Raw genomic sequence first — 51,896 nt, 5'->3', positions numbered from 1 at the left:
CATCCTGCTGACGAAACCGCCGCAGACTGCAGTGGAGATGTCAGACAGATGCAGTCTCGCGGCCGGTGCCGTCACGGCCGGTGCGGCGCTCCACGCCCGGATGCCGCGACTACCGGCCCGTCGCCTCCGGAATCCGCGAGACTGCATCCTGCTGACAAAACCGCTGCAGACTGCAGTGGAGATGTCAGACAGATGCAGTCTCGCGAGATCGCCCAGCGCTACAGCGCCACCGCGTCGCGTCTCGCGGGATCGCCCAGCGCTACAGCGCCACCCCGCGGCGCGACGCGCGGCGGACGCCAGGCCGCACCCGTCACGCGACGCGCGGCGGACGCCAGGCCGCACCCGTCACGCGACGCGCGGCGGACGCCAGGCCGCACCGCGTCGCCCGACGCGCGGCGGACGTCAGGCGCCGCGAAGCCGCTCGGCGAGGTACCCGTGCAGTGCGTCGAGCGGGATGCGCTCCTGGCCCATCGTGTCGCGGTCGCGGACGGTCACGGCGTTGTCGTCGAGCGAGTCGAAGTCGATGGTGACGCAGTACGGCGTGCCGATCTCGTCCTGGCGGCGGTAGCGGCGGCCGATCGCGCCGGCGTCGTCGAAGTCGACGTTCCAGCCGGCAGAGCGCAGGGTGTCCGCGACCTCTCGGGCGAGCGGCGACAGGCGCTCGTTGCGCGAGAGCGGCAGCACGGCGGCCTTCACGGGCGCGAGGCGCGGGTCGAGCTTGAGCACCGTGCGGGTGTCGGTACCGCCCTTGGCGTTGGGCACTTCTTCTTCGACGTACGCGTCGACGAGGAACGCCATCATCGCGCGCGTCAGACCGAACGACGGCTCGATGACGTACGGGGTGTACTTCTCACCCGAGGCCTGGTCGAAGTAGGTGAGGCTCGAGCCCGAGGCATCCGAGTGGCTCTTCAGGTCGTAATCGGTGCGGTTGGCGACGCCCATGAGCTCGCCCCACTCCTTGCCCGGGAAGCCGAAGCGATACTCGACGTCGATCGTGCCGGCGGAGTAGTGCGCGCGGTCGTCTTCCGGGACGTCGAACCGCTTCATGTTGTCGGGGTCGATGCCCAGGTCGACGAACCAGTTCCAGCACGCCTCGACCCAGTGCTCGAACCACTCCTGCGCCTCGGCAGGGGGCGTGAAGTACTCGATCTCCATCTGCTCGAACTCGCGCGTGCGGAAGATGAAGTTGCCGGGGGTGATCTCGTTGCGGAACGCCTTGCCGACCTGACCGACGCCGAACGGGGGCTTGCGACGGGATGCCGTGAGCACATTGGAGAAGTTCACGAAGATGCCCTGCGCGGTCTCGGGGCGCAGGAAGTACAGGCCCGACTCGTCGTCGACGACGCCGAGGTACGTCTTCACCAGGCCGGAGAAGGCCTTGGGCTCGGTGTACTGGCCCTTGGTGCCGCAGTTGGGGCACGGGATGTCGGCGAGGCCGTTCTCGGCCGTGCGCCCCTTGCGGGCCTCAAAGTCCTCGATGAGGTTGTCGGAGCGGAAGCGCTTATGGCAGTGCAGGCACTCCACGAGCGGGTCGGTGAACGTCGCGACGTGGCCCGAGGCCTCCCATACGCGCTTGGGCAGGATGATGCTCGAGTCGAGGCCCACCATGTCGCCGCGGCCGCGCACGAACGTTTGCCACCACTGGCGCCGGATGTTCTCCTTGAGCTCGGTGCCGAGGGGGCCGTAGTCCCACGCCGAACGCGAACCGCCGTAGATCTCACCGGCCTGGAACACGAACCCGCGATGACGCGCGAGCGAGATGACCTTGTCGAGGCGGGATTGTTCGGCCACGGTGGCTCCAATGGTCGGGAAAGTTGTGGGTGCGAGCGCGAGTGCGCGGCATCCAGTTTATCGAGCGAAGCCGCCCCTCATCGTGTGAGGCGTTCCCGCTGCACCGTGAAGGCCTCCAGCGCCGCATCGTCGATCTCGACGCCGAGCCCGGGCCCGGACGGGACGCGCACGTGTCCGTCCTCGAGGACGGCGGGCGCCGTCACGATGTCGCGGTCGTAGAAGCGGGCGGATGCCGAGATGTCGCCGGGCAGCGTGAACCCCGGGAGCGCCGCGAGCGCGGCATTGGCCGCCCGCCCGATGCCGGTCTCGAGCATGCCGCCGCACCACACGGGGATCCCGGCCGCGCGGCACCGGTCGTGGATCGCGAGGGCTTCGAGGTACCCGCCGACACGGCCGGCCTTGATGTTGATGATCGCCGCGGCACCGAGCTGCAGCGCGTCGGCGGCGGCCTTGTCCGACACGATCGACTCGTCCAGGCACACGGGGGTCTGCAGGCGCTTCGCGAGCGTCGCGTGGTCGACGAGGTCGTCCTCCTGCAGCGGCTGCTCGATGAGGAGCAGGTCGAACGCGTCGAGCCGTTGCAGCGTGTCGGCATCCGCGAGGGTGTAGGCCGAGTTGGCATCCACTTGCAGGGGGATGCCACCGAAGGCCGCGCGGACCGCGGCGGTGTCGTCGATGTCGCGCCCGGGCTTGATCTTGATCTTGATGCGCACGTAGCCCTCGTCGAGGTAGCCGCCGACAGTGTCGACCAGGGCGGCAGGGTCGCGCTGGATCCCGACCGAGACGCCCGAGGGCACGCGGTCCTTCTCTGCGCCGAGGTACGCGGAGAAGCTGCGGCCCTCTGCGCGCAGCGCGGCGTCGATCACGGCGAGCTCGAGCCCGGCCTTGGCCATGCGGTGCCCAACGACGGGGGCGAGGATGCCGGCGACCTCCTCGGGTGCGACCGTGCGGCGCTCGAGCAGGGCGGGCGCGAGGAAGCGGGTGAGCACGTCCCACGCGCCCTGCGTGTACTCGCTGGAGTAGAACGGCTCGGCCTGCGTCACGACCTCGCCCCACCCGACGCCGTCGGCGGTCTCGGCACGGACGACGATCACCTCGCGCACCGTCTCGGTGCCGAACGACGTCGTGAACGGCGAGACCAGGGGAATCTGCAGGACCCGCAGCTCGATGGCATCCAGGGTCACGGGGATGGCGGGGGTGCGGGGCGGCATGAGGGCAGGGTATCCGGCGTCCCGTCCCTTTGGTCGCGCGATTTCCTGCCGCTCGCGACACCGGTCGGGGCCGCGGCGCGCCACTCGCGACGTGATGCGGGGGCGCGCCACTCGCGACGTGATGCGGGGGTCGCGGCGTCCCCGCCGGCCCGGGGCGCGCACAACTCCGGCAAACCTGCTCCCCCACGGCCCCGGATGCCACCGCCCCGCCGATTCCGCAGGAGTTGTGCACGCGGCGACCCCCGCCGCGACCCCCACCGCGACGCCACCGCCCCGGCATCCACCCCGCATCCCACCCACCCCCGGACGCACAACTCCGGCACACCCGCTCCCCCACGACCCCGGATGCCACCGCCCCACCGATTCCGCAGGAGTTGTGCACGCGCCGACCCCCACCGCGACGCCGCCGCCCCGGCATCCACCCCCATCCCGCCCACCCGCATCCCGCCCACTCCCAGACGCAAAACTCCGGCAAACTCGCTCCCCCACGGCCCCGGATGCCACCGCCCCACCCATCCCGCAGGAGTTGTGCACGCGGCGACCCCCGCCGCGACGCCACCGCCCCGGCATCCACCCCCATCCCGCCCACTGCCAGACGCACAACTCCGGCACACCCGCTCCCCCACGACCCCGGATGCCACCGCCCCGCCCATCCCGCAGGAGTTGTGCAGCCGTAACGCCTCGCGCACCCCGGGGCAAGGGCCGCGCCCGGCGACCCCTCGCCGCGTAGCGTCGCCCGCATGAGCGACTTCACTCCCCGCCACGCAATCGTCACCGGCTCGGACTCGGGCATCGGCGCGGCCACCGCCCTCGCCCTCGCCGAAGCCGGGATCGACGTCGCCATCACCTACAACAGCGACAAGGACGGCGCCGAAGAGGTTGCCGCCGCCGTCCGCGCCCGCGGGGCCCGCGCGGTCGTGGCGCAGTTCGACGCGACCGACTTCGACGCGGTCCCCGACGCCGTGAACGCCCTGGCCGACGAGCTCGGCGGCCTCGACGTCTTCGTCAACAACGCCGGCGGCGGGATCGGGGGCAGCTTCCTCGACCTCGACATGAAGACGTGGCGCACCGACATCGCGCTGAACCTCGACGGCGCATTCCTCGCCCTGCACACCGCGGCCCGCCGCATGGTGGCGGCCGGAAACGGCGGACGCCTCATCGCCGTCTCGAGCGTGCACGAGCACCAGCCGCGCGTCGGCTCCGCGCCGTACGTCGCGGCGAAGCACGGCCTCGGCGGGCTCATCAAGACGATGGCGCTCGAACTCGGTCAGTACGGCATCACCGCGAACGCGGTCGCCCCGGGCGAGATCGCCACGCCCATCAACGACATGGATGCCGAGGATGCCGACCGCATCCACCGCCCCGGCATCCCGCTCGGTCGCCCCGGCAAGCCGGACGAGGTCGCCGACGTCATCCGTTTCCTTGCCTCGACGTCGGGCTCGTACGTCACCGGTGCGAGCTGGGTCGTCGACGGCGGGATGTTGCAGATGGGACCGCAGGCCGGGTCTCACATGGAGTCGGACGCGTGGCGTTCGGCGGGAGAGGAATGAGCGCGATGAGCGACGAGAAGAGCTTCGAAGAGAACCGTCACGACCAGTTGACGAGCGCCCCGAAGTCGACGGAGGCGGATGCCGCTCCCCGCTTCGACGTCACGAAGCACGACGGCGTGACCCGCATCGACGTGCGCGATGACGCCGCCGTCCGCCCCGGCCCGGGGCAGGGAGACCCCGCGGCGGAAGAGGACACCCCCGTCTCGGGCGACTGAGCCTCAGACCAACAGGTAGCCGCGCCGGTCGACGCCACCGATGCGGAGTCCGGATGCCAGCGCCCCCCGCAGCTGCTCCCGCACCCGCAGCCGCCACTCGGCGGCCGCCGCCGGGTCGGTGCGTCGGAGCGCCTCGATGTCGTCGGGGAGCGCGACGATCGCACGCACCGCATCATCCGCCGGCGTCGGGGCCGGAGGCTCGGCGAGCGCCCAATCGATCATCAGCCGGTCGGACTCGTCGCCGCGGTTGACCTCGTCGGGCATCTCGCCGTACTGGTTCACGAGGTACTCGGTGGCGCTGGCTCCGAGGACGGCGAGATTGAAGTGCGCGTTGCGGCGGATGAGCGGGTCGAACGTCCACGTGATGTGGCCGATCCCCCGCTCCAGCGCCCACTCGCGCTGGTGAGCCTTGAGTCGACGGCCGATCCCGCGACCCTGGTGCCCCGGAAGGATGCCGGTGATGTGCGAGTGCATCGTGCGCTCCGCGGGCGGCCCGAAGAACGCCGCGGAGGCCCCGATCATCCGGTCGCCGTCGTAGATGCCGACGACGTAGTTACCCGAGTGCTCGAGCGCCCGCAGGATGTTCGCCGGCATCGTCGCCCGGTCACCGATCCACACGTCGTCGAACAGCTGCGCCCCGGCGAGGATCGCCTCGAGGGTGTCGAGCGGGCGGATGTCGATGCCGGTCGTGATCATGCTCCGAGTCTGGCACCCGCGGCATCCGCGCACCGCGGGAAGCGCCCGGCCGACGACGAGACGGTTCCGCTCAGCGCGGGTGCGTTCCCGCCACGTGGCGGATGGTGCGGCCGCGCTCCACGACGATCGCGATTCCCCCGACCAGCCACAGCGGCAGCTGCGTGAGGAACGCCAGGCGGAAGGCATCCAGGGAGTACGTGTCGGGGCTGCCCGCGCCCTGCACGTCCATCGCGATACCGATGAACAGGATCGCCAGCAGGGCCGCGAGGAACCCGCCGCCGTTCACGATGCCCGTGGCCGTGCTGAGGCGGTGGCTGGGGGTGAACGTCCGGGCGTGGTCGAACGCGATCATCGACGCGGGGCCGCCGGTCGAGAGCGCGAACATCAGCACGATCAGCAGCCAGACCGGCGCCGGGCCGGGCCACGCCGCGACGACGATCCACGCCACCGCCTGGAACACCACCGTCGGGAGCACCAGCCACCGCGAGCGGCGACCCGGATGCCGACTCGACAGCGCCCCGATCACCGGACCGCTGACGATGCCGAAGAGCACGAACAGGGTCATCAGCCCCGAGGCCGTGGCCGCATCCAGCCCCTCGCCCGCGGTGAGGAACGGGAAGCCCCACAGCAGCATGAACGCGGTGCCCGCGAACGGGGTGGTGAAGTGCGACCAGAAGCCGAGACGCGTGCCGGGATGCGACCACGACTCGCGGAACCCCTGCCGCAGGTCGGCGGAGGACTTCACGACCCGGATCGCACCGGTCTGCGTGTCGACCGACGTGTCGACGGGATCGTCACGCCGCTCGGGAGGGCGGTTGCGGATGATCGCGTAGGTCAGAACCGCGAAGAGCACGGCGAGACCCGCGACGCTGCCGAACGCGACGCTCCAGCTCGTGGCGTGCAGGAGGGCGGCGAGCGGCACGACGGCGACGATCTGGCCGAGCTGGCCGATGATCCCGGTCAGCTGCACGAGCACGGGCGCCCGCTGCGCGGGGAACCACGTCGCGATCACGCGCAGCACGCTCGGGAAGATCATGGCGTCGCCCGCACCGATGAGCACTCGGGCCAGGATGCCGATCCCCACCGCATCCGCGAACGCCATGACCAACTGGCCTGCGGCCATCAGCACCATGCCGAGGGCGATCATCGGGCGCGCGCCGTAGCGGTCGAGGAGCAGCCCCACCGGGATCTGCATCGCTCCGTAGACGGCGAGCTGGATGACGGCGAACATCGACAGCGCCGAGGCATCGGCGTGGAAGCGCACGGCGGCCTCGACGCCGACGGCCGACAGCGATGTGCGGTTCACGATCGACACGACGTAGGCGAGCACCCCGACCGCCCACAGCGTCCAGGTGCGCCACCCGGGGCGTTCGAGGGTGCTGATCACGGAGGTTCCTGGGGGATCGAGGGGAACGGATGCCACGAGGGATGGCATCCCGTCCAGGCTACCGGCGGGCTCCGACACGGGACCCGGATGCCGCGGGGAGCACGGAGAATCGCGCGTGTCGGAGCAAGCGAGTAGGTTCGCACCGACACACCGGAGGATTCGCATGCAGATCCAGACCACCACCGCCGGCAGCCTTCCCCGCACCGACGCCCTCATGGCAGCCAACGCCTCACGTCCCTTCGCCGACGACGGCTTCACGTTCGTCCCCGGCGACGCCGCCTTCGACGCGCTCGTCGATGACGCGGTCGCCGACGTCGTCCGCCGCCAGCGCGAGGCCGGCATCACGCTGCCCGGCGACGGCGAGTTCGGCAAGGCGATGTCGAATGCCGTCGACTACGGCGCCTGGTGGTCGTACTCGTTCCAGCGCGTGAGCGGACTGTCGCTCACCGACGTGAACGCGTTCAATGAGCCACCGGTGCGGTCCGAGCCGGGCCGCGTGCGATTGACCTCGTTCCTCGATCGCCGCGACCGCGGGCTGTTCTCCGAGGCGTACCTCGACCCCGACAGCGGCATCGCCACCGGCAAGGTCGCGACGGCGTTCCCGACCACGACCGGGCCGATCGCCTACCGCGGGGCGGAGGCCGTCGCCGCCGACGTGCGGCATCTCACCGCCGCGCTCGACGCGGGCGAGACCGGCTTCCTCACCTCGATCGCCCCCGGCAGTGCCGCCCGGGTGCGGAACGAGTACTACGCCTCCGACGACGAGCACCTGTTCGCGTGGGCCGACGCGCTCCGCGAGGAGTACCGCGCGATCGTCGACTCCGGGCTCATCCTGCAGCTCGACGATCCGTCTCTGGCCGAGAGCTGGGACCAGATCAACCCGGCCCCCTCGGTCGCCGACTACGTCGCGTTCACCCGCACGCGGGTCGAGGCGCTCAACCATGCTCTCGCGGGGATCCCCCGAGAGCGCGTGCGCCTCCACCTGTGCTGGGGCTCGTGGCATGGCCCCCACGTCACCGACATCGAGCTGCGCGACATCCTCCCTGTGGTTCTCGAGGCGAACGTGGGCCAGATCTCGTTCGAGGCCGCCAACGTCCGGCACGAGCACGAGTGGGGCGTGTGGGCGGATGCCGCCGTCCCCGACGACCTGATCCTGGTGCCGGGCGTGGTCAGCCACGCGACGAACGTCGTCGAGCACCCCGACCTCGTAGCCCAGCGCATCGAGCGGTTCGCCGGGATCGTCGGCGCCGACCGCGTGATCGCCTCGACCGACTGCGGCCTCGGCGGACGCGTGCACCCGCAGATCGCCTGGGCCAAGCTCGAGGCGCTCGGCGAGGGAGCACGCCGCGCCCGCGTCTGACGCGGGGTGCCCGGCCTGCGGCCCGCCGGGCGGCGGTGTTCGTCGACGTCACCGGGGCACGGCAGAATGGTGCGATGGTCTCCGCGAGTCCCCACCTGCAGCCCGATCACGCCTGCCTCATCGTCCACGGCAGCGACACCCCCGGCATCATCGCCGCGGTCTCGGCTCTCATCGCCCGTCAGGGCGGCAACATCGTCGCGTTCGACCAGTACTCCGACGGCACGCGCGGCGGGGCCTACTTCCAGCGCGTCGTGTTCCACCGCCCCGACCTCGCGGCATCCCTCCCCGAGATTCAGGCCGATCTGCATCGCACTCTCCGCGACGGCTTCGAACTCGAGTGGAAGCTGACCGACCTGGCTACTCCCAAGCGCATGGCGATCCTGGCCTCCAAGCAGGACCACTGCCTGCTCGACCTGCTGTGGCGTCATCGCCGCGGCGACCTGCCGGTGAGCATCCCGATGGTCGTGTCCAACCACACCACTTCGGCCGAGGACGTCCGCTCCTTCGGCGTCCCGTTCTTCCACGTCCCGTCCACGCCCGGCCCCGACAAGTCGGCATCCGAGGCCCGCATCCTCGAGCTGCTGGTCGGCAACGTGGACTTCATCGTGCTGGCGCGGTACATGCAGATCCTCTCCCCCGACTTCCTCGACAAGATCGGGGTGCCGGTGATCAACATCCACCACTCGTTCCTGCCGGCCTTCATCGGCGCCGAGCCGTACAAGAAGGCGAAGGAGCGCGGCGTGAAGCTCATCGGCGCGACCTCGCACTACGTCACGAGCGACCTCGACGAGGGTCCGATCATCGAGCAGGACACGATCCGCGTCACGCACGCCGATTCGGCCGCCGAGCTCGCGCGCCGCGGCGCCGACGTCGAGCGCCAGGTACTCTCGCGCGCGGTGCTCTGGCACGCCGAGGACCGCATCATCCGCCACGGCAACCACACGATCGTCTTCACGTCGTAGCGCGCGATCCGGTCGCGGTAGCGCGGCATCCGGTCGCGGTAGCGTGCCCCCGGTCGCGGAAGCGCGGCATTCGGTCGCGGCCGTGCGCCCCCGGACCACCGAGACTGCACCTGCCTGACAAACCCACTGCAGCCTGCAGTGGAGATGTCAGTCGGATGCAGTCTCGGCGAAACGGCGGGTGGCGCTCGCGGCGGCGATGAGGCATCGACCGCAGCAGGGCAGCGGATGCCGCGACCCCCAAAGAGTCATTTGACGGTCGGCGCCCACGCGGGCACGATGGCGGGATGTCACGACTGGACGACCTGAGGGCGACCGCGCACCCGCTGCGCTTGCGCTTGCTGTCGCTGCTGACCGGCGCCGCGCTGAGCGCGGCCGAAGCGGGCCGCGAGCTCGGCGTCTCGCAAGCCGCGGCGAGCTATCACCTGCGCGTGCTGGAGCGCGCCGGGCTCATCCGCGTGGTCGAGGTGGTCCGCCTGCGCGGCGGGGATGCCAAGCGCTACCGTCACGAGTCGTCGGCGCGGCCGTTCGACGCCACCGCCCCCGTCCCGCCCGCCGCCCCCGCGGAGGAGGAGGCCTACGTCGCCGCGCTCGTCGAAGAACTGCGCCGTCGCGCGCTCGAGCGCACCGAGGGTCCCGCGGTGACGACCGACGCCGAGCTGTGGGTGGACCCCGAGGTGTGGCGCCGGGTCGTCCGTCACGTCGGTGAGGCCTCGGCGCTGCTGCATGCGGCCGCGCGGCCGCCGCGCACGCCGGGCACCCGCCCGGTCTCGATGACCGCCGCGCTGTTCCCGCTTCGGCGGAATCGATGAGCGGCTCTCCCCCGGCCGACGCGCGTGCCACGCGACCACACGGGCCCGGGCCCCTGGCATCCACCCCCTTCCGCTGGCTCCTCGCGGCGCGCACGACCGCGATCGTGGGCAACGCCGTGGCCCCGATCGCCCTCGCGTTCGCGGTGCTGGACCTGCCCGGGTCCGCCGCCGACCTGGGGCTGGTCGTCGCCGCACGCTCGATCGCCAACGTCGCGGTGCTGCTTTTCGGCGGCGTCATCGCCGACCGTCTCCCCCGCAACGTCCTGCTCGTCGGGACGTCGCTGGCCGCGGCCGCCACCCAAGGCACGATCGCCGCACTCGTCCTCACCGGAACCGCCGGCATCCCCGCCCTCGTCGTGCTCGGGGTGGTCAACGGTGCGGTGGCCGCGGTGAGCCTCCCGGCGGCGGCGGCTCTCGTGCCCGACACGGTACCCGCGGCGCAGCTGCGCCCCGCGAACGCGCTGCTGCGGCTCGGCCTGAACGCCGGCAGCATCGTGGGCGCATCCGCGGGAGCGGGCGTCATCGCCCTCATCGGACCGGGGTGGGGGCTCGCGATCGACGCCGCGGCCTTCGCCGTCGCCGCCCTGCTGTACGCGCGCCTGCGGCTGCCCGCGGTCCCGGCGGCGGCGGAGCGGACCTCCGTGCTGTCCGACCTGCGCGAAGGCTGGCGCGAGTTCTCGCGTCGACGGTGGATCTGGATCGTCGTGCTGCAGTTCGCCGTCCTCAACGCGGCGTTCACGGGCGCGACGGTGGTGCTCGGTCCGCTCGTGGCCGACGAGTCGCTCGGGCGCGGCGCGTGGGGCCTCGTCGTCGCGGCGCAGACCGCCGGGTTCGCCCTCGGGGCCGTGATCGCCTTGCGCTGGCGACCCCGACGCGCTCTCGGCATCGGCGTGGCGGGCATGGCGGTCGCCGCGCTGCCCGTCGCCGCCCTGGCCGCGGCCCCCGCGCTCGCGGTGCTCGTGGGGGCGTTCGCCCTCGGCGGGCTGGCGATGGAGGTGTTCGCGATCGCGTGGGACCAATCGCTGCAGTCCCACGTGCCCCGCGAGGCACTGTCGCGCGTCTACTCCTACGACATGGTGGGGTCCTTCATCGCGGTGCCGCTCGGTGAGATCGCGGTCGGCCCCCTCGCTCACGCCGCCGGCACGACCCCCGTGCTGCTGGGCTGCGCGGCAGTCATCCTGGTGGCCACCGCGTGCGCCGCCGCGTCGCGAAGCGTGTGGGGCATCCGGGCGGTGTAACGCCCGACGCCCCGCACGGCAACGCCCCCGTCCAAATCCCTCGCAGGTCTAGCGTGGAGCGCATGTCTCAGCAGAGCGACCACACCGCGGTGGACGACAGCAGCACCGACCGCCGCTTCTTCGGGCAGCCGTGGGCCCTCGCCCACATCTTCGGCGTGGAGATGTGGGAGCGCTTCAGCTTCTACGGCATGCAGGCGATCCTGCTCATCTACATGTACCACTCGGTCGCCGAGGGCGGCCTCGGCCTCGACCAGACCGTCGCGACCGGGATCGTCGGCGCCTACGGCGGGTCGGTGTACCTCGCCACGATCCTCGGGGCATGGGTGGCCGACCGCCTGCTCGGCTCCGAACGCGTGCTGTTCTTCAGCGCGATCGTGATCATGGCCGGGCACATCGCGCTTGCGATCCTGCCGGGCATGTGGGGCCTCGGTGTGGGCCTCGTCCTCGTCGCGATCGGATCGGGCGGCCTCAAGGCCAACGCCACCTCGGTCGTCGGGACCCTCTACGCACCGGATGACGCGCGCCGCGACGCCGGGTTCTCGCTGTTCTACCTCGGCATCAATCTCGGCGCGTTCATCGGCCCGATCGTGACCGGCGCGCTGCAGTCCTCGGTCGGGTTCCACTGGGGCTTCGGCGCCGCCGCCGTCGGCATGGCGGCGGGCCTGGTGCAGTACTCGTTCGGTCGGCGGGCGCTGCCGGCCGCGTCACGTGCGGTGCCCAACCCGCTGCCCGCCTCGCGCCGCGGGCTCGTGATCGGCGCCGCGGCCGCCGTGATCGTCGTGGTCGCCGTGCTCGTACTGCTGGGCGTCATCCGCGCCGACAACCTCGCCGGCATCGTCATCCTCGTGGTCGGCGCCGCCTCGATCGCGTACTTCGCGGTCATCGTCTCGTCGCCGGCCATCACCACCACCGAACGCTCCCGCGTGATCGGATTCATCCCGCTGTTCGTGGTCAACGTCGGCTTCTGGTCGCTCTACCAGCAGCAGTTCACAGTGCTGACGATCTACTCGGACGAACGTCTCAACCGCGACATCTTCGGTTGGGAGATGCCTATCTCGTGGGTCAACTCGATCAACCCGATCTTCGTCATCATCCTCTCGGGGGTGTTCGCCGCGATCTGGACGCGACTCGGCTCCCGCCAGCCCAGCGCGCCAGTGAAGTTCGGTGTCGGCGCGATCGTGATGGGGGCCGCGTTCCTGCTGTTCCTGCCGTTCGCCAACGGGCCCGCGAACGCGACGCCGCTCATCGCGATCGTCGGCATCCTGCTCGTCTTCACGATCGCCGAGCTGTTCATCTCGCCGCCCGGCCTGTCGGTGTCGACCAAGCTCGCGCCCGCGCGATTCCACACGCAGATGGTCGCCCTGTACTTCCTGTCGGTGGCGCTCGGCACCTCGATCGCCGGATGGCTCGCCGGCTTCTACGACCCACGCAACGAGGTGCCGTACTTCACGATCCTCGGCGCGATCGCCGTGGTGCTCGGCATCGCCCTCGTCCTGGCGGCCAAGCCCGTGCTCGCCCTGATGAGGGGCGTGCGCTGAGTCCGCGTCGCCGCGCGGGTGGGGGCGGGCGGGGCGGGCGGCGGGGCGGGTCGGCGAGGGTCGGCGGGCGGGTGGCGGGGCACCGGGGCGGGGTCGGCGTCGGCAGGCCGGGGCGGCGGGTCGGGGCGGCGGGTCGGTGGGGCGGCGCCGCTCGCTAGCTGACCCGCGAGACTGCATCCGGCTGACAAACCCACTGCACACTGCAGTGGAGACATCAGTCAGCTGCAGTCTCGGCGAAACGCGGGCGCCCGCGGCCCCGCCCCGCCCCGCCGCGCCCCCGCCCCACCGCGCTGCACGCCCACCTGTCGCGCTGAGGCGCCCCGGCCGCCCCGCCGCCGCGCTGCACGCCCACCCGTCGCGCTGAACCGCCCGGCGCACCGCGAGACTGCATCCAGCTGACAAATCCACTGCACGCTGCAGTGGAGTTGTCAGTCAGGTGCAGTCTCGGCGAAACGCGGGCCGGCGAAACCGAGGCCGGTCAACCGGGGGGCGGGACGCACACCGGCTTGCGCGAGGCTCAGGATGCCGCGTCCCACAGCGGTGTCAGCGCCATCAGGCGAGCGTCGCGCCACCGCACGCGCTCGTCCCAGTCCTCGAGGGGCAGCGCCGCGCGGCGTTCGGCCTCGACCCGGGCGACCAGGTCGGGCGTCCACGGGTCGCGCTGCCCGCGCTCGGCGCCCATGCGTGCGTACGACGCGCCCATGCGTTCGGCGTGCGCCGCGATGCCGCCGCGCACGTTGAGGTCGCTCGTCTCGAAGGGGCCGATGATGCTCCACCGGCGGCCCAGGCCGCTGCGGACGACCTCATCGACGTCCGCGGCGTCGACGATCCCGTCGCGCACCAAGCAGTAGGCCTCGCGCAGGAGCGCGCCCTGCAGTCGGTTGAAGACGAAGCCCTCGATCTCGCGCCGCAGCAGCACCGGGCGCAACCCGGCCGACCGGTACACGTCGGCGGCGCGATCGACGACTCCGGATGCCGTCACGGGCGAGGGGACGACCTCGATCACCGGCAGCAGATACGGCGGGTTCCCCGGATGCCCCACGACCACGCGCGCAGCGATCTCCGGGGCGAGTCCGTCCGCCAGGATGGACGGGGCGATCGCCGACGTCGAGCTCGCGAGGATCGCATCGGCGGGGGTCACCGCCGCGAACCGCGACAGCACATCGCGCTTGAGGTCGGCGCGTTCGGGGGCGCACTCCTGCACGAGCTCCGCATCGCGCGCGGCCGCCGCGGCATCCGTGTGCCATCCGATCCGCGCCGCCACCACCGGAGGTTCCTCGTCGAGCAACCCCGCGTCGGCGAGGAGCCGCAACCGGGCCCGCACGTCGGCGCGACCCCGCTCGAGTGCGGCCTCGTCGATGTCGAAGACCGCGGCCGGGCGCCCCGCGCGGGCGAAGAGCACCGCGAAGGCGACGCCGATCGCCCCCGACCCGACGATCGCGACGGGTCGGGCGCTCACTCGCCCCACCAGTCGTGGTCAACGGCGTGGCCGCGGCGCAGGATCTCGAGCACGGCCGCGCGGGTCAGCTCCCGCGGGTTGTTCGCCGTCAGTCGCGTGGCGAGCATCGCCTGGTCGGCAACGGCCTCGAAGTGCTCCGGCGAGAGGCCGAGGGTCGCGAGGTCGGTCGGAGCCCCCACCGCCCGCAGCAGTCGTTCGACTGCTCGGATGCCCTCCCGCGCCCGTTCCTCGTCGCTCGCGGAGGAATCTTCCGCCCCGAGGAGCTGGGCGATCTCGGCGAACTCCGCGACACGGCTCGGCAGGTTGTACCGCATGACCCAGGGCAGAAGGGCAGCGACGCCGAACCCGTGCGGCGTGTGCGTCAGGTTGCCGATCGGCGACTGGATGGCGTGCGCACCCGCGGTGCCCGCGGTGTTGATCGCCATCCCCGCGCAGTACGAGGCGAACATCGTGTCGGTGCGGGCGGCCAGGTCAGAAGGATCGGACGCGACCGCGGGCAGCGAGCGGCCGAGCAACGACAGCCCCTGACGCGCGTACACGTCGGTGAGCAGATTCTTCCCCGCATAGAGCTTGGTCGCGAGTTCCTCCGACGTCGGGTTCTTCGCGCGCCCCGTGAAGGCCTCGACCAGGTGCGACAGCGCGTCCGCGCCCGTCGCGGCGGTGAGCCCGGGCGGACACGTCAGCGTCAGCTGCGGATCGATGACGGCGACCGCCGCCTCGAGGTGCGGACTCGCGACTCCGACCTTCATGCCCCGCTCGCCATCGAAGACGACCGAGATGCACGTGACCTCGGCGCCCGTTCCGCCGGTCGTGGGGACGGTCACCACCGGTACTCCCGGTCCGGGCACGAGGAACTCGCCGTAGTAGTCGCGCACGTCGCCGCCGTTGGCGAGCACGACCGCCGACACCTTCGCGAGGTCGAGGCATGACCCCCCACCGACACCGACGATCACGTCGATGGGCAGCTCGCGATAGCGCTCGGCGACCGCCATGACGTTCTCACGGGGCAGCTCGGGCTCCGTGCGGTCGAACACTTCGACCTCGACGCCCGCGGCGCGGAGCCCGTCGGCGATCTCGCCGAACTCGGCGCTGGAAGACATCCGCTCGTCGGTGACGAGCAGGGCGTGGTGCCCGATCTCGGAGACGATCCGCGGCAGTTGGCGGCGCTGCCCCGGGCCGAACAGGACCGAGCGCGGCTGACGCAGCAGCCCCAGCGCCAGGTCGTTCTCGGTCCGGGCGGCGGCGGGCAGGACGGTGGTGTCGCTCACGAGAGGGCTCCTTCTTCGTCGACGGTGACGGCCAGGTACTTCGGCTCGAGGAATTCGTAGATACCGTCCTGGCCGCCTTCGCGACCCAGGCCGGAGGCCTTCACGCCGCCGAAAGCGGCGGCGGGATCGGCCATGATTCCGCGGTTGATGCCCACCATGCCGAAGTCGAGCCGCTCGGCGACGGCGAACGCGCGGGACAGATCACGCGTGAACACGTACGCGGCCAGACCGTACCGGGTGTCGTTGGCGAAGCGGATGGCATCTGCCGTGCTCTCTGCGCGGTAGATCGCCGCGATCGGGGCGAACAGCTCACGGTGGCAGACGTCGCTGTCGCGATCGTGCACCTCGAAGACAGTGGGTTCGAAGAAGTACCCGTCGCCGTCGATGGCGCGTCCCCCCGCGAGCAACGTCGCGTCGATACGCTCGAACTCGGCGACGAGTTCGGCCACGCCGTCGCGCTGCCGGGCCGAGATGATCGGGCCGACGTCGGTTCCAGCCTCGAAGCCACTCCCGACGCGCAGCGCTCTGGCGAGGGCGACGAAGCGCTCGATGAACGCGTCGGCGACCTTTTCGTGCACGATGATGCGGTTCGCGGCGACGCACGCCTGACCAGCGTTGCGGAACTTCGCGACGATCGCCTGCGCCGCGGCGGCCTCGACGTCGGCGTCGGCGAGCACCACGAAAGGTCCGTCCCCGCCGAGCTCCATCGAGGCGTTGACGATCCCTGGAGCGGCCTGGCGCAGGAGCGTCGCCCCGACCTCGGTCGACCCCGTGAAGCTCACCTTGCGCAGCCGCGGGTCGGCCATGACTTCGGCCGAGATCGCGGACGACGACGTCGTGTGCACGAGGTTGACGACGCCCGGCGGGAAGCCTGCGTCGGTGAGGACCGACACGAACAGAGCGCACGTCAGCGGCGTCTCGCGGGCCGTCTTGACGACAGTCGTGCAGCCTGCCGCCAGCGCGGCGCCGGCCTTCCGGGCGATCATGAGCAGGGGGAAGTTCCACGGCGTGATCAGCAGCGTCGGCCCGACGGGCTGGTGCGTCGTGACGATGCGGTACCCCCCGCGGGAGCCGTGCGCGAACGAGCCGTGCAGGTGGGCGATCTGCTCGGTGTACCAGAGGAAGAAGTCGGCGCTGAGCTGGAACTCCGCCCGCGACTCCGCGAGGGGCTTGCCGCTCTCCAGCGTCATGATCTCGGCGATGGCCTCGCCCCGCTCGAGCAGCAGCCGGTGCGCGCGGGCGAACAGGTCAGCGCGCTCGCGCGGGGGCACCGCGCCCCACGAGGGCTGGGCGGCGGCCGCGGCATCCAGCGCCGCCCTGCCATCGGCGGCAGTGCCGTCGGCGACGCGGGCGATCTCCGCTCCGGATGCCGGGTCGTAGACCGCGAAGTCGCCGTCACCGGCGCGCCACTCGCCGTCGATGAACAGATCCAACGGCACGGAGTGGCCGCGCAACGTCGCCGTTCGCGACGGCGGAGCGAGAGTGGTCATCGTTGATCCTTTCGGGAATCGTCATCTCGTATTACGGTAATAGCGACACCCGCCGGAGACCGGCGAGTGTCTCGATGTGAGACATCTCCCGAAAGGCCGCCGCCCATGCCCGTCATCGAACGGCACGCCGCCCCGCTGCGTCAGCAGGTCCTGCTGCTCTTGCGCGAGGAGATCCTCGAGGGTCGCCGCGCGCCCGGCGAGCGCCTTCGTGAGAACGATCTGTGCACCGCGTACGGGGTCTCCCGTACCGTCATCCGCGAGGCGCTCCGTCAGCTCGAGAGCGAGAGCCTGATCTCGGTGCTCCCCGGGCGCGGGCCGATCGTGGCCGTGCTGACCAAGCGCGAGATCGAGTCGCTGTACGAAGTACGGGCGGCCCTGGAGGGTCTCGCCGCGGCCCTGTTCGCGCGACGCGCGAGCCCCGCCGACTGCGCCCGACTGATCGACCATCACGCCGCCATGACCGCGGAATATCTGCACGGGACGCTCGCCAGCCGCGAAGCGAGCAAGTCGGAGTTCTACCGGATCCTGCTCACCGGAGCCGACAACGAGGTGCTCTCGGACGAGCTGTCGGGCGTCCACACCCGGATCGGCCTCTTCCGCCGCTACGCCTTCCTCGACGACGACCGCGTCGCGCAGTCGTTCGAGGAGCTGACGGCGATCGTGCGCGCCGCCGCGGTCGACCGCGACCCGGTCGCCGCCCGTGCCACCAGCGAGCACCACATCGAGCTCGCCGGACGCCTCGCGGTGCTCGAGTACGAGCGGCGCGTCACCTCCGACGGCAACCTCGTGCACCTCGACGAGGTCGCGGTATGAGCACCGGACGCCCCATTCCGCCGAACCCGCCGGTGGGGTACTCTCAGCGCACCCGACAGCCCGCCCCTCGCATCCGGATCGTGTGATCCGCATCGACGGGCGAGCGCGCCCGTCCTCGACGAAGGAGTCGAAGATGACCACCACCTCCGCGCGGCTCATCGAGCAGGCGAAGAACGAGATCCTCACCGCCTCGTCCGCCTCCGCCGCCCTGCGCCCCGACCTCGTGACCTCGTGGCAACGCTCGAAGGACGCCCTCGGCTCACCCGACCGCATCCGCGACGTGCCCCAGGTCGGCGTGGACCTGCTCGACAGCCACTTGCTCGAGATGTTCCAGGCTCCGCTCGCCCGCGTCTCGGACGAACTCGACGGCACTGGTCTGGGCCTCTTGCTCGCCGATTCCGAGGGACGCATCCTGCAGCGATGGACGCACGATCGTGCCGCCGCCGACCACCTCGACCGCCTCGGCACTGTGCGCGGAGCCGTGCTCTCAGAAGAGACCGTCGGCACGAACGGCGTCGGCACGGTCGCCGCGACCGGGCGCAGCGTGCAGATCACCGGCAACGAGCACTTCGCCGAGTTCTACCGCTCGGCGGTGTGCACGGGGAGTCCGGTGCGCCACCCGTTGACGGGCCGACTGCTGGCCGTGGTCACCCTCTCGACGCACATCACCGAACGTCCCGAACTCCTCCGACCGTTGACGCATTCGATCGCCGCGCAGCTCGGACAGCACGTGATGGATGCCGAGCGCCCGGCGGCCCGCAGCATGCTCGCCGCCTTCCTCGCCGCCTCCCGCGTCCAGCAGGGACCGGTCGTGGCGCTCGGCCCCGACGGCCTGCTGATGCAGAACCAGCGCGCCTCGCGGCTGTCGACCGCGGACATGGCCCTGGTCCAGCGCCTGTGCGCCGAGGAGTCACGGGGCGGTCGTGTCAACGTCGAGCTGTCGTCCGGGTACGCCGATGTTCAGGTCACTCGATTGCAGGACGGCGCGGGAAGCGTCGCCGTCGTCACCGTCGGGGAGCGCCCGGTCACGCACGGCGGATTCGGGCCGCTCCGCCCCGCCCTCGCCGGGCGGTCGAGCGAGTGGCTCGCCGTGGCTCAGACCGTCGCGCGGCACCGCGAGGCGCGCACGCCACTGCTCATCGCGGGCGAACCGGGGACGGGCAAGACATCACTGGCCCTCGGGCTTCCGCACCGCCCCGGCGTCGCCCGCGCCGCGACGGTCGTCGACGCCGCCGAGCGTCACGTGCTGGGCTCGCGCCGCTGGCTGCAGCGGTTGTCCGAGCGGCTCGGCGCCGGCGCCCCCGTGGTGGTCAAAGGCATCCAGACGCTCGATGCGGGTTCCCTGTCGGGCATGGTGTCGCTCGTCGACTCGGCACCCTCGCGTGGTGCCGTCCTCCTCACCCTGTCGGCCGCCGACCGCGCCGAGGCGGGATCGTTCGCGACCCGGGTCGGCTACCCGACGACGTGGGTGCCGGCCCTGCGCGAGCGTTCCGGTGACGTCGGCCCGCTCTGGCGGGTGCTGGCCGACCATGCCGCAGCCTCCGCGCACCTGGAGCCCACCCGCGACGCGCTCGCCGCCCTTGAAGCGCACGCCTGGCCCGGCAACATCGTGGAGCTGCGCAACGTCATCGAGCAGCTCGCGCTGAGCGGCCGCCGCGGTGCGATCGACGCGTCCGACCTACCCATGTCGGTCCGGGGTGCGCGATCGATGACGATGATCGAGCGCGCCGAGCTCGAGGCCATCCGGCGCGCCCTGCAGGAGGCCGGTGGCAACCGCTCCCGTGCCGCCGAGATCCTCGGCCTCTCCCGCGCGACGGTCTACCGCAAGATGAAGACCTACCGGCTGACGGCCTGACCGGCGGGCCCTGCCCATGTTCGCCCGGTGTCCCCGGGCGACGTCGATGATCGAGCGCGCCGAGCTCGAGGCCCTGCAGCGTGCGCTGCAAAGCCAACGGCAACCGTTCCCGCGCCATCGAGATCCTCGACCGATCTCGCGCCACCGTGCACCGCGAGACGGCGGAACCGCCCTCGCCGCACGCCCCGACCGCACGCCTCACCGCCCGCCGCACACGGAAGGGCGGAGGCACCCGACGTACCTCCGCCCTCGTCCCGCACCGACCTCCGTCAGGACTCCCGCGCCATCCGCCGCACGGCCCTGCGCCGCACGAGCACCGGCACGAACTCGCGGATGACCACGACCAGCACGAGCACGATCGCCTGCGTCAGCAGCTGCAGCGCGTCGGGCCAGCCGACCGACCGGAGCAGCTGACCGAGCTGCGTGAGGAACAGTGCAGCGACGGCGGTGGCGGCGATCGACGCGATGCCGCCGGTGAGCGCCGTCCCGCCGAGCACCACCGCGGCGACCGTCGGCAGCAGGTACTGGTCGCCGAGGAACAGCGCCGGGGTCTTGGTGTACCCGGCGAGCAGCACGCCGGCGGCGCCGTAGCAGAGACCCGCAAAGCCGTACGCCGCGATCTGGTAGGCCCGCACCCGCACGCCGACGACGGCCGCGGCGGGCTCGCTGACCCCGACCGCCGTGAGACGCCGGCCGATGATCGAGCGCTGCGTGACCACCGCCGCGACGGCGATCACGACGACCGCGATCAACGCGGTGTTCGGGATGCCCAGCGTGCGGGCCAGCGCGAAGCGATTCAGCTCGTCGGCCGCGCCCGAGGGCGTGCCGTTCGCGATCGAGAAGACCGTGCCCAGCAGCACGGCGTTCATGCCGAGGGTCGCGACGAGCGGCATGATCCGCAGGCCCGCCACGATCGCGCCGTTGAGCAGCCCGAAGACGCCCGGCAGCACCACCGCCGCCACGACCGCCGGCCACACGCCCCAGCCGTACTGCTGCGGCAGGGCCGTGGCGAGCACCGCGGCCAGCGCGATCATGCCCGACACCGACAGGTCGAGACCGCGCTGCTGCACGATGAGCGTCTGTCCGGCTGCGGCGATGGCGAGCACGGACGCGAACGGAAGCATCGACAGCAGGGGCGCGGCATCCAGGCTTCCGGGCGCGATGACGGGGCTCACGAGGAACAGCGCGACGGTCGCCACGGTGATCGGCACCCAACTGCCCGCGAGCGCCCGGCGCCAGACCGCCTCGGCCGAGCGACCGGTCGGCGGGACGGGGAGCGACGTGGTCGTGGTCTCCGGCGCGGAGCGTGGAGCGTCGATCCGGGTCATGAGGCACCTCCGGGAGAAGCGATGGCGGCGCCCCGCGGGCGACGTCGACGGCGACCGCCGCCACGCAGCGCGGCGTAGAGCCCCGCGGCGGCGAGCGTGACGAGACCGGGCAGCCAGTACGACCAGGCCTGCGACAGCCCGAGGAACGGCGAGACGTTGAGGATCTGCTGCACGAGGAACGCCGCGGCGATGACGGCGATGAACGACCCCCGTCCGCCGAAGATGCTCGTGCCGGCCAGGACCACGACGGTGACGGATGCCAGCGTGTACGACAACGACGGCCGCCCGTCGCCGATCCCGATCTGGGCCATGAGGATCACGGCCGCCGGGAGCACCAGCAGCGAGCACAGCACGTACGAGAGGAACCGCACCCATCCGACACGGATGCCGAGGCGGGCGGCGGCCGCGTCGTGCGACCCCACGGCCCGCAGCTGCACTCCCCAGCGCGTGCGGCGCAGGGCGATCTCGAGCAGGACGAGCACCACGATGCCCGCGATCGTCGCGATCGGCACCAGGCCGACGCGGGACTGGATCATGTCGGAGACCCCGGCGAAGATGACCCCTCCGGGCGTGGACCGCAGCAGCAGATACAGGCCCTGCAGCGCCATGAACATCGCGAGCGTCGCGACGACCGGACTGATCGCGAACCGGGTGACGAGCAGCCCGTTGATGACACCGACCCCGATGGCGCCGGCCACCATGAGGGCGAGGCCGACGTAGAGGTTGCCGCCGTCGATGATCCAGAACGACGAGAGCACGACGAGGAACCCCATGAGCGGCCCGACCGACAGGTCGAACCCCGACCCGAGCACCACGACCTGCTGCGCTGCTCCGACGAACAGCAGCGGCGCGATCATGAAGAGCAGGTTGTTGAGGTTGAACGGCGAGAAGTAGGCGCCGTTCGTGGTCGCGACCGCGATGGCGAGCGCCACGAAGGCCGCGGCGAGGGCGACGGCGGGAGCGTGGTCGCCGCGCAGCCACGCGCGGAGGCGGTGCCGACGGCCGTCGGTCTCCTCGCGGGCGCGCACGGTCGTGGACGTCAGAGCGGCGCGGGCGATCGCGGTCTCGGTGACCTCGTCCCCGGAGAGCTCCTGCACGACCTCGCCGCGCGAGAGGATCAGCACGCGGTCGCACAGTCCCTCCAGCTCGACACCGTCGGAGGACAGCACGACCACCGCGGCGCCCTCGTCGGCGGCCTCGCGGAGGATCCGGTAGATGTCGACGCGGGCCCCGGCATCGACGCCCTGGGTCGGCTCCTCGGCGAGGAGGACGCGGGGCCGGGCAAGGAGTGTCCGCGCCAGAACGACCTTCTGCTGGTTGCCGCCCGACAGGGACGAGACCGCGGTGCGGGGGCTCGGAGTCTTGATGGACAGGCGTCCGATCATCTCCTTCGCCCGCGCCACCATCCGCCGGTCGCTGACGAAGCCCGCGGCGGATGCTTCCGGCAGGGTGCCGGCCGACACGTTCTCTGCGACCGACAGCGGAAGGAACACGCCCTCGCGATGCCGGTCGGCGGGGACGTAGACGACCCCCGCGGCCGCCGCCCCCGCGGCCCCGCCACTCACGCGACGGCCGTCGACACTCACCTCACCAGAGGAGGTCTCCAGCCCCGCGAGCGCGCGGATCAGCGCCGCCTGGCCGTTCCCCTGGACACCGGCGAGACCGACGATCTCGCCGGAGCGGACGGTGAGCGAGACGTCGTGGAAGTGATCGCCGCTCAGCGCGCGGACCGCGAGCCGATCGGCATCCCGGATGGTGCCGGCGCTGCTGCCCTTCTCTGGGAAGACGGCCTCGAGCTTGCGGCCGATGGCCCGTTCGATGATCTGCGCCTCGTCCACGTCGGCCGCGGGGAAGGTGCCGCGCACCTTGCCGTCGCGGAGCACCGTGATGCGGTCGGAGATCTGCTTGACCTCGGGGATGCGGTGCGAGATGTAGACCACCGCGGCGCCACCGGCGACGACCTCGCGCACCCGCGCGAACAGCTTCTGCACCTCTTCGAGGCTGAGGTGCTCGGTGGGCTCGTCGAGGATGAGCACGCGCGGCTCGAGGGCGAGCGCCTTCGCGATCTCGACGACGAACCGCTGCTCGACAGACAGGTCGGCGACGCGGGATCGGGGGTCGATGCCCATGTCCCACGGGGCGAGCTGCTCGGCCGCCCATCCCACGGCACGGCCGAGGCCCCCGACGCGACGGAACCCGACGCCGACTGCCATGTTCTCGGCAACCGTGAGGTCGGGCAGCAGCGCCGGGTCCTGGCGGACGATGCCGAGGCCCAAGCGCCGCGCCTCTTCTGGATCAGCGGAGGCGAGTTCGGTGCCGGCGATCGACACCGTGCCCTCGTCCGCGGCGAGCGCCCCGGACGCCACGGCCATGAGCGTGGACTTCCCCGCGCCGTTCTCGCCGACCAGGGCGTGGATTTCCCCGGCGCGCACGTCCAGGTGCACGTCGGTGAGGGCGCGGACGCCCGGGAAGGTCTTGGTGATGCCGTCCAGTCTCAGCAGGGAGGAGACCTCCGCGGTCGTCCCCGGCGGCGCCGGGGACGTTCCGATGTCGATGTCGGTCATGGCGAATCCGTTCTGTCGGGTGTGCATCACTGGGCGAGGTAGCCGCCGTCGATGACGAGCTCGGAGCCGGTGACGAAGCTGGCCTCGTCGCTGGCGAGGAACACGACGCCCGCGGCGATCTCGTGGGGGTGACCGGCGCGCCCCATCGGGGTCTGCGAGACGACGTACGCGTTGACTTCGGCGGCCTGTGCGTCGGTCAGCGGGGTCTCGATGAACCCCGGGTGCAGGGAGTTCACGCGCACGTTCTGCGTGGCGTACGTGATGGCGGCGTTCTTGGACATGTTGCGGACCGCGCCTTTGGTCGCGTGATACGCGTGGGCGCCGCCGACGGCGGCCGATCCCCAGATCGACGAGATGTTGATGATCGACCCGCCACCCTGCGTGATCATGTGCGGGATCACCTCGCGCATGCCCAGCCAGACCCCGGTCTGATTGGTGGCCACGACCTTCTGCCAGTCCTCCATGGCGAGTTCGTGCAGCGGGTCGTAGGCGATGATCCCGGCATTGTTGACGAGGACGTCGATGTGTCCGTGGGCGTCGAGCACCTCGCCGACGACGCGGCGCCAGTCGGCCTCGGACGCGACGTCGAGCGGCGTGTACGCGATCGGACCGAACGTGGGGTCGGCCGAGGAGCGGGAAGTGGCGATCGTCGTCGCACCCTCTGCGTGCAGGGCCTCGGCGATCGCGCGGCCGATGCCGCGGCCGGCGCCGGTGACGACGGCGACCTTTCCGGTGAGTCGGTTCATGGCTTTCGTTCTCCTCCTGGGAGTGGAGTGGATGCCGGGGCCGCGACGCCGCGACCCCGGCGGGGGATCACTGGAACAGCTGCTTCAGCTGGTCGACCGACAAGCCCGAGGAGAGGATCGCGTCGGCGGGCAGGCTGCTCTCGCACTTCGGCTGCTTCGACGAGTCCGTGGAGTCCTCGATGATCTCGAGGTTGTACGTGGACGGCTCGTCGTTGGGCAGCCCGTTCGCCGCCGCGAGGGCCTTGTGCAGGGCCACCGTGACGATCCAGTTGCGGGAGGATTCCGTGGCGATCTGGTACGTCGGCTGCGTGTCCTTGTACTCGTACCAGAGGCAGGCGAACTCGTTGCTGTCGTTCGCGGACCACACCGGGAACGGCTTGCCCGCGGCCTCGAAGGCACGGATGCCGCCGACCGAACCGCCGCCGTAGTCGGCCACGATCCCGTTGATGTCGCCGTACTTCGTGATGAGTCCGGCCACGACCTGTTGCGTCTTCCCGGGCTCCCAGTCGGTCGCGACGGGACCGTCGGTGTTGAGCAGCGTCACCCCGGGGTTCTCCTTGACGGCTTCGAGGACGCCCTCGTAGACGCCCTGCGAGTAGGAGTTGCCGGCGATGCCGCCCAGCATGACCAGATTGCCCTTGCCGCCCATCGTCTTGATGGTCCAGTCGGCGAGGTTCTTGCCGTAGGTGGTGATGTCCTCGGACACGAAGTCGACGTAGTCCTTCCCGGGGGTCCCGCCGGGCGAACCGACGAAGGGCACGACCTTCACGCCGGCCTCGGTCGCCTTCTGGATCGTGGGCAGGAGCGCCTCGCCGCCGTCGACGAACGTGACGATGACGTCGACGCCCTGGGCCACGAGCGAGTTGATGTCGCTGATCGCCTTCTGAGTGTCGCCCTGCGCATCGGTGTAGAGGACCTTCGTGATGTTGGGGCACTTGGCCGCCTCTGTCTCGAAGATCGCGCGGGTGATCTTGCGCCAGGAGTTGCCGCCGAAGCCGTCGGCGAGTGCGACCGTGATGTCCTTGTCGCCGCAGAAGTTCGAGATGTCCTGGATGTCCCCCTGGACCCCGACGGTGCCGGTGGTGACCTGGCTGTCGCTCGAGCCGGAAGACGGCTCGTCGCCGGATCCGGCCGACAGCGATCCGGTCGAACAGGCCGAGGTGAGCAGGAGTGCGCCGGCGGCGGCCAGGGCTGCCGCCGCGCGGAGCGCGGTGCTGTTTCGCATGTGCGTGCCAACTTTCTCGTCATTGAGAGCCGGCCAGGAGGTGTATTCCCCGCTGTGGATGCCGGCACGGATGTGGTGGTGTCAGCAGTCTGCGGCGGCGAGCGGGGCCCCGATCGCGTCACGGTGAGACGCGAGTGACTCATTCTGCGACACCCCGTCGCGACGGCCGGAGGGCGGTTCATCCTGGGGTCACCGAGGCGCTTCGATGCCCCGGAACGACCTGGAATCCACGATGAGGAGGATCCGCGAATGGCCGAGAACAGGCCCACCGACGCCCTGGGGGAGATCTACGCCGAGTGGACCGTCGAGTTCACCGCCGCCCCCGACATGTCGCTCCCCGTCCTTCGATGGGTGTTCGAGGACTGGCAGCGCGCGACGGCCGAACCGGAGGACGTGACGTACCGTTCGACGAGCATCGGGGGCGTCCCCGGCATCCTGGTCACGCCCCTCGAGGCGGACCGCGATCGCATCCTGCTCGTGCTGCACGGCGGTGGGTTCGCTCTCGGATCGTCGGCGAGCCACCGCAAGATGGCGGGGCACCTCGCCAAGGCTGCCGGCTCGTCGGCGTTCGTCGCCGACTTCCGGCTCGCCCCCGAGCACCCGTACCCCGCGCAGCTGGACGACGCGGATGCCGTGATCGACGCCCTCATCGCGGACGGCATCGCCGCCGAGGCGATCACCCCGGTCGGCGACAGCGCGGGAGCGAGCATCGCGATCGCGACCGTCCTGCGCCGGCTGCAGCGCGGCGCCGCTCTTCCGGGCCGGGTCGCGACGATCTCGCCGTGGCTCGACATGGAGAACTCCGGCGAAACGATCGAGACCAACGACGCCACCGACTTCCTGATCGCCCGCGAGGGGCTGCAGGGGAACATCGACCGCTACCTCTCCGGTGGCGCCTCCCCCACCGACCCGCTGGTGAATCCGCTCTACGCCGATTTCACCGGGTTCCCGCCGCTGTTCATCACCGCGAGCGACGCCGAGTCGCTGTACTCCGACGCGGTCCGCCTGGCCGAGCGCGCCCAGCGCGACCGCGTCGACGTGACCTTCGACACCGTCTCGGGCGAGCAGCACGTCTGGCCCCTCCAGGCGGGACGTCACGCCCCCGCCGACACCTCCATCCGCCTGATCGCCGAGTGGGTGCGGGCGACCAGCTCGGCCCACGTCTCGGCATGACCCTCTCCACCGAAAGGACCCCCGCCATGAGCGACTTCACTGCCCCCGGCACCCCCGACCGCGACTACGACGCCATCGTCATCGGCGCCGGTTTCTCGGGTCTTGCGATGCTCCACCACCTCCGCGAGATCGGCCTGCGCACCCTCGCCGTCGACGGCGAGGACGGCATCGGCGGCACCTGGTGGGTGAACCGCTACCCCGGTGTCCGCACCGACAGCGAGTACTCGTACTACTCGTTCTCCTTCTCCAAGGAGGTGCGCGACGAGTGGACCTGGACCGAACGCTACCCCTCCGGCGAAGAGGTGCTGTCGTACCTCAACTTCGTCGCCGATCGTCTCGACCTCCGCCGCGACATCCGGCTCAACACCCGGGTCGAGTCCGCCGTGTACGACGAGGATGCCAACACCTGGACGGTCCATCTCGCGGGTGGCGACACGCTCACCACGAAGTACCTGGTCAGCGGCATGGGCGTGCTGTCGCAGCCGATCTTCCCCGAGATCCCCGGCATCGACACCTTCCGCGGCGAGAAGTACCACACGGCGCAGTGGCCGCGGGAGGGAGTCGACCTGTCGGGCAAGCGCGTCGGGCTCATCGGCCTCGGTGCCTCCGGCATCCAGATCGTGCCCGTCATCGCCGGCCAGGTCGACGAGTTCTTCGTCTTCCAGCGCACGCCGAACTTCATCGTCGAGACGAGCAACGACAAGGTCTCGGAAGAGGACATGGCGTGGCTCCGCGAGAACTACGACCTCGTGTACGAGAAGGCCGCCAACCACCCGTTCGGCGTCGCGATGGAACCCGCGGAGCACAGCGCGCTCGAGGTGTCCGAGGACGAGCGGCGCCGCATCTTCGAGAGCAAGTGGAACGAGGGCGGGTTCCACTTCGCCAACGAGTGCTTCACCGACCTCGCCACCAACCACGAGGCCAGCGAGCTGGCATCCGAGTTCATCCGCACGAAGATCGCCGAGATCGTGAAGGACCCCGAGACGGCGGAGCTGCTCTCGCCGCGCACGTACTCGTTCAACGGCAAGCGCGTCCCCACGGGGCACGGCTACTACGCCGCGTTCAACCACGACCACGTGCACCTGATCGACACCGCCGAGACCCCCATCACGGCGATCACCGAGAAGGGCGTGAAGGTCGGCGACACCGAGTACGAGCTCGACGTCCTGATCTTCGCGACCGGCTTCGACGCCATGACCGGCACCCTGACGCACATCGACATCGTCGGCCGCGGCGGTCGCACGCTGCGCGAGAAGTGGGCGGAGGAGGGGCTCAAGTCGAACCTGGGCATCAACGCGCACGGCTTCCCGAACTTCTTCATGTCGCTCGGACCGCAGACGCCGTACTCGAACCTCATCGTCCCGATCCAGCTGGGCGCGCAATGGCTCCAGCGGGCCCTGGCGTGGGCAGAGGAGAACGGCATCGAGTACTTCGAGGCGACACCGGAGTCCGAGGACTGGTGGCGCGACGAGACCGAGAAGACCGGTCGCCAGACCGTCATGTACACCGAGGGCAAGAAGGCCAAGGCCTGGTTCCTGGGCGAGAACATCCCCGGCAAGCCCGAGGAGTTTCAGGTCTACATGGGCGGCGGCCAGGTGTATCAGCGGTACTGCCGCGAGCTCGAGGAGTCCGGCTACGCGTCACTCCTCCACCGCGCCGACGCCAAGCAGCCCGTCGACGCCTGATCCCACCCCACCCCGGCGGGGACGCCTGCGAGCGCGTCCCCGCCGTCACGAAAGGAATTCCCCATGGCACGACTGCAGGGCAAACGCGCGGTGATCACGGGAGCCGCGTCGGGAATGGGCCGCGCGACGGCCGAACTCTTCGCCGCGGAGGGGGCGCGCGTCGCGCTCCTGGACGCACAGCCCGAGGCCGGCGAGGCGGTGGCCGCCGGCATCCGGGAGTCCGGCGGCGAGGCGACCTTCACCCGGGTGGACGTGACGGACGAGGCCGATGTCCGCGGCGCGATCGACGCCGCCGCCGAGACGTTCGGCGGACTCGACGTCCTGATCAACTGCGCCGGAATCATCGGCGCCGACAAGCCCACCCACGAGGTGACCGAGGAGGAGTGGGATGCCGTGTTCGCGGTCGACGTGAAGGGCGTGTTCTTCGCGACGAAGGCCGCCGTTCCGCACTTCCTCGCGGCCGGAAAGGGCGCGATCGTGAATTTCTCGTCGATCTACGGGATCCTCGGCAACGACGAGTTCACGCCGTACCACGTGGCCAAGGGCGCGGTGAACATGCAGACGAAGCAGGATGCCGCCAGCTACGGCCGTCACCGGATCCGGGTCAACGCCGTCAACCCGTCGACAGTGCTCACTCCGCTCGTCGAAGGCATCGCCGCCGAGTACCCGGGCGGAATGCCCGCCTACGAAGAGATGATGACGGCGCACCAGTCGATCCGCCGACTCGGTCGGCCCCTCGACGTGGCGTACGCGGTGCTGTTCCTCGCGTCCGACGAGGCCGACTGGATCACGGGCGTCACCCTGCCCGTCGACGGCGGGTACACGGCCCGATGAGCTCCCCCGACGAGGTCACCGTCTACGGCAGACAGGACTGTGCCGACACACTCCGCACCCGCGCTCTGCTGCAGGACGCGGATGTGCCGTACGTGTTCGTCGACGTCGAGGCATCGGCATCCGACGCCGCCCACGCCGCCGCCCTCGGCGGCAGCAGCAAGGTGCCGGTCGTCGTACTGCCCGGCGGTGCGGTGCTCGTCGAACCCCCCGACTCCGCGCTGCGCGCCCACCTGTCGCGCTGAGGCGCCCCGGGCACCGCGAGACTGCATCCCGCTGACAACTCCACTGCACGCTGCAGTGGAGTTGTCAGTCAGGTGCAGTCTCGGCGAAACGCAGGCCGCCGCCCCGCACCGCCTCAGTACACGTACTCCATCAGCTCCACGCCGAGCACGCGGAACGCGTCGTGCGCCCGGAGGCGGTGGGCGATCGAGAGGTCGTCGAAGTTGACGATGAGGGCGTAGGCGACTCCGGCCCGCGGACCGCCGAGCACGCCGGCCTCGGCTCGAACGCCGTCCGAGCGTCCGGTCTTGTTGACGAACAGCAGGCCGTGGCGGTCGTTCTCGTGCGCGAACGGGTCCAGGCCGGTCGCGGATGCCACGAGCGACAGGTCGTGGTTCAGGCTCAACCACTCCGCCACCTGGGCGCTCACCCCCGGGGAGACGACGGTGGAGTTGACCAGCCCGGCGAACACGGCCGCCATCTCGCGCGCCGTGGACAGCGCCAGGTGCGGGGCGTCGTCGGGCCCGCGGTCGTCGCGGAAACGGTCCAGCAGGGCGGTGCGGCGCAGACCGAGCTGCTCGATGCGCGAGCGGACGGACGGCAGGCCCACGCGCTGCAGCAGTGCGTTCACGGCCCACGCGTCGCCCGCGGATGCCGCGAGCACCGCCACGTCCGCCAAGGGAAGCGCGGGGGCTTTGAGGTGCTGCCACACTCCCCCGGTCGACGCGGTGTGCACGCTCGCGCGGTCGATGATCTCGAGCGCGTCGACGCGCCCCGCCTCGATCGCGGCCGCGATCTCGATCAGGAGCGGGACGACCCCGAGCCCGGCGACGGGGAGAGTGACGAAGTCGTCGCCCTCGAGCACCGTCGAACCGCCGTCGAGGTCGTCGATGCGCACCGACACCTTCGCCCCGGATGCCGCGAGCTCGTCGAGGGCGCGGAGCGTCGCCGTGAACGACCGGCGTCCCGCGGCGGCGCGCCGGGGCAGACGTCGCGGTCCTTTGCGCGCCGACCCGCGGAGCGCCGGGGCGTCGCGTCGAGACGACTCCACGGGCACTCCGGCGGGATCGGGTACGGCGGGCTCGGGAACCGGGGGCATGTCCACGAGCGTGGCTCCTTCCGGGTCAGAAGAGCAACAAACGCCACCTCACCAAATGGTGACGCGCTGGTCGGCGTCCAACCACAGGGCGTCGCCCTCGGTGACGTCGAACGCCGCGTAGAACGCGTCGATGTTACGCACGATCTGGTTGCAACGGAACTCGTTCGGCGAATGCGGGTCGATCGTGAGGAGCCGGATGGTCTCGGCATCCCGGCCCTTCTGCTGCCAGATCTGCGCCCAGCTGAGCAAGAGTCTCTGGATGCCGCTGTACCCGTCGACCACGGGACCGTCGGCCGGCTCGTCCTCGCCGAGCGACAACCGGTAGGCGCGGATCGCGATGCCGAGGCCACCGAGGTCGCCGATGTTCTCGCCGATCGTGAGGGCGCCGTTGACGTGGTGCTCCTCGCTCAGCCCCTGGGGGACCAGTGCCTCGTACTGGGCGATGAGCGCCTTCGTGCGCTCCTCGAACGCCGAGCGGTCGGCATCCGTCCACCAGTCGCGCAACGACCCGTCGCCGTCGAAGCGGCTGCCCTGGTCGTCGAAGCCGTGACCGATCTCGTGGCCGATCACCGCGCCGATGCCGCCGTAGTTGGCAGCGGCGTCGCGATCGGCGTCGAAGAACGGGTACTGCAGGATCGCCGCGGGGAACACGATCTCGTTCATGAGCGGGTTGTAGTACGCGTTGACCGTCTGCGGCGTCATGTACCACTCGTCGCGGTCGATCGGCTCGCCGACCTTCGCCAGCTGCCGGTCGTGCTCCCAGACGTGCGCGCGCTGGACGTTGCCGACCAGGTCGGCGGCGTCGATCTCGAGCGACGCGTAGTCCTTCCACTTCACGGGGTAACCGATCTTGGGCGTGAAGGCATCGAGCTTGGCGAGCGCGCGCTGTCGGGTCTCGGGCGTCATCCACTCCAGCGACTCGATCGACTCGCGGTATGCCTCGACGAGGTTCTGCACCAGCACGTCCATGGCATCCTTCGCCGTGGGCGGGAAGTGCCGATCGACGTACACCTTGCCCACCGCTTCGCCGAGGGCCGCCTCGACCAGGCCGACGCCGCGCTTCCACCGCTCGCGGTTGACGGGGACGCCGGTGAGCTGCGTGCCGTAGAACGCGAAGTTCTCGGCCACGAACTCCTCAGACAGGAATGCGGCGGCGGAGTGCACGACGGCGAAGCGCAGCCAGGCCTTCCAGTCGTCGAGACGCTCCTCGACGAGGAGCGCGCCGAGGGACTCGAGGAAGCTCGGCTGGTACACCACGACCTCGCCGAAGGCGTCCTCGTGACCGGGGGCCACGCCGGCCCGCCACGGCGCCAGATCGATGCCGGCGAGGCCGATCATCTCGTCCCACGCGCGGAGGTTGTAGGTCTTCACCGCATCGCGACTGTCTTCGCGCGACCAGTGGTGGGCGGCGAGCTCGGTCTCGAGCGCGACCACCCGATCCGCGGATGCCGCGGGCTCGGCGACACCGGCGAGGGCGAACATGCGCTCGACGTGCGCACGGTAGGCGGTGCGCGTCTCGGCGAAGTTCTCGAGCCGGTAGTAGCTCTCGTCGGGCAGCGACAGCCCGCCCTGGTAGATCACCGGAACGTAGCGGGTGGGGTTGCCCGGGTCGGGCTCGACGAACAAGGTCAGCAGACCGCTCACACCGTCGCGCTCGAGCTCGCCGACGAGACGGAGGAAGCCGGGCACGTCTTCGACGGCGTCGACGCGCGCGAGCTGCGCGGCCAGCGGCGCGGCTCCCGCCTCCTCGATGCGGTCGGTGTCCATGAAGCTCGCGAACAGATCGCCGATCTTGCGGGCTTCGCTGCCCGGCTCGGCCTGCTGCGACTCCTCCACGATGGTGCGGACATCCTTCTCGGCCTGCTCGGCGATGAGATGGAAGCTGCCCCAGCGGGCCTTGTCGTCGGGAATCTCGGTGCGCTCCATCCAGCGGCCGTTCACGTGACGGAACAGGTCGTCTTGCGGGCGGATCTCGTCGCTCAGTTCTTCGAGCGCGAGACCGGAGCGGGGGGTCTCGGTCATGCAGACAGGATAAGTGCCCCCGATCCGTGAAGGCTCCGGATGCCGCGCCGACGGGCCGTGTCGGGAGCCCGCCGTAGGCTCGGACGGTGACCACCCCCGCACCGGCGACGCTGAACCGCGCGATCCTGCGCCTCGCCGTCCCGGCGTTGGGCGCGCTCATCGCCGAGCCCCTGTTCCTCATCGTGGACGGCGCCATGGTGGGCCATCTGGGTGTGGCGCCGCTGGCCGGACTCGGCATCGCCGGAGCCGTTCTGCACACCGTGGTCGGGCTCATGGTGTTCCTCGCGTACGCCACGACTCCCGCCGTCGCCCGGCGGTTCGGTGCGGGCGAGTTCGGCCGCGCGGTGTCGGTGGGCATCGAGGGCATGTGGTTCGCGCTCACGATCGGGGCCGTCCTCGCGCTGGTCGGAGTCCTGGCCACCCCGGCACTGGTCGACGTGTTCGGGGCGGCGCCCGACGTCGCCGAGAACGCCCGCGTGTACCTGTCGATCTCGATGTGGGGGCTGCCCGCCATGCTCGTGGTCTTCGCCGCGACGGGACTCCTGCGCGGCATGCAGGACACCGTCACGCCGCTGTGGATCGCCGGCCTCGGCTTCGGTGTCAACGCCCTGCTCAACGCCCTGTTCATCTACGGCTTCGGCTGGGGGATCGCGGGCTCCGCGATCGGAACCGTCGTCGCGCAGTGGGGCATGGTCGGCGCGTACGTGATCATCGCCACCCGCCTGGCCCGCCGCCATGCGGCCTCGCTGCGCCCCGAGGTCGGGGGCCTGCGCGGTACCGCGCGCTCGGGCGGGTGGCTGTTCCTGCGCACCCTCAGCCTGCGCGCGGCGTTCCTGGCCACCGTCGCCGTGGCGACCGGGCTCGGCTCGGCCGAGCTGGCGGGGTGGCAGATCGCGTTCACGATCTTCTCCACGGCCGCCTTCGCCCTCGACGCTCTCGCGATCGCCGCCCAGGCGCTCGTGGGCAAGCACCTCGGATCGGGCGACGCCCTCGGCGTGCGCCACGTGCTGTCGCGCACGGTGGCCTGGGGGCTGTGGTTCGGTGTCGTGGTGGGCGGGATCGTGGCGGCGGCATCCGGGGTCCTGGGTCTGGTCTTCACCGGCGATCCGCAGATCGCCGCGCTGATCCAGCCGGCACTGCTCGTGCTCGCCGTCGCGCAACCCCTCGCCGCTTTCGTGTTCGTCCTCGACGGCGTGCTCATCGGCGCCGGCGATGCACGCTACCTCGCCATTGCGGGGGTCCTGAATCTCGTGCCCTACATCCCCGCCCTCGTTCTCGTCGCGCTCTTCGCCGGCGGCGGGGCCGCGGGCCTGGCCTGGTTGGCGGCGGCGTTCTTCGGGGTGTACATGCTGGCCCGCGCGGCGACGCTCGGGCTGCGCGTCCGCGGCCGCGCGTGGATGACCGCGGGCGACTGACACCCGCGCCGCCCGCCCCGCGCCCGGCCGAACGCCCACGCGTCTTTCAGGAGCCGCACGTACGGTGCGGACATGAGGTCGACCCGCCCGGCCCTCGCGGCCCTTCCCGTTCTGCTCGTTCCGGCGCTGCTGGCGCTCGCGGGGTGCACCTCCGGTGCCCCCGAGCCCGTGGCATCCGGGACCTCGTCCTCGCCCACGCCATCATCATCCACGCCGTCACTCTCGCCGTCGGCCCCTACACCCGGCGGGAGCCTCCCCGACGACGCGTCGTCGCTCGAGCAGTGGGCGGCGCGCGCGCTGCCCGAGAACGGCTTGGGCGGGAGCACGGCGGTCGCCCGCGGCACCGGCGGGGTCGGACCCACGGGCGCGAGCGTCGATCTGGACCCCGTCGGCGGGTCGTGGGACGTCGTCGTTGCGTGCGAGAGCGCGACCGGCGCCCCGCTCGTCGTCGAGATCGGCGGGGCGGCCGGCCTCACCACCGACGTCCCCTGCGGCGCCCCCGGCCAGGCCGGCGCCGCGCCGACGACGATCCGGTGGGATGCCGCCGAAGCCGCGACTCTGCGCGTGGACTCGCCCGTCGAGGCGGTGTTCGCGTACGAAGTGCACCCGCGCGCGGGCACCTGAGCTTCATCGGCTTTTCACGCGCCCGACACCCGGTATCCCTATCCTGGACGGATGCGGGGGCATATTGCGGGGACGCTCATCGTGGCCGTGTCGTTGATCGTCGCGATGGCCATCTTCTGCGCGGGCGGCTACTACTTCGTCGGCTACCAGGAGTGGGACGTTGGCGCGGCGACCTACGTCTACCGGGACAGGCCGTTCTCGGGAGCGGTGCTGGGAGCGTCGGTCGTCGCCAGCGGAGTGGTGCTGTGCGGCGCGGCGATGCTGGTCCTCCGCGTCGCGCGCAGGCAGGGAACGCCCATGATCGACGACTGTCCCGTGCGCGCGGACGTACGCTGAGCCGAGCCCGCGGTCAGCTTCCGGGCTGGTTGGCGAACGATTGCCCCCGGCCGCGCTGGTTGTCGTCGTTCGGCGTGACCGGCACGTACGCGATCTGAGAGCCGGCCGTGCTGGCCGGCGTGGCCCCCGTCCCGCCCGAGTACAGGAGCGTGAAGGTCACGACGTCGCCCTCGGCGAGCGGTCCGGTGAAGGCGAAGTCGACGGATCGTCGGCCGCCGGAGACGGTGTTGGTCCGCTGCGACAGCAGGTCGGGGGACGCCGCGCCGTTGAGGGCGATGTTCTGCAGGACGACGTCGTCGGCCAGGGCCGGGTCGAACCCCACCGTGACCCTGTCCTCGACGGCGGTGGGGTTGGGCCCGATGGAGGTGAGGGTGGCGTTCGTGGGCCGGTACGCGGATCCGTCTCCGGAGGCCACCAGTTCGAAGTCGGCCGTCAGCGTGGCTCCGAACGGGGTGGCGTCGACGGGCTCGCCCGGGTTGTTGACGAACACGTTGTCAGAGGGTCCCGCGTCGGCCGGCTCGACGAGCACCCAGGAGGCGCCGGCGTCAGCGGGTGCGAGAGTGTCGTTGGGGTAGTCCCCGAGGAAGGTCAGGGTGGGTCGCACCAGGATGCCGGTGAACGAATCGGTGTCGGGGGCCACGGTCGCGGCGAAAGAGACCGTGTAGACGGCGCGGTCGTCCGAGAGCGTCGGCCCGCTGAAGCTCGCGGCCCGGGCGCCCTCACCGTCACGGGTGTCGTAAGTGAAGCCCGTGACGTCCCACAGGCGACGATCGACCTCCAGACGCAGGATCACGGGACCGGTGTAGACCTCGCTGGTCGTGTTTCCGACGACGACGCCGGACGGCTCGCTGGCGTCGTAGCGCTGCGTGAGCGACGGCGTGAACATCGGGATAGAGCTGCCGAACTGCGGAGGAAGCAGCGCGAGGTTCGCGGTGGTGCTGGCGCTGGCCGCGGGGGCGGCGACCGCGAGGGCGACGACCGGAACGGACCACGCTCCTGCTTTGAGGATCGAACGGCGATCGGGGCCGGTCGGCTGCGGAATCGTCTTCGAGGCAGAACTCATGAGGGATCGGTCCATCCATCCGGGGGCGAGCATGGCGTGTCCGGTGAATTCTGCGCGGTCCGGACGCGATTATCTGCCCTTTGCGGATGAGAAAACTCTCATCTCCAGCGGCGACACCACTCGTACATGACCACGGCGGCAGCGGACGCCGCGTTGATCGATCGGGTCGATCCGTACTGCGTGATCTCCACGACGCCGCTCGCGGCCGCCAGCGCCTCCGGCGACAGCCCCGGCCCCTCCTGACCGAACAGCAGCACGCACGCCTCCGGCAGGTCGGCGCGATCGACGGGGACCGAGCCGTCGACGTTGTCGATCGCGAGGATCGGCAGGCTCGCCTCGGCGGCCCAGGCCGCGAAGGCCGCGACGTCCTCGTGGTGGCGCACGTGCTGGTAGCGGTCGGTGACCATCGCGCCGCGGCGGTTCCAGCGGCGTTTGCCGATGATGTGCACTTCCGCCGCGAGGAACGCGTTGGCGCTGCGCACGATCGACCCGATGTTCAGGTCGTGCTGCCAGTTCTCGATGGCGACGTGGAACGGATGCCGTTTGGCATCCAGATCCGCGACGATCGCTTCCATCGTCCAATAGCGGTAGTCGTCGACGACATTGCGCCGGTCACCCTCGGCGAGCAGTTCGCGGTCGTACCGGGGGTCGTCGGGCCAGGATTCGGGACCACCGGGCCAGGGGCCGACCCCGTGCGTCGGGAGCGGGGTCTCTTCCACGTCGGTCACCGATCCAGGCTAGCCGCGCGGACGGCGGCACTCGTTTTTCGGTCGCCCGAAAAATCGCTAAGGTTTCGGCATGCCGAAAAATATGGATGCCGTCGACCGCCGGCACGCGCCGGCCCGGGCGATGTGGCTGCTGGGCCCGGCCATGGTCGCCGGGGTGGCCTACCTCGACCCCGGCAACGTCGCCAGCAACATGACCGCCGGGGCGCTCTTCGGATACCTGCTGGTGTGGGTCGTCGTGCTCGGCAACGTCATGGCCTGGCTGATCCAGTACCTCTCGGCCAAGCTCGGCATCGTCACGGGCGAGAGCTTGCCCCAGGTGCTGGGCCGGCGCCTCCAGCGACCGTGGGCGCGCCGGGCGTACTGGCTGCAGGCTGAGCTCGTGGCGATGGCCACCGACGTCGCCGAGGTCATCGGCGGCGCCGTCGCCCTCCACCTGCTCTTCGGCATCCCGCTGCTGTGGGGCGGAGCGATCACGGGCGTCGTGTCGATCCTCCTGCTCATGGTGCAGTCGCGCCGGGGGGCGCGGGCGTTCGAGACGGTCCTGATCGGACTGCTCCTGATCATCGCGATCGGCTTCACCGCCGGGCTGTTCTTCGCGCCGCCCGACCCCGCGGGGGTCGTCGGCGGGCTGGTCCCGCGCTTCGAGGGCTCGACCTCGGTCCTCTTGGCCGCCTCGATCCTCGGTGCCACGATCATGCCGCACGCGATCTACGCGCACTCCGCGCTCAGCCGGGACCGTTTCGCCCCCGCGGAGCCCACCGCCGCCGCCGACCTCGAACGCGCCCGGGGCCTTTCCACCGCCCGTCTGCTGCGGGCGACGCGCTGGGACGTCACGATCGCCCTCGCCGTCGCCGGCACCGTCAACCTCGCGATCCTGCTGCTGGCGGCGGCCAACCTCGCGGGTGTGGACGGAACCGACAGCCTCGAAGGCGCGTACGCGGCGCTGCGGGACGGCCTCGGTCCGGTGGTCGCGACGCTCTTCGCGGTCGGCCTGCTCGCGAGCGGCCTGGCCTCGACCTCGGTCGGGGCGTACGCCGGCGCCGAGATCATGCACGGCCTGCTCCGGGTCCGCGTGCCGCTGCTCGCCCGCCGCCTGGTCACGCTGATCCCGGCGCTGATCATCCTGGGGGTCGGCGTCGACCCGACCCTCGCGCTCGTACTCAGCCAGGTCGTGCTGTCCTTCGGCATCCCCTTCGCCCTCGTCCCGCTCGTGGCGCTGACGGCGCGACGCGACGTCCTGGGCATCCACCGCAACCGCGCCGTCACGACGGCGGCGGGGGTGGCCGCGTCGGTGTTCCTCATCGCGCTGAACGCCGTGCTCCTGTGGCTGGTGTTCACCGGCGGATAGGCTGGTCCCGTGGAATCGCCCGTGGCCGACGACTATCTCAAGGCCATCTACCACCACACCGAGTGGCAGGACGATCCGATCACTCCGTCGCAGCTCGCCGGCGTGCTGGGCCTCGCCCCCTCGAGCGTCACCGAGATGGTGAAGAAGCTCGCGGCGCAGGGACTCGTCCGCCATCGTCCGTACGGCCCCGTGTCGCTCACTGCCGCCGGCGAACGACGTGCCGCCTCGGTCATCCGTCGGCACCGCCTCATCGAGACGTGGCTCGTCCGCGAGTTCCGCTACGCGTGGGACGAAGTGCACGACGAGGCCGAGATCTTGGAGCACTCGCTGAGCGACCGCCTGCTCGAGGGCATCGACGAGCGGCTGGGACGCCCCCGGTTCGATCCCCACGGCGATGCGATCCCGGATGCCACCGGCGCCGTGCACCGTGAACCCTTCGTGCTCCTCGCCGAGGCGGCATCCGGACACTCCGGGCGCGTGCTGAGGGTGAGCGACCGCGACCCCGAACTGCTGCGCGCACTCGTCGCGCGCCGTATCGACGTCGGGCACGAGCTCGAGGTGGTCTCGCACACCGTGGTGCGCGCCGACGGCGTCGAGGTGTCGCTGCCCGACGGGGCGGGCGACTCGGTCTGGCTGACGCGCTGAGGATCGCCGGCCGCCGATCCCACTACGCTGACCCCACCGGCTCCCGCGGAGCCGCAGAGCGGGAGGCATCCATGACCACCACCGTCGAACTCCGTCGGCCCCTCCCCGTGACCATCGCCGTCGCGCTCGTCTACGTCGGCGGACTGCTGAACACCGCGCTCGGCGTCCTCGTGCTGCTGTCGCGCTACGAGGTCGACGCCGACGACGTGCTGCCGGTGTCCCTCGTGGGTGCCGCGACGATCCTGCTCGGCCTGCTCACCGTCGCCGGCGGCTCCTCACTGGCGCGCGGGAGCCGCCTGGCGCGGAACCTGCTCACCGGCTATCTGTCGCTGCTCGTGGTGCTGCAGGCGCTGTCGCTGGTCCTGACCGAGCTCGAGCCGACGATCGTGATCGCGATGGTCGCTGCGCTCGCCGTCGTCGCCGCCGTCTGGATCCCTCCGAAGGCGCGGCGTTACTTCCGCCGGGCGTCGCCCGACGCCGCAGCACCCGCGCCCACGATCTGACCCGCGCGAAGCGGCGCCGCGCCGCGCCGTCCCGCTCTACCCGCGCGCGGCCGCGGGCGTCGGCGAGGGTGCGGATGCCGCCGACTCGAGGGTGCGTCGCACGAAGCGCCGGTGCGCGAACCGCACCACCTCGATCGCGCCCACGGCGATGATCACGACGCCCGTGATGAGCCACGCCCCGTCTTCGCCCGGGTCCTGCAGCTGGAAGAACTGCCCCAGGATCGGCACGGTGAAGATCGCGGTGAGGGCGATGAACATCGCCCCGATGACGAGCACCTTCACTCGGGTGACCGGTCGCGACAGCACCGTGAGCACCCAGATCGCGACGATGGCGAGGATGATCGTCGCGCCCGTCCGCACCTGCTCGACGCTCAGCCCCATCGCCAGCGCCGCGCGCGTGTAGAGGGTCAGGGCGATGGCGATCACGAGCCCCGCGGGGATCGCGAAACTCAGTGACCTGCGCAGGAATCCGGGCACGTACCGCTGCGTGTTGGGCAGCAGGGCGAGGAAGAAAGCCGGGATGCCGATCGTCAGACCGTCGGTGATCGACAGCTGGCGCGGCAGGAAGGGGAACTCCATCACGAGCGCGCCGAACAGCACGGCGAGCCCGGTCGCGTAGACCGTCTTGGTGAGGAACAGCATCGAGACCCGCTCGATGTTCGCGATGACCTGGCGGCCCTCAGCGACGACCGAGGGCAAGTGGGAGAAGCGGCCGTCCAGCAGCACGAGCCGCGCGACCGCCTTCGTCGCCGCGGCTCCGGAGTTCATCGCGATGCCGATGTCGGCCGCCTTGATGGCCAAGGCGTCGTTGACGCCGTCGCCGGTCATGGCCACGACGTGACCGCGAGACTGCAGGGCCGTCACCATGCGCTTTTTCTGGTCGGGGGTCACGCGACCGAAGACCGTGTGGTCCTCGAGGATGCGGCCCAGCTCGACGTCGTCGTCGGGCAAGCGGCGGGCGTCGTACCCCTCGTCGACGTCGAGTCCGACCTCGCGCGCGATCGCGGCGACCGTCCGAGGGTTGTCGCCCGAGATGACGCGCACCCCGACGCCCTGCGCACGGAAGTAGGCGAGGGCCTCGGCGGCATCCGGACGCACCGCCTCGACGAAGGTCAGCACCGCCACGGCGACCGCACCGTCCGGCAGGCGCTCGGCGGCGACGTCGGCCTCGTCGAGCGCGACGGCGGTGTAGCCGAGCACCAGTGTGCGCCGGCCGGAGGAGGCCAAGCGGGTGACCGCCTCGCCCAGGACGGTGCCCGCGTCCGCCGCGACGTCGCCGAACACCATCTCGGGAGCCCCGAGCACCCACGTGCCGGCGGCACCGTCGGCGAACGACACGGCGCTCCACTTGCGCGCCGACGAGAACGGGATGCGGTGCGCGACGGTCAGCGACGCCCCGACCGGGAACGGCTCCCGCAGACACTGGGCCGTCGCGTTGGCGTCGTCGGCCGCGCCGTACCAGGCGAGCGCTGCCCGCCATCCGTCGACCGGCTGCAGTTCGAGGGCCGCGTCGAAACGGATCTCGCCCGCCGTCAGCGTCCCGGTCTTGTCGAGGCAGATGACGTCGACCCGCGCGAGCCCTTCGACCGCGGGGAGCTCGTTGACGAGCACCTTCTTCCCGGCCAGACGCGCGGCGCCCACCGCGAACGCGATCGAGGTCATCAGCACGAGCCCGAGGGGGATCATGGCCGTCAGCGACGCGATCGTGTTGACCACGGCCTGCGACCACGTGCCCTGCTGCCAGGCCTCCACCCATCCCCCGGCGACCATCATCTGGGCGTTCAGCACGAGGAGACCGATGGGGCCGATCCCCCATCCGACCCACTTCAGCACGCGGTCGATCGACGTGCGCAGCTCGCTCGAGACGAGCTGGAACCTCTTGGCCTCGGCGGCGAACGTGTTGGCGTAGGAATCAGCGCCCACCCGGTTGACCCGGGCCGTTCCCTCACCGGCGACGACGATCGACCCCGACAGCGCCTCGTCGCCGGGTCGCTTGTCGACGGCATCCGACTCGCCAGTGAGCATCGACTCGTCGATCTGCAACGCACGCGAATCGACCACGACGGCGTCGGCGGGCACCTGATCGCCCGCGCGCAGCACGAGCAGATCGTCGCGCACCACCTCGGCCGGAGCGATCTCGGCATCGACGCCGTCGCGGCGCACGCGCGCCCGCGGGGCGTTCAGCAGCGCGAGGCGGTCGAGGGCGGCCTTGGCCCGGAACTCCTGAACGCAGCCGATGACCGCGTTCGACAGCGCGGCGATGCCGAACAGGGCGTCCTGCCACCGACCGAGCAGGAGGAGCACGAGGAAGCACGCGCCCACGATGCCGTTGAACAACGTGAAGACGTTGGCGCGCACGATGTTCCACGCCGAACGGCTGCTGTCCGCGACGAAGGCGTTCGTCTGGCCGGCGGCGACCCGCTCGGCGACGGCGGACGCGGTGAGACCCTGGGCGTCGTCGACGCTCGTCTGCTCCATGCGATCACTGTACGGGCACCCTCCGACGACGGCCGCCGGTTCAGGATGCCGTGCGCCGGACCCGTTCGAACGGCCAGCGCACGTGGGTCGCCGTTTCGCACGCGAGCCAGAGATCGGCGCCGAGCCCGCCGTCGCGCGTGCGGCGGGCGGGGGTCGCCGGGCGCGGGACGCCCCGGGCCACGAGCGCCGGGCCGTACATCGTGCCGCCTTCGGCGAGCGGGTCGGTCAGGGCACGGACGAGCGCCCAGGCGCCCTCGTCCTTCGATTGCGTGAAGGGGGCCTGCAGGTTGTCCACGAAGCGCGTGAGCCGGCTCGGCTCGTTGACACCCCGGATGCCGCGCGTGCGACCGCTCGTGGAGTACCCGGGGTGGGCGACGAGGCTCTCGACCGGGACGCTGTGCGCCCGCAGACGGCGGTCGGCCTCGAGCGCGAGCGCGGTCGTCGCGGCCTTCGACTGCACGTAGGCCCGCCACGGGGTGTAGCCCTCGACGAGTTCGGGATCGGTGGGGACGTGCTTCCAGATCGAGGTCGACATGCTGCCGACCCAGACCATCCGTCCGCGCGCCGCGGCCAGGGGGGTCAAGAGTTCACCGCCGAGCGCGAAGTGGCCCAGCACGTTCGTGGCGAACACCCGCTCGTGCCCGCCCGCCAGCTCGCGCGTCTTCGGCGGGTGGACGATGCCGGCGTTCATCAGCAGCCCGTCGAGTCGTCCGCGCGCCCGCACGGTCGCGGCGGCGGCCCGCACCGACCCGAGATTGCTCGTGTCCAGCAGCAGCGTCTCGATCGAGGCATCCGGGTGGGTGCGCTTCACGGCCTCTTTGGCGAGGACGAGCCGGTTCGGGTTGCGACCGGTGAGCAGCACGTGCGCACCCGCGCCCGCGAGCTGTTCGCACGCGAAGTACCCCAGACCGCGAGTGGCCCCGGTGACGAGGTACGCGCGGCCGGAGAGGTCGGGGAGATTCCGGGGGTCCCACTCGTCGCGCGCCACCCTTCGACCCTAACGAGATCGTGCGCTGCCGTCACGGGTGCATTCCGGATGCGGAATACCGATCTCGTGAACTTTTTCGTCCCGGCGTGTGACGAATCGCGCCGTCGGTCCGTCACATCGGTGAGCACATCCGCTCCGCCGCGGCGATCGCCCCGGCGAGACATCTGAATTCACGGAAGGAACCGATCATGGGCCTCGACGACAAGATCAAGAACGCCGCTCAGGACATCGTGGGCAAGGCCAAGGAGACGATCGGCAACGCCACCGACAACGACAAGCTCGCCGCCGAGGGCAAGGCCGACCAGGTCAAGGCCGACGCGAAGAAGGCCGGCGAGAACGTCAAGGACGCGTTCAAGTAAGCCGCACCGCTGTTCGGCGGGCCGCTGCCTCCGGGCGGCGGCCCGCTTGTGCGTCGACCCGGTGGCCGTGTCGGGCCCCGGGGATAGGCTGAGCCCATGCGAACCCGTGGCGACGTGGAGTGCTGGCTGACCGACATGGACGGCGTGCTCGTCCACGAGAACACCCCGATCCCCGGTGCCTCCGAGCTGCTCGCGCAGTGGCGTGCCGAGGGCACCCCGTTCCTGGTGCTCACCAACAACTCGATCTTCACCCCGCGCGACCTCAGCGCACGCCTCCGGTCGTCGGGCCTGGTCGTCCCCGAGTCCTCGATCTGGACGTCGGCCCTGGCGACCGCGGACTTCCTGCGGTCGCAGATGCCGGGCGGTTCCGCCTTCGTCATCGGCGAGGCCGGGCTCACTACCGCGCTGCACGAGGCGGGGTTCATCATGACCGAGACCGCGCCCGATTACGTCGTGGTCGGCGAGACGCGCAACTACTCGTTCGAGGCGATCACCAAGGCGATCCGTTTCATCCGCGACGGTGCCCGCTTCATCGCCACGAACCCGGATGCCACGGGCCCCTCCACCGAGGGGGTCTTGCCCGCGACGGGCGCGATCGCCGCTCTCATCACGAAGGCCACCGGCAAGGAGCCCTACATCGTGGGCAAGCCGAACCCCATGATGTTCCGCTCCGCCCTGAACCGCATCGGGGCGCACTCCGAGAACACCGGCATGATCGGCGACCGCATGGACACCGACATCGTGGCCGGCATCGAGGCGGGGCTGCACACCGTGCTCGTGATGACCGGCATCAGCGATCAGGCCGAGATGGAGAAGTACCCGTTCCGCCCCGACGAGATCTTGGCATCCGTCGCCGACCTGGTGCGGAGCGAGCCGATCGAGACCGACCTCGCCGACGGCGAAGAAGGACTCAGCGAAGGCCTCTGACGTGGGCGCGCTCGATGACGGGGTGAGGGTCGCGGCGGACGATGCCGCCGCCTGGGCGCTCTGGCTCGAAGCGAACCACGCCACGTCGAGGGGCGCCTGGCTGCTGCGCGGCCGCGGCACCGAGTCCGGACGGTTCGTGGCCTACGAAGAAGCGATCTGCGAAGCACTGTGCTTCGGGTGGATCGACGGGCCGGTCCGCGTGTTCGACGAAGTGAGTTCGGGGCTGTGGTTCGCGCCGCGCCAGCCGAAGAGCGGGTGGGCCGCGACGAACAAGGCGCGCATCGCCCGGCTCGAGGCCGAGGGGCGCCTCCGCCCGCCCGGCATCCGCGCGCTCGAGGTCGCCCGCGCGAACGGGGCATGGGAGGTGCTCGACGGGCCCGAAGCGGGCATCGAGCCGCCCGACCTCACCGCGGCGCTCGACGCCGTGCCGACGGCCCGGCGCAACTGGGACGCGTTCCCGCCGTCGAGCCGCAAGTTCGGTCTCACGCAGATCGCGATGGCCGTGCGTCCGCAGACGCGCGAGGCGCGCATCGCGAGGATCGTGGCCGACGCCGCCGAGGGCAAACGCCCCTGATCGGGGAGGATCGACGCATGGACGATCGCACGCTCTGGCTTCTCACGGCCTTCCTCATCACCGCCGGAACGCTCGTGGCGTTCCTCGTCCAGTGGCGGCGCTCCCGGCGCGGCGGCGGCCGCGACCCGTTCGACGGCCCGGGCGACGGCACCGACTGAGCTGCGGGGCCGAGGCTTCGGCATCCGGGTGTCGCGTTACCGGAACAGGGGATGCGACCGGAACAGGGGATGCGACCGGAACAGGGCGATCCGCCCGGAATCGGCCTGTTCTCGCCGCACCGCCTGTTCTCAGCACAGCGCCGCGGGGGCTCCGGCAGCCCGCCCGTCACCAAAACAGGGGATGTCACCGAAACAGGGCGATCCGCCCGGAATCGGCCTGTTCTCGCCGCACCGCCTGTTCTCAGCGCAGCCGACGGCCGCGACGCAGCGCGGCGACCGGGCTCCCGGCATACCGCCCGTCACCAAAACAGGGGATGCCACCGAAACAGGGCAATCTGCCCAGGATCAGCCTGTCCTCGGCGCAACGCCTGTTTTCGACACGGCGCCGCGGGGGCTCCGGCAGCCCGCCCGTCACCAAAACAGGGGATGTCACCGAAACAGGGCGATCCGCCCAGAATCAACCTGCCCTCGCCGCAGAGCCTGTTCCCGGCCCACCACCTGCCCCGGCACAGCGCCGCCGAACGGATTACTGCGGCTGAAGCCCCAGGTCGTCGAGGTCGATGGATGCCAGCCACTGCAGTCCCGCGGCCTCGATCGCGGCCTGCGCTCCGGTCTTGCGGTCGACGATCACGGCGACCGCGACAACCTCAGCGCCCTCGCGGCGCAGGGCCTCGACGGCCGTGAGGGCCGACTGGCCGGTGGTCGAGGTGTCCTCGACGACGACGACGCGCTTGCCCGCGACGTCGGCACCCTCGATCTGGCGACCGCGGCCGTGATCCTTGGGCTCCTTGCGGACGACGAACGCGTCGAGCGGGTGCCCGGCGTGCACCGACTCGTGCATGACCGCGTTGGCGATGGGGTCGGCGCCGAGCGTCAGTCCGCCGACGGCGACGACGCCGTCGAGGTCCTTCACGAGGTCGAGCACGAGACGGCCGATCGCGGGGGCCGCACGGTGGTCGAGCGTGAGCTTGCGCATGTCGACGTAGTACGTCGCCTTCTTGCCGCTCGAGAGGGTGAAGTCGCCGTGGAACACCGCCTCGGCGTTGATCAGGCCGATGAGGGCCTGGCGGTCGGCTTCGAGCTCGGGCGTGGAGGCGGCAGTCACGGCGTCGAGTCTATTGCTCCGGACGCGTCACGCCCGCGGTCATCCATCCGGAGCAGCGCACGGCCGTGTCCCCACCCGAAAGTAGGCTGGATGCCATGCGCCTGGCCACCTGGAACGTCAACTCCGTCCGCGCCCGCGTCGCCCGCACCGTCGAGTTCTGCGTGCGCGAGCACATCGACGTGCTGGCGATGCAGGAGATCAAGTGCAAGACGGAGCAGTTCCCGTACGCCGCGTTCGAACAGGCGGGGTATCACGTCGCCGCGCACGGCCTGAACCAGTGGAACGGCGTGGCGATCGCCAGCCGTGAGCCGCTCGACGACGTCGAGATCGGGTTCCCCGGCATGCCCGGGTTCGAAAAGGGCAAAGAGGGTCCCGACCTTCCGCACGAGGCCCGCGCCATCGGCGCGACGATCGGCGGTGTACGGGTGTGGAGCCTGTACGTTCCCAACGGACGCGGGCTCGACGACCCCCACTACCGCTACAAGCTCGACTGGCTCGAGGCCCTCCGCCGCCACACGGAAGACACGCTGGCCGCGAACCCCGACCTGCCGCTCGCCCTCACCGGCGACTTCAACATCGCCCCGACGGATGCCGACAACGGCGACCCCACGGTGATCGAGGGCGTGACCACCCACGTCTCGCCGCCCGAGCGCGCCGCCTTCGCCGCGTTCGAGTCCGCCGGACTCACCGACGTCGTTCGCCCGCTGATCCCCACCGGCTACACGTATTGGGACTACAAGCAGCTGCGCTTCCCCCGCAACGAGGGGCTCCGCATCGACTTCATCCTCGGCTCGCGGGCGTTCGCCGACGCCGTCCAGGGCGCCGAGATCCACCGCGACGAGCGCAAGGGCGAGATCCCCAGCGACCACGTCCCCGTCGTCGCCGACCTCGACCTCTCCCGCGGGGAAGACGACGACGATCTGCCGATGATCTTCGGCTGACGCCCGCCGGGGACTTTCTTCTGCGCCCTGTCGATTCCGCTCGTCGTCGTTCGACGCGATAGTAGGGGCAATCATCCGCGCCCCCGGAGCTCACGGCGAGCAGAGAAGAGACGAGACCATGACGAAGTACATGCTGATCATGCGCGGCACCGACGAGGCGTACGCGGCATACAAGCAGATCCCCTTCGAGCAGATCATCAACGAGATGGGCGCCTACAACGAGGCGATGATGACGGCGGGCGTGCTCGTCGCGGGCGACGGCCTCGCCGACGACATGAGTGCGAACTTCGTCGTCGAGTTCGGCGGCGAAGAGCCCGTGGTCACCGACGGCCCCTACGGCGAGACGCACGAGCTGTTCAACGGCTTCTGGATCATCGAGGTGTCCTCGCGCGACGAGGCGATCGAGTGGGCGCGACGCGCGCCGCTCATCGCCGGCAACAAGCTCGAGGTGCGCCGGGTGACCGACGAGACCGACTTCGCGGCGTTCGCCGACAACGAGTACATCCAGAAGGAAGAGGGGTGGCGTGAGGAGCTGTCCGGGCGGTGACCCCCGACCTCGAGGTCTCGCGCCGCGTCGCGGCGATCTGGCGCATAGAGGGCGCCCGGATCGTCGCGGCGCTGGCCCGCGTGGTCGGTGACCTCGGCACGGCAGAAGACCTCGCACAGGACGCGCTGGTCGACGCCGTCGAGCAGTGGGGTCGCGACGGCGTGCCCCGGAACCCGGGGGCGTGGCTGACGGCGGTCGCGAAACGGCGCGCGATCGACGGGTGGCGGCGCGAGCAACGCCTCGGCGAGAAGTACCGCCTCCTCGCCGCCGACCTCGACGAGGTGGCCGACGACGTGTGGGAGCCCATCGACGACGACGTCCTGCGCCTCGTCTTCGCCGCCTGTCATCCGGTGCTCTCCCGCGAAGCACAGGTGGCGTTGACACTGAAGATCGTGGGCGGTCTCGACGCCGAGGCGATTGCGCGTCTCTTCCTCGTCCCGGTCCCGACCATGCAGCAGCGGATCCTCCGCGCCAAGAAAGCACTGAGTGCGGCGCGCGTGCCGTTCGCGGTGCCCGAGCCCGCGGAGTGGCCCGCGCGGCGCACCGCGGTTCTCACCGTCGTCTACCTGATCTTCACCGAGGGCTACGTCGCGAGCACGGGCGATGCGGTCTTGCGCACCGAGCTCGCCCACGAGGCGCTGCGCCTCGGCCGCGTGCTGTGCCGCCTGCTCCCGCGCGAGCCGGAGGTCCTCGCCCTCTCGGCCCTGATGGAGCTGCAGGCCTCTCGCTTCGCGGCCCGCGTGGACGGGAACGGGGATGCCGTGCTCCTCGCCGACCAGGATCGGCGGCGCTGGGATCGCTCGGCGATCGCGCGCGGCTCCATGCTCCTCGACCGCGCCGACGCCCTCGGCCGCGGGCGGGGGCCGTACGCGCTGCAATCGGCGATCGCCCTCTGCCACGCCGGGGCGGAGAGCGTGGATTCGACCGACTGGGATCGCATCGTGCTGCTGTACGAGATGCTCGGCCGCCTCAGCCCCAGCCCCGTGGTGGAGCTGAATCGTGCTGTCGCGGTGTCGATGGCATCCGGTCCCGCCGAGGGTCTCGCGATCGTCGACGCCCTGGCGGCGAGCGGTGTGCTCCGCGGATCCCATCTGCTCCCGTCCGTGCGCGGCGAGCTGCTCGCGCGGTCGGGACGAACCGCGGAGGCGCAGGCTCAGCTGCGGGAGGCCGCGACCCTCAGCCGCAATGCCCGGGAGGCCGCCCTCCTGCGGAGGAAGGCCGACGCGCTCAGCGTGTGAGACGCGCGATCTTCGCCGCGGCGCGACTGCCGGTGGACACCGCGCGAACGGAATCCCCCCGCGCGCAGACGACGGACCGCCCATGCCGCGTGGCCCCGGCAGGCCGCCGGACGCACGACGGCGGGGCCGGGATGCACCCCGACCCCGCCGTGCGGGAGCCTCAGACCGCGGGGACCTCGGCGGGCGCGGTACGCGCCACCAACGTGACGAGCGCCTCGATGATCGAACGCAGGAACGCCGCGGTGCCCTCGTCGGTGACCGTGCCGTCCTCTTCGAACAGGCCGGGCGTGGACTGGATGTAGCCCTCGGGCTGGCCGAGAACCAGGGCGTTGTAGTGCAGGAGCACCGCACGCAGGTGCTGCTGACCGGCCGCGGTGGCGATGCCGCCCTGTGACGTGCCGACGACCGCGGTGGGCTTGTCGTTGAACGACGCCTCGCCGTAGGGGCGCGCCGACCAGTCCAGCGCGTTCTTCAGCACGCCGGGGATCGAGCGGCTGTACTCGGGGGTGACAATGATGACGCCGTCGGCATCCTCGATGGCGCCCTTGAAGTCCTGCGCGACCGGCGGGAAGTTCCCGTCGTAGTCGGGCGAGTAGAAGGGGAGGTCTTTGATCGGGATCTCCTTCAGGGTCACGCCCTCGGGCGCCACCTTCTCGAGCGCCTTGGCGAGCCGGCGGTTGATCGAGGTGCTGGAGATGCTGCCGACGATGTAGCCGATCGTGTAGTCGGTCACGGTGATCCTCTCTCGGATGGCGGGGGCGCGAAGCGCCCGGGTACATTCAGGTGCAAGTTTTTCCGTTCCCGTTCTCTTCCCCGCCGGGGTTGACTCCGTCGGACGGGGGATGCCACGCGGTGAGGGCCGCAATAACGTGGGAGGATGCCGAACCTCACCCGCGCGCAGTGGCGCAGCGACATCGCGTTGGCCGCGGTCATGTTCGTGGGCGGGCTGCTGAGCGCGGTGCTCTCGGCGGTCGCGGGGCTGTACGGCGACCAGCAGGCGGAGTTCATCCTCGCCGTGGTCTACGTCACGGTGCTCGCCGTGCCGCTCGCGTTCCGGCGACGCTGGCCGTCGATCGTCGCCGTGATCGTGTCGGTGGCCTACTTCTTCGCCGTGACGCTGCGCATTCCCGAGATCTACGCGGGCAATATCGCGATGTTCATCGCGATCTACACCGTCGGCGCGTGGTCGACGAACCGGCGGCGCGCGGCGATCGTGCGCGTCGCGATCATCGCCGGCATGTTCGCGTGGCTGTTCGTCGTGATGTTCCAGGACGCCATGATGCCCGTCGACCAAGTACCCGAGGGCTTCCCCTCGCGCACGGGCGCGTTCTCGCCCTTCGTCGCGTCGCAGCTGCTCGGGTTGGGGCTCAACGCCCTCTTCTTCGGCGGCGCGTACTTCTTCGGCGAGCGCTCACACCAGCAGCGCGTGCAGCGTGCCGCCCTGGAGGAGCGGACCGCCGAGCTCGAGGCCGAGCGCGAGATCACCGCGGCCCAGGCCGTGGCCCTGGATCGCGTCCGCATCGCGCGCGAACTGCACGACGTCGTCGCGCACCACGTGTCGCTGATGGGCGTGCAGGCGGGGGTCGCCCGTTCGGTGATGGAACGCGACCCCGAGAAGTCCCGCGCCGTCCTCAGCGGGATCGAGGAGTCGGCCCGCACGTCGCTGCGCGAGCTGCGGCAGCTGCTCGAGACGCTGCGGACCCCGGATGCCACCCGCTCCGGCGCCGCACCGGCCGACACCGCTCCGACCACGCACGGCCTGTCCGCGATCCCCGCCCTCGTCGAGGAAGCGGTCGCGGCGGGGCTCCCGGCGACCTTCGCCGTGATCGGTGAGCCCGCGATCGAGCCGTCGCCGGTCGTGCAGGTGAACCTGTTCCGCATCGCCCAAGAGGCGCTGACCAATGCCCGTCGGCACGCGGGGCCGGGGGCGACCGCCGATGTCCGCGTGCGCTTCGATCACACGGGCGTCGAACTCGAGGTGACCAACACCGGACGCCGTGGCTCGACGACCCCGGGCCTCGGCCAGCGGGGCATGCGCGAGCGCGCGGCCGTGTCGGGGGGCAGCATCGAGATGGGCCCGCGGACACGCGGGGGGTATCTCGTGCGCGTGCGGGTGCCCCTCGTCGACGCGGAGGTGTCGCATGTCTGAGCTGCGCGTTCTCCTCGTCGACGACCACGCCATGATGCGGGCCGGGTTCCGCACGATCCTCTCGCTGGAGCACGACATCGAGGTGGTCGGTGAAGCGGGCACCGGCGTCGAGGCGATCTCGGCGGCCGCGACGCTGCAGCCGAACGTGATCTGCATGGACGTGCAGATGCCCGACATGGACGGCCTGGAGGCGACGCGACGGATCGTCGCGGACGCCGCCTCGGATGCCGCGGTCCTCATCGTGACGACCTTCGACCGCGACGACTACCTGTTCGAGGCCCTCGCGGCGGGGGCGAGCGGTTTCCTGCTGAAGAACGCGGGACCGGAGGAGCTCGTCGCGGCGGTCCGCATCGTCGGCGCCGGAGATGCGCTGCTGGCCCCCGAGGTCACGCGCCGCGTGATCGCCCGGTTCGCCGGCAGCGGCGGTGACGCCCCGGCATCCGTCGCCCTCGCCCACAGCCCCGCGACCGCGCCCGCCGTGGAGCCCCTCGTCCTGAGCGACCCGCTCACCGACCGCGAGGCCGAGGTGCTGCGCCTGGTCGCCGAGGCGTTGAGCAACGCCGAGATCGCCGCCCGGCTCTTCATCGGCGAGGCCACGGTCAAGACGCACGTCTCGAACGTGCTGCAGAAGCTCGGCGCGCGCGACCGCGTGCAGGCCGTCGTCCTGGCCCACCGCCACGGCCTGACCTGACCTCCCCCTCACGACGGAGGACGAGAACCCACCCCCGGGCGGATACGCCGCCGCGCCGCCGTCCGTAGCGTGGATGCCATCACCAGAGAGGGGTGGACCGTGCTCGAACTGAACGGCATCACCAAGAGCTACGGCGGACGCCGAGTGCTCGACGACGTCAGCTTCACCGTGGCCCCCGGCCGGCTGACCGGCTTCGTCGGCGGCAACGGCGCGGGCAAGACCACGACCATGCGCATCGCGCTGGGCGTTCTCGGCAAGGATGCGGGCACCGTCGCGATCGACGGCGCGGCGCTCACCGCGGCCGACCGCCGCCGGTTCGGCTACATGCCCGAGGAACGCGGCCTGTATCCGAAGATGAAGGTCGCCGAGCACATCGCGTACTTGGCTCGACTGCACGGTTTCGGCAAGGCCGAGGCCACCGCCAAGGCCACGGCGCTGCTGGAACGCCTCGGCCTCGGCGAGCGCCTCGGCGATCTGGTCGAGACGCTGTCGTTGGGAAACCAGCAGCGTGCACAGATCGCCGCCTCGCTCGTGCACGACCC

Annotated in this window: 48 protein-coding genes (1 of these 48 cut by a window edge); 29 read left to right on the top strand and 19 right to left on the bottom strand. The window is 71.1% G+C overall.

The features are described from left to right. Positions 1-402: 402 nt before the first annotated feature. Together AC3E6M_RS02645 and menC are read right to left on the bottom strand one after the other, a co-directional pair. A complete protein-coding gene (locus AC3E6M_RS02645; RefSeq protein WP_138178275.1) occupies positions 403-1,791 on the bottom strand; it encodes a glycine--tRNA ligase in 1,389 nt (462 codons plus the stop codon). 77 nt (positions 1,792-1,868) lie between these two features. After that, complete coding sequence (gene menC / locus AC3E6M_RS02640; protein WP_490528954.1) at positions 1,869-3,002, bottom strand: o-succinylbenzoate synthase; 1,134 nt, start codon at positions 3,000-3,002, stop codon at positions 1,869-1,871. A gap of 740 nt (positions 3,003-3,742) precedes the next feature. Here menC and AC3E6M_RS02635 point away from each other — a divergent pair. After that, positions 3,743-4,552 (top strand): SDR family oxidoreductase, encoded by an 810-nt coding sequence (locus AC3E6M_RS02635; protein ID WP_490528953.1) that lies wholly within the window; start codon positions 3,743-3,745, stop codon positions 4,550-4,552. A gap of 5 nt (positions 4,553-4,557) precedes the next feature. Next, positions 4,558-4,767 (top strand): multidrug transporter, encoded by a 210-nt coding sequence (locus tag AC3E6M_RS02630; RefSeq protein ID WP_490528952.1) that lies wholly within the window; start codon positions 4,558-4,560, stop codon positions 4,765-4,767. Positions 4,768-4,770: 3 nt separating this feature from the next. On the opposite strand, the gene AC3E6M_RS02625 is transcribed toward AC3E6M_RS02630, so the two are convergent. Both AC3E6M_RS02625 and AC3E6M_RS02620 read right to left on the bottom strand, forming a co-directional pair. Further along, positions 4,771-5,463, bottom strand: a complete 693-nt coding sequence (locus AC3E6M_RS02625; protein WP_490528951.1) for a GNAT family N-acetyltransferase — start codon at positions 5,461-5,463, stop codon at positions 4,771-4,773. Between the two features lie 70 nt (positions 5,464-5,533). Then, positions 5,534-6,898 carry an MFS transporter gene (locus AC3E6M_RS02620; protein ID WP_490528950.1) on the bottom strand — a complete coding sequence of 455 codons (1,365 nt, stop codon included), beginning with the start codon at positions 6,896-6,898 and terminating at the stop codon, positions 5,534-5,536. Positions 6,899-7,013: 115 nt separating this feature from the next. Here AC3E6M_RS02620 and AC3E6M_RS02615 point away from each other — a divergent pair, with 115 nt between their 5' ends. From AC3E6M_RS02615 to AC3E6M_RS02595, 5 genes are all read left to right on the top strand, one after another. Continuing rightward, positions 7,014-8,210, top strand: a complete 1,197-nt coding sequence (locus tag AC3E6M_RS02615; protein WP_138178130.1) for a cobalamin-independent methionine synthase II family protein — start codon at positions 7,014-7,016, stop codon at positions 8,208-8,210. A gap of 74 nt (positions 8,211-8,284) precedes the next feature. Further along, the gene (gene purU / locus AC3E6M_RS02610; RefSeq protein ID WP_138178132.1) at positions 8,285-9,172 is read left to right on the top strand and encodes a formyltetrahydrofolate deformylase; all 888 of its coding nucleotides are present in this window, start codon (positions 8,285-8,287) and stop codon (positions 9,170-9,172) included. A 284-nt stretch (positions 9,173-9,456) separates the two neighbouring features. Next, on the top strand, positions 9,457-9,981 hold the full coding sequence (locus tag AC3E6M_RS02605; protein ID WP_394529921.1) for an ArsR/SmtB family transcription factor: 525 nt from the start codon (positions 9,457-9,459) through the stop codon (positions 9,979-9,981). Beyond that, positions 9,978-11,219, top strand: coding sequence for an MFS transporter (locus AC3E6M_RS02600; protein ID WP_490528949.1), 1,242 nt, complete (start codon positions 9,978-9,980; stop codon positions 11,217-11,219). Before AC3E6M_RS02605 ends, AC3E6M_RS02600 begins: the two co-directional genes overlap by 4 nt. Positions 11,220-11,281: 62 nt before the next feature. After that, on the top strand, positions 11,282-12,757 hold the full coding sequence (locus AC3E6M_RS02595) for a peptide MFS transporter (protein ID WP_490528948.1): 1,476 nt from the start codon (positions 11,282-11,284) through the stop codon (positions 12,755-12,757). 517 nt (positions 12,758-13,274) lie between these two features. On the opposite strand, the gene AC3E6M_RS02590 is transcribed toward AC3E6M_RS02595, so the two are convergent. From AC3E6M_RS02590 to AC3E6M_RS02580, 3 genes are read right to left on the bottom strand one after another with little or no spacing between them, the layout of a single operon-like run. After that, positions 13,275-14,216, bottom strand: a complete 942-nt coding sequence (locus tag AC3E6M_RS02590; RefSeq protein WP_490528947.1) for a 3-hydroxyacyl-CoA dehydrogenase — start codon at positions 14,214-14,216, stop codon at positions 13,275-13,277. Further along, the gene (locus AC3E6M_RS02585; protein WP_138177203.1) at positions 14,213-15,484 is read right to left on the bottom strand and encodes an iron-containing alcohol dehydrogenase; all 1,272 of its coding nucleotides are present in this window, start codon (positions 15,482-15,484) and stop codon (positions 14,213-14,215) included. The genes AC3E6M_RS02590 and AC3E6M_RS02585 overlap by 4 nt, the downstream gene beginning before the upstream one ends. After that, a complete protein-coding gene (locus AC3E6M_RS02580) occupies positions 15,481-16,974 on the bottom strand; it encodes an NAD-dependent succinate-semialdehyde dehydrogenase (protein WP_138177201.1) in 1,494 nt (497 codons plus the stop codon). Before AC3E6M_RS02580 ends, AC3E6M_RS02585 begins: the two co-directional genes overlap by 4 nt. Before the next feature lie 105 nt (positions 16,975-17,079). Between AC3E6M_RS02580 and AC3E6M_RS02575 the strand changes: the two genes are divergently transcribed. Together AC3E6M_RS02575 and AC3E6M_RS02570 are read left to right on the top strand one after the other, a co-directional pair. Next, on the top strand, positions 17,080-17,787 hold the full coding sequence (locus tag AC3E6M_RS02575) for a GntR family transcriptional regulator (protein WP_490528946.1): 708 nt from the start codon (positions 17,080-17,082) through the stop codon (positions 17,785-17,787). A gap of 133 nt (positions 17,788-17,920) precedes the next feature. After that, positions 17,921-19,642, top strand: a complete 1,722-nt coding sequence (locus tag AC3E6M_RS02570; protein WP_138177195.1) for a sigma-54-dependent Fis family transcriptional regulator — start codon at positions 17,921-17,923, stop codon at positions 19,640-19,642. Positions 19,643-19,911: 269 nt separating this feature from the next. Here the strand turns inward: AC3E6M_RS02570 and AC3E6M_RS02565 are convergent, their stop codons facing one another. From AC3E6M_RS02565 to AC3E6M_RS02550, 4 genes are all read right to left on the bottom strand, one after another. Further along, positions 19,912-20,970: an ABC transporter permease gene (locus AC3E6M_RS02565; protein ID WP_490528945.1), complete on the bottom strand. Its 1,059-nt coding sequence runs from the start codon at positions 20,968-20,970 to the stop codon at positions 19,912-19,914. Continuing rightward, the gene (locus AC3E6M_RS02560; RefSeq protein WP_490528944.1) at positions 20,967-23,534 is read right to left on the bottom strand and encodes an ATP-binding cassette domain-containing protein; all 2,568 of its coding nucleotides are present in this window, start codon (positions 23,532-23,534) and stop codon (positions 20,967-20,969) included. The genes AC3E6M_RS02565 and AC3E6M_RS02560 overlap by 4 nt, the downstream gene beginning before the upstream one ends. A gap of 26 nt (positions 23,535-23,560) precedes the next feature. Further along, entirely contained in the window at positions 23,561-24,280 is a 720-nt protein-coding gene (locus tag AC3E6M_RS02555; RefSeq protein WP_138177186.1) for an SDR family NAD(P)-dependent oxidoreductase, read from the bottom strand. Between the two features lie 67 nt (positions 24,281-24,347). Then, positions 24,348-25,505 (bottom strand): ABC transporter substrate-binding protein, encoded by a 1,158-nt coding sequence (locus AC3E6M_RS02550; RefSeq protein WP_138177183.1) that lies wholly within the window; start codon positions 25,503-25,505, stop codon positions 24,348-24,350. A 249-nt stretch (positions 25,506-25,754) separates the two neighbouring features. On the opposite strand from AC3E6M_RS02550, the gene AC3E6M_RS02545 reads away from it, so the two are divergent. The 4 genes from AC3E6M_RS02545 (at position 25,755) to AC3E6M_RS02530 (ending at position 29,439) form a co-directional block, all read left to right on the top strand. Beyond that, positions 25,755-26,678: an alpha/beta hydrolase gene (locus AC3E6M_RS02545; protein ID WP_138177180.1), complete on the top strand. Its 924-nt coding sequence runs from the start codon at positions 25,755-25,757 to the stop codon at positions 26,676-26,678. 26 nt (positions 26,679-26,704) lie between these two features. Next, positions 26,705-28,363, top strand: coding sequence for a flavin-containing monooxygenase (locus AC3E6M_RS02540; protein ID WP_138177177.1), 1,659 nt, complete (start codon positions 26,705-26,707; stop codon positions 28,361-28,363). A gap of 63 nt (positions 28,364-28,426) precedes the next feature. After that, a complete protein-coding gene (locus AC3E6M_RS02535) occupies positions 28,427-29,197 on the top strand; it encodes an SDR family NAD(P)-dependent oxidoreductase (protein WP_138177174.1) in 771 nt (256 codons plus the stop codon). After that, entirely contained in the window at positions 29,194-29,439 is a 246-nt protein-coding gene (locus AC3E6M_RS02530) for a glutaredoxin family protein (RefSeq protein ID WP_138177171.1), read from the top strand. The genes AC3E6M_RS02535 and AC3E6M_RS02530 overlap by 4 nt, the downstream gene beginning before the upstream one ends. A 113-nt stretch (positions 29,440-29,552) precedes the next feature. Here AC3E6M_RS02530 and AC3E6M_RS02525 read toward each other — a convergent pair whose 3' ends face one another. Continuing rightward, positions 29,553-30,515, bottom strand: a complete 963-nt coding sequence (locus AC3E6M_RS02525; RefSeq protein WP_138175892.1) for a serine hydrolase — start codon at positions 30,513-30,515, stop codon at positions 29,553-29,555. A 48-nt stretch (positions 30,516-30,563) separates the two neighbouring features. Continuing rightward, positions 30,564-32,537: a M13 family metallopeptidase gene (locus AC3E6M_RS02520; RefSeq protein WP_138175850.1), complete on the bottom strand. Its 1,974-nt coding sequence runs from the start codon at positions 32,535-32,537 to the stop codon at positions 30,564-30,566. 86 nt (positions 32,538-32,623) lie between these two features. Here AC3E6M_RS02520 and AC3E6M_RS02515 point away from each other — a divergent pair, with 86 nt between their 5' ends. From AC3E6M_RS02515 to AC3E6M_RS02505, 3 genes are all read left to right on the top strand, one after another. Continuing rightward, on the top strand, positions 32,624-33,952 hold the full coding sequence (locus tag AC3E6M_RS02515; RefSeq protein WP_138175852.1) for an MATE family efflux transporter: 1,329 nt from the start codon (positions 32,624-32,626) through the stop codon (positions 33,950-33,952). A 72-nt stretch (positions 33,953-34,024) separates the two neighbouring features. Beyond that, on the top strand, positions 34,025-34,576 hold the full coding sequence (locus AC3E6M_RS02510; protein WP_138175854.1) for a hypothetical protein: 552 nt from the start codon (positions 34,025-34,027) through the stop codon (positions 34,574-34,576). 51 nt (positions 34,577-34,627) lie between these two features. Continuing rightward, positions 34,628-34,912, top strand: a complete 285-nt coding sequence (locus AC3E6M_RS02505) for a hypothetical protein (RefSeq protein WP_138175856.1) — start codon at positions 34,628-34,630, stop codon at positions 34,910-34,912. Between the two features lie 13 nt (positions 34,913-34,925). Here the strand turns inward: AC3E6M_RS02505 and AC3E6M_RS02500 are convergent, their stop codons facing one another. Together AC3E6M_RS02500 and AC3E6M_RS02495 are read right to left on the bottom strand one after the other, a co-directional pair. Then, on the bottom strand, positions 34,926-35,975 hold the full coding sequence (locus tag AC3E6M_RS02500; RefSeq protein ID WP_138175858.1) for a hypothetical protein: 1,050 nt from the start codon (positions 35,973-35,975) through the stop codon (positions 34,926-34,928). Between the two features lie 98 nt (positions 35,976-36,073). Further along, positions 36,074-36,694, bottom strand: a complete 621-nt coding sequence (locus AC3E6M_RS02495; protein WP_138175894.1) for a TrmH family RNA methyltransferase — start codon at positions 36,692-36,694, stop codon at positions 36,074-36,076. Positions 36,695-36,773: 79 nt separating this feature from the next. Between AC3E6M_RS02495 and AC3E6M_RS02490 the strand changes: the two genes are divergently transcribed. The 3 genes from AC3E6M_RS02490 (at position 36,774) to AC3E6M_RS02480 (ending at position 39,199) form a co-directional block, all read left to right on the top strand. Then, a complete protein-coding gene (locus tag AC3E6M_RS02490) occupies positions 36,774-38,051 on the top strand; it encodes an Nramp family divalent metal transporter (RefSeq protein ID WP_171024314.1) in 1,278 nt (425 codons plus the stop codon). Between the two features lie 9 nt (positions 38,052-38,060). After that, positions 38,061-38,696, top strand: a complete 636-nt coding sequence (locus AC3E6M_RS02485) for a metal-dependent transcriptional regulator (protein ID WP_138175860.1) — start codon at positions 38,061-38,063, stop codon at positions 38,694-38,696. 71 nt (positions 38,697-38,767) lie between these two features. Beyond that, positions 38,768-39,199 (top strand): hypothetical protein, encoded by a 432-nt coding sequence (locus AC3E6M_RS02480; protein WP_138175862.1) that lies wholly within the window; start codon positions 38,768-38,770, stop codon positions 39,197-39,199. A 36-nt stretch (positions 39,200-39,235) separates the two neighbouring features. Here AC3E6M_RS02480 and AC3E6M_RS02475 read toward each other — a convergent pair whose 3' ends face one another. Further along, positions 39,236-41,677 carry an HAD-IC family P-type ATPase gene (locus tag AC3E6M_RS02475; RefSeq protein WP_138175864.1) on the bottom strand — a complete coding sequence of 814 codons (2,442 nt, stop codon included), beginning with the start codon at positions 41,675-41,677 and terminating at the stop codon, positions 39,236-39,238. Positions 41,678-41,717: 40 nt separating this feature from the next. Further along, positions 41,718-42,665: an SDR family NAD(P)-dependent oxidoreductase gene (locus tag AC3E6M_RS02470; protein WP_138175866.1), complete on the bottom strand. Its 948-nt coding sequence runs from the start codon at positions 42,663-42,665 to the stop codon at positions 41,718-41,720. 188 nt (positions 42,666-42,853) lie between these two features. Between AC3E6M_RS02470 and AC3E6M_RS02465 the strand changes: the two genes are divergently transcribed. From AC3E6M_RS02465 to AC3E6M_RS02450, 4 genes are all read left to right on the top strand, one after another. Next, positions 42,854-43,024: a CsbD family protein gene (locus AC3E6M_RS02465; RefSeq protein ID WP_138175868.1), complete on the top strand. Its 171-nt coding sequence runs from the start codon at positions 42,854-42,856 to the stop codon at positions 43,022-43,024. Between the two features lie 96 nt (positions 43,025-43,120). Next, positions 43,121-43,951 carry an HAD-IIA family hydrolase gene (locus tag AC3E6M_RS02460; RefSeq protein ID WP_138175870.1) on the top strand — a complete coding sequence of 277 codons (831 nt, stop codon included), beginning with the start codon at positions 43,121-43,123 and terminating at the stop codon, positions 43,949-43,951. A gap of 1 nt (position 43,952) precedes the next feature. Next, a complete protein-coding gene (locus tag AC3E6M_RS02455; protein WP_138175872.1) occupies positions 43,953-44,525 on the top strand; it encodes a YdeI/OmpD-associated family protein in 573 nt (190 codons plus the stop codon). A 17-nt stretch (positions 44,526-44,542) separates the two neighbouring features. Next, entirely contained in the window at positions 44,543-44,683 is a 141-nt protein-coding gene (locus tag AC3E6M_RS02450; protein WP_171024315.1) for a hypothetical protein, read from the top strand. Positions 44,684-45,209: 526 nt separating this feature from the next. Here the strand turns inward: AC3E6M_RS02450 and pyrE are convergent. Beyond that, positions 45,210-45,788, bottom strand: a complete 579-nt coding sequence (gene pyrE / locus AC3E6M_RS02445; RefSeq protein WP_138175874.1) for an orotate phosphoribosyltransferase — start codon at positions 45,786-45,788, stop codon at positions 45,210-45,212. Between the two features lie 95 nt (positions 45,789-45,883). Here pyrE and AC3E6M_RS02440 point away from each other — a divergent pair, with 95 nt between their 5' ends. The 3 genes from AC3E6M_RS02440 (at position 45,884) to AC3E6M_RS02430 (ending at position 48,514) form a co-directional block, all read left to right on the top strand. Continuing rightward, positions 45,884-46,729: an exodeoxyribonuclease III gene (locus AC3E6M_RS02440; RefSeq protein WP_138175876.1), complete on the top strand. Its 846-nt coding sequence runs from the start codon at positions 45,884-45,886 to the stop codon at positions 46,727-46,729. A 118-nt stretch (positions 46,730-46,847) separates the two neighbouring features. After that, positions 46,848-47,276, top strand: a complete 429-nt coding sequence (locus AC3E6M_RS02435; RefSeq protein WP_138175878.1) for a YciI family protein — start codon at positions 46,848-46,850, stop codon at positions 47,274-47,276. After that, positions 47,273-48,514: an RNA polymerase sigma factor gene (locus tag AC3E6M_RS02430; RefSeq protein WP_138175880.1), complete on the top strand. Its 1,242-nt coding sequence runs from the start codon at positions 47,273-47,275 to the stop codon at positions 48,512-48,514. The genes AC3E6M_RS02435 and AC3E6M_RS02430 overlap by 4 nt, the downstream gene beginning before the upstream one ends. 160 nt (positions 48,515-48,674) lie before the next feature. Here the strand turns inward: AC3E6M_RS02430 and AC3E6M_RS02425 are convergent, their stop codons facing one another. Further along, complete coding sequence (locus AC3E6M_RS02425) at positions 48,675-49,247, bottom strand: NADPH-dependent FMN reductase (RefSeq protein ID WP_138175882.1); 573 nt, start codon at positions 49,245-49,247, stop codon at positions 48,675-48,677. Positions 49,248-49,391: 144 nt separating this feature from the next. On the opposite strand from AC3E6M_RS02425, the gene AC3E6M_RS02420 reads away from it, so the two are divergent. From AC3E6M_RS02420 to AC3E6M_RS02410, 3 genes are all read left to right on the top strand, one after another. Then, positions 49,392-50,663 (top strand): sensor histidine kinase, encoded by a 1,272-nt coding sequence (locus tag AC3E6M_RS02420; RefSeq protein WP_138175884.1) that lies wholly within the window; start codon positions 49,392-49,394, stop codon positions 50,661-50,663. Continuing rightward, positions 50,656-51,354, top strand: coding sequence for a response regulator (locus AC3E6M_RS02415; protein ID WP_138175886.1), 699 nt, complete (start codon positions 50,656-50,658; stop codon positions 51,352-51,354). The genes AC3E6M_RS02420 and AC3E6M_RS02415 overlap by 8 nt, the downstream gene beginning before the upstream one ends. 99 nt (positions 51,355-51,453) lie before the next feature. Next, on the top strand, positions 51,454-51,896 hold the 5' portion of the coding sequence (locus tag AC3E6M_RS02410; RefSeq protein WP_138175898.1) for an ABC transporter ATP-binding protein. 442 nt of this gene lie beyond the right edge of the window; only the first 443 of its 885 coding nucleotides appear in the window; the start codon lies at positions 51,454-51,456; its stop codon lies beyond the right edge, outside the window.

This window comes from Microbacterium sp. SCPM-O-B-15248 (M128), from assembly GCF_058214835.1.
Note: the sequence above shows the minus strand (reverse complement) of the source record. Positions and strands in the feature narration are given on the sequence as shown.

Excerpts from the sequence above, each read along its gene's own strand:
- menC (WP_490528954.1), bottom strand. The coding sequence starts at position 3,002 with ATGCCGCCCCGCACCCCCGCCATCCCCGTGACCCTGGATGCCATCGAG.
- AC3E6M_RS02635 (WP_490528953.1), top strand. The coding sequence starts at position 3,743 with ATGAGCGACTTCACTCCCCGCCACGCAATCGTCACCGGCTCGGACTCG.
- AC3E6M_RS02630 (WP_490528952.1), top strand. The coding sequence starts at position 4,558 with ATGAGCGACGAGAAGAGCTTCGAAGAGAACCGTCACGACCAGTTGACG.
- AC3E6M_RS02625 (WP_490528951.1), bottom strand. The coding sequence starts at position 5,463 with ATGATCACGACCGGCATCGACATCCGCCCGCTCGACACCCTCGAGGCG.
- AC3E6M_RS02620 (WP_490528950.1), bottom strand. The coding sequence starts at position 6,898 with ATGCCATCCCTCGTGGCATCCGTTCCCCTCGATCCCCCAGGAACCTCC.
- AC3E6M_RS02615 (WP_138178130.1), top strand. The coding sequence starts at position 7,014 with ATGCAGATCCAGACCACCACCGCCGGCAGCCTTCCCCGCACCGACGCC.
- purU (WP_138178132.1), top strand. The coding sequence starts at position 8,285 with ATGGTCTCCGCGAGTCCCCACCTGCAGCCCGATCACGCCTGCCTCATC.
- AC3E6M_RS02605 (WP_394529921.1), top strand. The coding sequence starts at position 9,457 with ATGTCACGACTGGACGACCTGAGGGCGACCGCGCACCCGCTGCGCTTG.
- AC3E6M_RS02600 (WP_490528949.1), top strand. The coding sequence starts at position 9,978 with ATGAGCGGCTCTCCCCCGGCCGACGCGCGTGCCACGCGACCACACGGG.
- AC3E6M_RS02595 (WP_490528948.1), top strand. The coding sequence starts at position 11,282 with ATGTCTCAGCAGAGCGACCACACCGCGGTGGACGACAGCAGCACCGAC.
- AC3E6M_RS02580 (WP_138177201.1), bottom strand. The coding sequence starts at position 16,974 with ATGACCACTCTCGCTCCGCCGTCGCGAACGGCGACGTTGCGCGGCCAC.
- AC3E6M_RS02575 (WP_490528946.1), top strand. The coding sequence starts at position 17,080 with ATGCCCGTCATCGAACGGCACGCCGCCCCGCTGCGTCAGCAGGTCCTG.
- AC3E6M_RS02570 (WP_138177195.1), top strand. The coding sequence starts at position 17,921 with ATGACCACCACCTCCGCGCGGCTCATCGAGCAGGCGAAGAACGAGATC.
- AC3E6M_RS02565 (WP_490528945.1), bottom strand. The coding sequence starts at position 20,970 with ATGACCCGGATCGACGCTCCACGCTCCGCGCCGGAGACCACGACCACG.
- AC3E6M_RS02560 (WP_490528944.1), bottom strand. The coding sequence starts at position 23,534 with ATGACCGACATCGACATCGGAACGTCCCCGGCGCCGCCGGGGACGACC.
- AC3E6M_RS02555 (WP_138177186.1), bottom strand. The coding sequence starts at position 24,280 with ATGAACCGACTCACCGGAAAGGTCGCCGTCGTCACCGGCGCCGGCCGC.
- AC3E6M_RS02550 (WP_138177183.1), bottom strand. The coding sequence starts at position 25,505 with ATGCGAAACAGCACCGCGCTCCGCGCGGCGGCAGCCCTGGCCGCCGCC.
- AC3E6M_RS02545 (WP_138177180.1), top strand. The coding sequence starts at position 25,755 with ATGGCCGAGAACAGGCCCACCGACGCCCTGGGGGAGATCTACGCCGAG.
- AC3E6M_RS02540 (WP_138177177.1), top strand. The coding sequence starts at position 26,705 with ATGAGCGACTTCACTGCCCCCGGCACCCCCGACCGCGACTACGACGCC.
- AC3E6M_RS02535 (WP_138177174.1), top strand. The coding sequence starts at position 28,427 with ATGGCACGACTGCAGGGCAAACGCGCGGTGATCACGGGAGCCGCGTCG.
- AC3E6M_RS02530 (WP_138177171.1), top strand. The coding sequence starts at position 29,194 with ATGAGCTCCCCCGACGAGGTCACCGTCTACGGCAGACAGGACTGTGCC.
- AC3E6M_RS02525 (WP_138175892.1), bottom strand. The coding sequence starts at position 30,515 with ATGCCCCCGGTTCCCGAGCCCGCCGTACCCGATCCCGCCGGAGTGCCC.
- AC3E6M_RS02520 (WP_138175850.1), bottom strand. The coding sequence starts at position 32,537 with ATGACCGAGACCCCCCGCTCCGGTCTCGCGCTCGAAGAACTGAGCGAC.
- AC3E6M_RS02510 (WP_138175854.1), top strand. The coding sequence starts at position 34,025 with ATGAGGTCGACCCGCCCGGCCCTCGCGGCCCTTCCCGTTCTGCTCGTT.
- AC3E6M_RS02505 (WP_138175856.1), top strand. The coding sequence starts at position 34,628 with ATGCGGGGGCATATTGCGGGGACGCTCATCGTGGCCGTGTCGTTGATC.
- AC3E6M_RS02500 (WP_138175858.1), bottom strand. The coding sequence starts at position 35,975 with ATGAGTTCTGCCTCGAAGACGATTCCGCAGCCGACCGGCCCCGATCGC.
- AC3E6M_RS02490 (WP_171024314.1), top strand. The coding sequence starts at position 36,774 with ATGCCGAAAAATATGGATGCCGTCGACCGCCGGCACGCGCCGGCCCGG.
- AC3E6M_RS02480 (WP_138175862.1), top strand. The coding sequence starts at position 38,768 with ATGACCACCACCGTCGAACTCCGTCGGCCCCTCCCCGTGACCATCGCC.
- AC3E6M_RS02475 (WP_138175864.1), bottom strand. The coding sequence starts at position 41,677 with ATGGAGCAGACGAGCGTCGACGACGCCCAGGGTCTCACCGCGTCCGCC.
- AC3E6M_RS02465 (WP_138175868.1), top strand. The coding sequence starts at position 42,854 with ATGGGCCTCGACGACAAGATCAAGAACGCCGCTCAGGACATCGTGGGC.
- AC3E6M_RS02460 (WP_138175870.1), top strand. The coding sequence starts at position 43,121 with ATGCGAACCCGTGGCGACGTGGAGTGCTGGCTGACCGACATGGACGGC.
- AC3E6M_RS02450 (WP_171024315.1), top strand. The coding sequence starts at position 44,543 with ATGGACGATCGCACGCTCTGGCTTCTCACGGCCTTCCTCATCACCGCC.
- AC3E6M_RS02440 (WP_138175876.1), top strand. The coding sequence starts at position 45,884 with ATGCGCCTGGCCACCTGGAACGTCAACTCCGTCCGCGCCCGCGTCGCC.
- AC3E6M_RS02435 (WP_138175878.1), top strand. The coding sequence starts at position 46,848 with ATGACGAAGTACATGCTGATCATGCGCGGCACCGACGAGGCGTACGCG.
- AC3E6M_RS02420 (WP_138175884.1), top strand. The coding sequence starts at position 49,392 with ATGCCGAACCTCACCCGCGCGCAGTGGCGCAGCGACATCGCGTTGGCC.
- AC3E6M_RS02415 (WP_138175886.1), top strand. The coding sequence starts at position 50,656 with ATGTCTGAGCTGCGCGTTCTCCTCGTCGACGACCACGCCATGATGCGG.